This window comes from Dyadobacter flavalbus, from assembly GCF_006149045.1.
In the GTDB taxonomy this organism is placed as follows: Bacteria; Bacteroidota; Bacteroidia; order Cytophagales; family Spirosomataceae; genus Dyadobacter; species Dyadobacter flavalbus.
The window spans coordinates 173,014-230,684 of sequence record NZ_VBSN01000066.1 but is presented as its reverse complement, the minus strand read 5'-3'; the positions used below and the strand labels follow the sequence as shown (position 1 = coordinate 230,684).

At 45.4% G+C, this 57,671-nt stretch carries 37 protein-coding genes (2 of these 37 only partly in view); 14 read left to right on the top strand and 23 right to left on the bottom strand.

All coding sequences use genetic code 11. The features are described 5' to 3' along the window. Positions 1-658, top strand: partial view of an SDR family oxidoreductase gene (locus FEM33_RS21500; RefSeq protein WP_139014037.1) — the 3' portion only. The gene continues 131 nt to the left of window position 1, outside the view; only the last 658 of its 789 coding nucleotides appear in the window; its start codon lies beyond the left edge, outside the window; it ends in the stop codon at positions 656-658. A gap of 43 nt (positions 659-701) precedes the next feature. On the opposite strand, the gene FEM33_RS21495 is transcribed toward FEM33_RS21500, so the two are convergent. The 7 genes from FEM33_RS21495 to FEM33_RS21465 form a co-directional block, all read right to left on the bottom strand. Beyond that, positions 702-3,050, bottom strand: a complete 2,349-nt coding sequence (locus FEM33_RS21495) for a TonB-dependent receptor (RefSeq protein WP_161597205.1) — start codon at positions 3,048-3,050, stop codon at positions 702-704. A 41-nt stretch (positions 3,051-3,091) separates the two neighbouring features. Next, positions 3,092-4,144 (bottom strand): DUF4249 domain-containing protein, encoded by a 1,053-nt coding sequence (locus FEM33_RS21490; RefSeq protein ID WP_139014035.1) that lies wholly within the window; start codon positions 4,142-4,144, stop codon positions 3,092-3,094. Then, positions 4,141-5,412 carry a Kelch repeat-containing protein gene (locus FEM33_RS21485; RefSeq protein WP_139014034.1) on the bottom strand — a complete coding sequence of 424 codons (1,272 nt, stop codon included), beginning with the start codon at positions 5,410-5,412 and terminating at the stop codon, positions 4,141-4,143. Before FEM33_RS21485 ends, FEM33_RS21490 begins: the two co-directional genes overlap by 4 nt. A gap of 101 nt (positions 5,413-5,513) precedes the next feature. Further along, complete coding sequence (locus FEM33_RS21480; protein WP_139014033.1) at positions 5,514-8,867, bottom strand: VCBS repeat-containing protein; 3,354 nt, start codon at positions 8,865-8,867, stop codon at positions 5,514-5,516. 78 nt (positions 8,868-8,945) lie between these two features. Next, entirely contained in the window at positions 8,946-12,230 is a 3,285-nt protein-coding gene (locus FEM33_RS21475) for a VCBS repeat-containing protein (protein WP_229214347.1), read from the bottom strand. Between the two features lie 171 nt (positions 12,231-12,401). Next, positions 12,402-13,877: a RagB/SusD family nutrient uptake outer membrane protein gene (locus tag FEM33_RS21470; protein ID WP_139014031.1), complete on the bottom strand. Its 1,476-nt coding sequence runs from the start codon at positions 13,875-13,877 to the stop codon at positions 12,402-12,404. Between the two features lie 64 nt (positions 13,878-13,941). Beyond that, positions 13,942-17,025, bottom strand: coding sequence for a SusC/RagA family TonB-linked outer membrane protein (locus FEM33_RS21465; protein WP_139014030.1), 3,084 nt, complete (start codon positions 17,023-17,025; stop codon positions 13,942-13,944). Positions 17,026-17,442: 417 nt separating this feature from the next. On the opposite strand from FEM33_RS21465, the gene FEM33_RS21460 reads away from it, so the two are divergent. Continuing rightward, positions 17,443-20,418: an FAD-binding and (Fe-S)-binding domain-containing protein gene (locus tag FEM33_RS21460; RefSeq protein WP_139014110.1), complete on the top strand. Its 2,976-nt coding sequence runs from the start codon at positions 17,443-17,445 to the stop codon at positions 20,416-20,418. Positions 20,419-21,025: 607 nt separating this feature from the next. Here the strand turns inward: FEM33_RS21460 and FEM33_RS21455 are convergent. The 4 genes from FEM33_RS21455 to FEM33_RS21440 form a co-directional block, all read right to left on the bottom strand. Next, a complete protein-coding gene (locus FEM33_RS21455) occupies positions 21,026-22,948 on the bottom strand; it encodes an AAA domain-containing protein (protein ID WP_139014029.1) in 1,923 nt (640 codons plus the stop codon). 26 nt (positions 22,949-22,974) lie between these two features. Beyond that, entirely contained in the window at positions 22,975-24,204 is a 1,230-nt protein-coding gene (locus FEM33_RS21450) for a multidrug effflux MFS transporter (RefSeq protein ID WP_139014028.1), read from the bottom strand. 144 nt (positions 24,205-24,348) lie between these two features. Next, the gene (locus tag FEM33_RS21445; RefSeq protein ID WP_139014027.1) at positions 24,349-24,543 is read right to left on the bottom strand and encodes a hypothetical protein; all 195 of its coding nucleotides are present in this window, start codon (positions 24,541-24,543) and stop codon (positions 24,349-24,351) included. Between the two features lie 27 nt (positions 24,544-24,570). Next, positions 24,571-24,783 (bottom strand): hypothetical protein, encoded by a 213-nt coding sequence (locus FEM33_RS21440; protein WP_139014026.1) that lies wholly within the window; start codon positions 24,781-24,783, stop codon positions 24,571-24,573. Positions 24,784-25,163: 380 nt separating this feature from the next. Between FEM33_RS21440 and FEM33_RS21435 the strand changes: the two genes are divergently transcribed. The 6 genes from FEM33_RS21435 to FEM33_RS21410 all read left to right on the top strand — a co-directional run bounded on the left by FEM33_RS21435 (position 25,164) and on the right by FEM33_RS21410 (position 32,164). Then, positions 25,164-27,329 carry a TonB-dependent receptor gene (locus tag FEM33_RS21435; protein ID WP_139014025.1) on the top strand — a complete coding sequence of 722 codons (2,166 nt, stop codon included), beginning with the start codon at positions 25,164-25,166 and terminating at the stop codon, positions 27,327-27,329. A gap of 77 nt (positions 27,330-27,406) precedes the next feature. Next, positions 27,407-28,060, top strand: coding sequence for a BRO1 domain-containing protein (locus FEM33_RS21430; RefSeq protein WP_139014024.1), 654 nt, complete (start codon positions 27,407-27,409; stop codon positions 28,058-28,060). A gap of 43 nt (positions 28,061-28,103) precedes the next feature. Then, positions 28,104-29,231 carry a sensor histidine kinase gene (locus FEM33_RS21425; protein WP_229214346.1) on the top strand — a complete coding sequence of 376 codons (1,128 nt, stop codon included), beginning with the start codon at positions 28,104-28,106 and terminating at the stop codon, positions 29,229-29,231. A gap of 18 nt (positions 29,232-29,249) precedes the next feature. Further along, positions 29,250-30,002 carry a LytR/AlgR family response regulator transcription factor gene (locus FEM33_RS21420; RefSeq protein WP_139014023.1) on the top strand — a complete coding sequence of 251 codons (753 nt, stop codon included), beginning with the start codon at positions 29,250-29,252 and terminating at the stop codon, positions 30,000-30,002. A 137-nt stretch (positions 30,003-30,139) separates the two neighbouring features. Then, positions 30,140-30,913, top strand: a complete 774-nt coding sequence (ku, locus tag FEM33_RS21415; RefSeq protein ID WP_139014022.1) for a non-homologous end joining protein Ku — start codon at positions 30,140-30,142, stop codon at positions 30,911-30,913. Positions 30,914-30,997: 84 nt separating this feature from the next. After that, a complete protein-coding gene (locus FEM33_RS21410; protein ID WP_139014021.1) occupies positions 30,998-32,164 on the top strand; it encodes a glycoside hydrolase family 18 protein in 1,167 nt (388 codons plus the stop codon). Between the two features lie 242 nt (positions 32,165-32,406). Here FEM33_RS21410 and nfi read toward each other — a convergent pair whose 3' ends face one another. Continuing rightward, a complete protein-coding gene (gene nfi / locus FEM33_RS21405; RefSeq protein ID WP_229214345.1) occupies positions 32,407-33,096 on the bottom strand; it encodes a deoxyribonuclease V in 690 nt (229 codons plus the stop codon). A gap of 108 nt (positions 33,097-33,204) precedes the next feature. On the opposite strand from nfi, the gene FEM33_RS21400 reads away from it, so the two are divergent. Further along, the gene (locus tag FEM33_RS21400; RefSeq protein WP_139014019.1) at positions 33,205-33,711 is read left to right on the top strand and encodes a hypothetical protein; all 507 of its coding nucleotides are present in this window, start codon (positions 33,205-33,207) and stop codon (positions 33,709-33,711) included. 2 nt (positions 33,712-33,713) lie between these two features. On the opposite strand, the gene FEM33_RS21395 is transcribed toward FEM33_RS21400, so the two are convergent. Together FEM33_RS21395 and FEM33_RS21390 are read right to left on the bottom strand one after the other, a co-directional pair. Beyond that, on the bottom strand, positions 33,714-34,436 hold the full coding sequence (locus tag FEM33_RS21395; protein ID WP_139014018.1) for a LytR/AlgR family response regulator transcription factor: 723 nt from the start codon (positions 34,434-34,436) through the stop codon (positions 33,714-33,716). Then, positions 34,433-35,539, bottom strand: coding sequence for a sensor histidine kinase (locus FEM33_RS21390; RefSeq protein WP_161597204.1), 1,107 nt, complete (start codon positions 35,537-35,539; stop codon positions 34,433-34,435). The genes FEM33_RS21395 and FEM33_RS21390 overlap by 4 nt, the downstream gene beginning before the upstream one ends. 206 nt (positions 35,540-35,745) lie before the next feature. Between FEM33_RS21390 and FEM33_RS21385 the strand changes: the two genes are divergently transcribed. Beyond that, the gene (locus FEM33_RS21385; protein WP_139014016.1) at positions 35,746-37,983 is read left to right on the top strand and encodes a carbohydrate binding family 9 domain-containing protein; all 2,238 of its coding nucleotides are present in this window, start codon (positions 35,746-35,748) and stop codon (positions 37,981-37,983) included. Here the strand turns inward: FEM33_RS21385 and nhaA are convergent. After that, positions 37,967-39,166, bottom strand: a complete 1,200-nt coding sequence (gene nhaA / locus FEM33_RS21380) for a Na+/H+ antiporter NhaA (protein WP_139014015.1) — start codon at positions 39,164-39,166, stop codon at positions 37,967-37,969. The genes FEM33_RS21385 and nhaA overlap by 17 nt on opposite strands. 267 nt (positions 39,167-39,433) lie before the next feature. On the opposite strand from nhaA, the gene FEM33_RS21375 reads away from it, so the two are divergent. After that, positions 39,434-39,661, top strand: a complete 228-nt coding sequence (locus FEM33_RS21375; RefSeq protein WP_229214344.1) for a hypothetical protein — start codon at positions 39,434-39,436, stop codon at positions 39,659-39,661. A gap of 78 nt (positions 39,662-39,739) precedes the next feature. Here FEM33_RS21375 and FEM33_RS21370 read toward each other — a convergent pair whose 3' ends face one another. From FEM33_RS21370 to FEM33_RS21335, 8 genes are all read right to left on the bottom strand, one after another. Next, positions 39,740-41,035: a DUF5690 family protein gene (locus tag FEM33_RS21370; RefSeq protein ID WP_139014014.1), complete on the bottom strand. Its 1,296-nt coding sequence runs from the start codon at positions 41,033-41,035 to the stop codon at positions 39,740-39,742. 16 nt (positions 41,036-41,051) lie between these two features. Continuing rightward, a complete protein-coding gene (locus FEM33_RS21365; protein ID WP_139014013.1) occupies positions 41,052-42,410 on the bottom strand; it encodes an aspartate aminotransferase family protein in 1,359 nt (452 codons plus the stop codon). A gap of 64 nt (positions 42,411-42,474) precedes the next feature. Next, positions 42,475-44,139 (bottom strand): alkaline phosphatase family protein, encoded by a 1,665-nt coding sequence (locus tag FEM33_RS21360; RefSeq protein WP_139014012.1) that lies wholly within the window; start codon positions 44,137-44,139, stop codon positions 42,475-42,477. A gap of 13 nt (positions 44,140-44,152) precedes the next feature. Then, positions 44,153-45,697 carry a SusD/RagB family nutrient-binding outer membrane lipoprotein gene (locus FEM33_RS21355; protein WP_139014011.1) on the bottom strand — a complete coding sequence of 515 codons (1,545 nt, stop codon included), beginning with the start codon at positions 45,695-45,697 and terminating at the stop codon, positions 44,153-44,155. Positions 45,698-45,719: 22 nt separating this feature from the next. Next, on the bottom strand, positions 45,720-49,100 hold the full coding sequence (locus FEM33_RS21350) for a SusC/RagA family TonB-linked outer membrane protein (RefSeq protein WP_139014010.1): 3,381 nt from the start codon (positions 49,098-49,100) through the stop codon (positions 45,720-45,722). A 166-nt stretch (positions 49,101-49,266) separates the two neighbouring features. Next, on the bottom strand, positions 49,267-50,397 hold the full coding sequence (locus tag FEM33_RS21345; RefSeq protein WP_139014009.1) for a TIGR03364 family FAD-dependent oxidoreductase: 1,131 nt from the start codon (positions 50,395-50,397) through the stop codon (positions 49,267-49,269). Between the two features lie 19 nt (positions 50,398-50,416). Continuing rightward, the gene (locus FEM33_RS21340) at positions 50,417-51,127 is read right to left on the bottom strand and encodes an HAD-IA family hydrolase (protein ID WP_139014008.1); all 711 of its coding nucleotides are present in this window, start codon (positions 51,125-51,127) and stop codon (positions 50,417-50,419) included. Positions 51,128-51,418: 291 nt separating this feature from the next. After that, the gene (locus tag FEM33_RS21335; protein WP_139014007.1) at positions 51,419-51,997 is read right to left on the bottom strand and encodes a helix-turn-helix domain-containing protein; all 579 of its coding nucleotides are present in this window, start codon (positions 51,995-51,997) and stop codon (positions 51,419-51,421) included. 468 nt (positions 51,998-52,465) lie between these two features. On the opposite strand from FEM33_RS21335, the gene FEM33_RS21330 reads away from it, so the two are divergent. From FEM33_RS21330 to FEM33_RS21320, 3 genes are all read left to right on the top strand, one after another. Next, positions 52,466-53,026: an RNA polymerase sigma factor gene (locus FEM33_RS21330; RefSeq protein ID WP_139014006.1), complete on the top strand. Its 561-nt coding sequence runs from the start codon at positions 52,466-52,468 to the stop codon at positions 53,024-53,026. Between the two features lie 121 nt (positions 53,027-53,147). Then, positions 53,148-54,152: a FecR family protein gene (locus FEM33_RS21325; RefSeq protein ID WP_139014005.1), complete on the top strand. Its 1,005-nt coding sequence runs from the start codon at positions 53,148-53,150 to the stop codon at positions 54,150-54,152. A gap of 212 nt (positions 54,153-54,364) precedes the next feature. Continuing rightward, positions 54,365-57,671, top strand: the 5' portion of a protein-coding gene (locus FEM33_RS21320; protein ID WP_201747821.1) for a SusC/RagA family TonB-linked outer membrane protein. The gene runs 212 nt beyond the window's last position; only the first 3,307 of its 3,519 coding nucleotides appear in the window; it begins with the start codon at positions 54,365-54,367; its stop codon lies off the right edge, out of view.

Genomic DNA, 57,671 nt, shown 5'->3' with positions numbered 1-57,671 from the left:
GCGGGAAGCCGTAGAAACGCTGGATACATCGGCCGGCCAGCTGCACCGCTACGTAGTTGCCGATTTTTCCGATAATGAAAATGTAAAAGATGCCATTGAAAATTACCTCCGCCTTTGTCCGGAAGTTCACATCCTGATCAACAATACAGGCGGACCATCGGGCGGGCCTGTTATAGAAGCAGAAACTGACCAGTTTCTAAAAACCTTTCAGATGCACCTGATCAACAATCATTATTTGGTTCAGTCGGTGGTTCCGTTTATGAAAAAGGCAGGTTTCGGAAGAATAGTCAATATCATCAGCACTTCCGTTAAACAGCCGATTGTCGGCCTCGGGGTTTCCAATACGATCAGAGGAGCCGTTGCAAGCTGGTCAAAAACCTTGTCGCTGGAACTTGGGCAATTCGGGATTACTTCCAACAACGTTCTGCCCGGCTATACCGAAACAGCACGCCTGGACGCCGTTCTTGAAATGAGAAGCAAGGCACAAGGCAAATCCCGTGAAGCAATTGCTGCTGAAATGCAGGCATCCATTCCGATCCGCCGTTTCAGTGAAGCCAGAGAAGTCGCAGCAGCAGTTGCATTCCTCTGCAGTCCGGCGGCAGCAAGCATCAACGGAGTAAATCTGCCTGTGGACGGCGGAAAAACGGAGAGTATGTAAAATGCTCCGTGCTAACGAGTTTAAAGATCAGAATAATTATAGCTTAAAAGTAATGCTTCCAGCTAATGGATGGAATAAGCGTCCCAAATACGGAAAGCCGATAGCTGACAAGCCTTGAACCCGATTGACGGAAGTAAATGGAATAAGGGTTTTTCCTAGCGTATAAATTATAAATCGAAAACGACCATAAAGTATAACTCGGCTGATCCGTTTTAATCCGTGTGTCTTTGGTAAAAGAAACATCCATCCGATGATAATCCGGAACGCGGTCCAGGTTTCTGGATGAATAATCCTGTACTACAACGTCGTTCAGCCGGTAAGTACCATCCGGAAAGGTCAGTGGCCGGCCTGATGTATAAACAAAATTGGTACCGAACGTCCAGCCTTTTCTCCATTTCCATTGCGTGGAAATATTGATGTTATGCGGTCTGTCTACAGTAGCAGGAAACCAGTTTCCCCGATTGATCTGCTCCGTCGGATAAATGGAACTGACTTTTGCAAAAGTCCGGCTGTAAGTGTAAGCAATCAAACCCGATACAACTCCTTTGGTTTTCTGAATGCTGACTTCAACGCCGTAAGCTTTTCCTTTGGCAGGGAGCAGATCCGTTTCAAGTGCAGCATTAAGCAGTAGTGTTGCACCGTTTTTATATTCAACCAGATTGGCCAGATTTTTACGGTACACTTCTACAGAAGTTTCAAAAGTATTGTCCCCGAAGTTTTTAAAATAACCCGCAGCCCACTGTACAGAAGATTGTGGCGGCACAAATCCGTCGGCAAGTTTCCAGAAATCGACTGGTGAAATGGCAGTTGTATTGGAAATAAGATGCAGATACTGACGGGTTTTGGTATAGCTCATCTTGACAGAACTGGATTTCCCCGTATTGATCCTGACAGATAAACGAGGCTCAAATCCGCCAAAACCGGCAATTGTTTTTCCTTTGCCAAATACAAGTGTATCCAGAATGGACTCGGAACTGCGCGGAACGGCATGCTCGTACTGAAAAACGCTTCCCGCACCGACATTCGCAAAGTGTACATAGCGGATTCCTGCATTAACTGCCAGCCAGGCAAACGGATTCCATTCATCGGAAAGGTATAATGCCTGCTCCAGAGCCTGCTCATTTTCCAGATCAATGCGCGTGATGTTGGATTCTTTCACCGGGGCTACGTTGCCGGGAGAAAGACTGTAACGCGTTATACTGGCACCGGCTTCCATTTTATGGGCTGAAAGCGGCTGCCATAAAAACCGTATATGTCCGTCATACTGATTGATTCCTGAACTGAACTGATATTGGTTCGTCGGCGCAATCCCTTCCAGCATAAAAGTATATTTACTTAAATTGGCACCGACTTCCATAGACAATGCTTTGTTGATCTGTTTGTTCCAGTTAAATGTAGCAGCTGCCGATTTCCAGCCGTAAAGCGTATCTTCAGGAAATTTGAAATGGTCAAAACTGTAATAACCTGTAACGGACACAATGCTGGTTGCTGAAATTTCATAGGATAAACGTCCGTTCAGGTCAAAAAAGAAAGCCTTGTTCTTGTTGACAGGAGCAGGAAACCGTTTGATAAGAATATCGGGATAAGCAATTCTGCCGCCTGCGAGAAAGGTCAGCCGTCTGTTTCGGGTAAGCGGACCGTCAGCCATAACGCTTGCCGTCATCAGGCCGATTCCGGTTGTCAGATTAACCCGTTCCTTGCTTCCCGTACGCGTATTGATGGCCAGCAAAGAAGAAAGGCGTCCGCCGTATGATGCAGGAATGTCGCCTTTGAACAAAGTAACATCCCGGACGGCATCCACATTGACATTACTCAGAAAACCCAGCAAATGAGATGTGTTGAAAAGCGGCGCTCCATCCAGCAATACAAGGTTCTGATCCGTCCTGCCGCCGCGCACGTTGAAACCGGCCGTTCCCTCGCCTACCGTACTGACGCCCGGCTGTAAGGTAAGTGCTTTCAGAATGTCCACTTCTCCGAATACGACCGGAATATTTTTCAAATTTCTGATATCCAGCCGGGAAACGCTCATCTGGCTGGAACGAACGTTTTCATCCGGGGCTTTTTCTTTCACGATCAGTTCCTGTAATTGCCGGATTTCGGGAGCCAGTTTTATTTCCAGCTCTGAAAAAGTTTCTTTATAAGTTATGTTCCTTGCCTGACTGAAATAGCCGACTGATGAAAAATTCACAAGCTGTTCACCTGCTTTCAGCGATAATTCGAAATATCCGGTGCTGTCCGTTGTAACTGCCGTTTTGGATATGCGCGAAACGACGGATGCATTCGGCACGCCTTTTCCGGAAGAAGCATCACTTACCCTGCCTTTCAAAATCCAGTTTGCCTGTCCGAAACCTTTTTGAGGCAAATAAACAATCACTGCCGCAAGTAGCAGCATTTTAATTAATGAGCAGAAAAATGTGTTGCGCTGATTTTCCATCACCAGTTTGCCGGAGGCGTAAGCTGACCTTGACTGTATACCAACTGACAATTTCCGTCTTCAATAAAAACGTTGCTGTATTTGATGGCGATCCGCTGTGCATTCAGGGTATCCCCCGGAATAACCGTTCTTTTTATGCTGACGGCCGATGCGCCGAAATAGCCAAGCGCAAGTACGCTCGCATCGTCTTCACGGTGAACATTTCCTTCAATGGAAGCCGGCAAAGGATCGAATAACGATCCGTTTCTTTTACGCTGTTCCTCAAAGTTCAGCCAGAACTGATATGCCGACTTGGTAAGTGAATATTGCCTTACTTCAATGTAATGCCGGCCGGCGTAATAAATCGGAGATGACATAACGGGCCTGCGGCTGATGCTGCTGCCATTTACAAGCACATCGGAAAGTACATCGGAACGGGAGCTGTAAACCGGAACCCAGCACCAGTTGCAGCAACGGCCCATTCCGATCGGCTCGCCGGTGGAAAGCCTCGGCACATACCCGTATCCCGACCAGCGATAATAATTTCCCGTTGTTGAAGGATCTTTGGTATCCAGCAGAATTACATAATGGTCCGGTTCAAAAAATTCGTCGTTGGGCCGTTCCCGGAACTCAGCGTAAATACGGTCAATATCAGCAACCGGATTCAACATTTCCGGTTCAGAAACGTAAGTAACGCCGTTTTCAAGCTGAATTTTAAGCTGATAACTTTTACCCGGCTTGCCGGTAAAAGCCGTATCCCGCATCCAGTAATTGGCTGGCGTAAGCGGGTCCTGATCCAGAAAAACAGTGTTCCCGCCAACTTCGGTTATACTGACGAGTGCTCCGTTCACAGGGATTTCAGTTTGTCCGTAAATCAAGGAATTGTAAGCTCCCGTAAAAGTCAGCTTGATCGTATAAGGCGGTTTTTCGTTTGTAATAAGCCCTTCAACGACTAGCCGTGACTCCACCGATCTGGACGGAAGCTGAACTTCATCCACACATGCCGGCAGCCAGCAGGCCAGAAAAAGAAAAACAGAATATCTTTTGAAAGTTTGCAAAACGGTATATTTCATTGCGGATCGAATTCCCAAAAATCTGTACATCCAATTTGCTGTCTGGCAGCAGAACCCTCTATTTGCCGACTTTCATAACCCCATCCCAGATAAGCCTTGTTCTTATCCGAAAACGAGACCAGCAAACGGTTTCCCTGTCCCGGATATTCCGAATGATAGCTCCATGCATTTTTGGCCGGATCATATTGCCAGATATCCCTCAATCCGTTTCCGTGCGCATCAATTCCCAGTCCGAAATATCCTTTTCCTGCTGCCGAAAACGCTGTACCCAGTTCACGGGCAACGCCCGGAAAATCAGCCATTCTTGTCCACTTGTCCTGCTCCGGAGAATAGGCATAAAGATGAGGAGCTTTTCCTGCCGTCTGGTTAATGACATAGCCAGTTCCGTTTATTGTAACTGCGGCCAGCTTTCCGGTTTTTTCAGGAAGCGGCTGACATTCTTTCTGATCCCATTTTACATCCATGGAGCGCATTGCACCTGTAAAATCTTCTTTAAGCATGAATGCATGATCATAAGTCAGAAAAAACTTTACATCTCTGTCGATATCGGTATAAAGCGGAAAAACAACACCGGCATGCTCGCCGATGTAATAGTAATTGACTGTCCACCAAAAGTCGTTCAGATATGCTTTTTTACTTGGAAGCTTGTCATCATTTATAAAACCGAATCCCATGAAAATCAGCTCTCTTCCGCCAGCTTGCCCCAATGGAAAAGCAATGGCATTATGCCTCGGAACCGGCTTCTTGCTCTCTACACTCCTCCACATTCCATCGAACTTTAAAATATCCCATTTAACAGCATCCGCGTATCTGTAAACGGCCAGTTCTGAATTGTAAAGCGGAGAAAGCAGAGCGGCACCGGTAAAATCACCGTCGGCTATCGGGGCATGAGGCAGTTTTTTCCAGCTTCCGGTTAATTTAGCAGTAAAACCTCTGCGGATCGCAATATCTTTGCCTTGATCGTTCTTGTAGTTCAGCTGCAAAGTATATGTTTTCCCGCCCTGTAACTTACCGCTTGTATACATAGTCAGCTTGAAAACACTTACCACCTCGTTGCTGCCGGCCTGAATCGGAATTTCTGCACCTGAATCCGTCAGTAGCTTAAGTTCAAAGTTGTTATCGGCAACATTGGACGTTTTGACCGTAATCTCAGCAGTGCCGGCTGCATTCTGTTCAATGGAAACAATGGAAACAGGAACAATGATATCCTCGGTAATCCCGGTTGGCGGAAAAGTCTTTTTCTCACAGGAAAATAAAATGAAGAACATAGCCGCTGTAAATATACGGCAAAGGAAATATCCCGTCACTGTAAAGCCTGTTCTCATATGCGCCTGCTGATCTGTGAATTGCAGTATTGCACCCGCTACTTTTACTTCTCCCAGCGTAAAGGCTTCATGATGGTCAATGGCAGATTATTACGTGCTATCATCCACAAAGATTCATTGCCCGCCTGTATACGCTTGATATCCCTTATTTCACCTTCCAGTAAAAACCCGGTGTCCACCGGTGAAAGTGCTTCGAAATTTCCTTTTCCCTTGTTTAAAAGCACCAGCCCGAAACTGGAATCATAACGACCCTGATAAGTGCTTACGCCCTGATAATTCCCGCCGCCCAGCACATCCGGCCTGCCATCTCCGTCTATATCCGTAATGGTCATGGCAAACAGTTTGGAAGCCTGTGCTTCTGCCGGCAAGTCATGCATGACAAAACGCCCCTCTTTGTTTTCCAGATAAACGGAACCGAACTTTTCAACTTCCAGTAACCTGGAATCTTTTAACTCACCGGTTTCAAAAATATCATCAATTGTTTTTCCTGCAAAAGACTTGTAATCCGTAAATCTCTTGTTGATAATGGAAGGAATACGTTTTCCAAGTTCGTCCTTGAAAGCCACCGGATACCATTTTTCTTCAACGCTATAAGCCAGAACCTGTTCCAGTCCCTGATTATTATCAAAATCTTTGACCCACATTTTCAAATGGGTATCAGGCCTTTTTCTGAACTTGTTATTATTTCCCAGATTTCCCGCAATCAGATCGATATCGCCGTCCTGATCAAAATCAGCTGCTTTTATGCACTGCCAGAATCCCGCCGGAGCAGTAAAGTTGCCAGATTGATCACGGCTCAGTTTTCCTTTTTTGTTAAAGAAAACAGTAACCGGCATCCAGTCTCCGGCAACCACCAGATCGTTCTGCTTGTCGCCGTCAATATCTGCCCACAATGCATCCGTAACCATGCCAATATTCCGGAGCTGAGGCGCAAGCTCATTGGTTTTATCTGTAAAGTTCCCTTTGCCGTCATTGATCAGAATGTAAGAATTTGGAGCCATTCCGTATTGAAAACCAACGACCCGGCCTCCTACAAACAAGTCCAGATCGCCGTCCTTATCCAGATCAAATGGCCGTACACAGGATTTGTTATCAAACATCGGCGGCAGGGCATTGGCTTTTCTTTTGAAATTTCCCTTTCCGTCGTTCATATATAAACGGTCAAACTGCTGCGGCATTTTATCATAAAATTCATTTCCGCCGGTAACTACATAAAGATCCTGAAAACCGTCTTTATCGGCATCAAAGAACACGGCATCCACATCTTCATAAGTTGAATCGGTTCTGAAATCCGGTTGCAGGCTTCTCACGAATTTACCGGCCGGCGTCTGCAGGTACAATGCTCCGATCTGCCATTTGGCGCCGCCTACGTACATATCTTCCAACCCATCGCCGTTTACATCAGCCACGGCAACTTTCGGCCCTTCTGTGGAAACCAGAAACGGCATCAGGCTTTCTCTGTAGAAATCAAAGTACTGGTTTTCCTCATGCTTGTAAGGAATTTTGAATCGGTCCGTTACATCTTCAAACCGTTGCTGATCAGGTGTTTTTACAATCCGGATGTTTTTCTCTGCTGCGGAAGTTTTGTCGTATTTGATTTTAAGCAATTGTCCTGTTTTTACCTGCGTAAGCACCTGTTCATGCTGATCTGGCCAGACTACGATGAGGCTGTCAATGACTTTTTGCCCACCAACACCAAAATGCACAACCGGCTCGCTGGACGACTCAAATCCTCTTGTCATGGCTAATTGCTGCATCTGAAGCCCGCTTTTACTTTTAATAACCACTTTTGCCCCAATTGCAAAACGGTTGCCGGGATAATCTTCCAGCCTGACCCTCAGAAACCCAGAACCGGGCATTTGATTGGCATGATTCTGATAAAAAACAGAAGGCTCGTTCAGATTGTTGGTCACCAGATCCAGATCGCCGTCATTGTCAAAATCTGCATACGCTGCTCCGTTAGAGATATTTTTTGCTTCAAAACCCCATTCAAGCGATTTATTCTGAAAGTTGAGCTCCTTGGTTCCTTTAAACAAATAATTATGGACTTTTCCTTCCGGCATTAAGTCAAGTGCTTTTTTGTCCAGTTCCAGTGACGTTTCAGAGGCATACCTCAACGAATCGTCCGCAGCATATTTTGCATAATCAAGATTATTCGGGCGGTGCGCGATTCCGTTGCTTACAAACAAATCCTTTATTCCGTCATTGTCGTAATCTGCCAGCAACGGCGACCAGCTCCAGTCCGTTGCAGCCACGCCGGACATGGCAGCCACTTCCATGAATTTCTTTCCAGAAAGGTTGATCTGCAGACAGTTCCTGCTGAGCTGCGGCATATAACCGAATGAAAGTTTGTACAAATAAATATCGAGTGCATCCTCGCCTATGGATGACTTTTCCACGTATTCGTCTTCCGGGTACATATCCAGCGTCATTACATCCGGATAACCGTCGTTATTTACGTCCGCAATATCGTTTCCCATAGAGTACCGGCTTGTATAGCGGAACATTTCATCGCTTTTATTGGTAAAAGTTCCGTTGCCATTGTTGATGTAGCAATAATCATCTTCATGAAAATCGTTGGAAACATAAATGTCGTCCCAGCCGTCATTGTTCAGGTCGGCGATGCCAACACCCAGCCCATAACCCATGGCAGCGCCGTAAATTCCGGCTTCTGCGCTTACATCCTTAAATTTTACAGCTTTATCCGGACCTGCTTTCTGATCACTCATCTGACTTTCATACAGATAATCTCCGGCTTCGTTGTTGCGCAGATGACGGGTACTTACGCGATCATAACTGCGCGATGTATGCACCGCATGATTCAAGAGATAACAATCCATATCGCCGTCCCGGTCATAATCAAAAAACACTGCCTGCGTGGAAAAGCCTGTAAAATCAAGTCCGTAATCCGCTGCTTTTTCAGAAAATGTAAGATCGCCGTTATTGATATACAGTTCATTGGAGCCTTCCATTCCCCGGAAATTGCCTACGGCCGAAACATAAATATCCAGTAACCCGTCGCCATTGACATCGGCCATGGTAACGCCGGTCTGCCAGTCGGAAAAGCCTTCCACGCCTGCTTTTTCGGAAATATCTTCAAACCTGAAATTGCCTTTATTCAGATACAGCTTGTTTTTGCCCTGATTGGAAACGAAATAAACATCAGCCAGTCCGTCATTGTTGATATCGCCCGTCGCTACACCGCCGCCATTGTAAAAATAAAGGTAATCCATCAGGTTAACCTTTTCGTTGCCAACAACCTGATTTACAAATCCGACTCCGGTGCTCGCTGAATCCCTGACTTCAAACAATGGTTTTTCACTGCTTTTTTCCTTTGAACTGCATGCCTGAAAAATAAGCGCCGTGACAAGAATTACTGCCAGATTTATTTTCTTCATTTTTAATTTAATCCTGATTTTATCAAAGCGGATTTTCTTATAATCAGAAATCACCATTGATAAATAAACACCCAAATATTACTTTTTAATAACCGGTCTGAATACCTGAACCTTGCTGTTGTTCTTGCCAAGAATCAACTGGCCCTGTCTAAGCTGCCGCATATTCCGGACCTGATCTTCCGCCCAGAAACCGGTTTCGGATGGAAGCAAAGCTTCAAAACTGCCTTTATTGTTACGTAAAATCAGACCTTTAGACGCATCGTACCTTCCGATTTCCGGCAACACATCATAATAATTTCCTGCTACGATCAGATCCATATTTCCGTCCTGATCATAATCTGAAGGAATGATGCTGTAAATAGGTGACAACTGCGCCTGTACCGGCAATGGAATCATTGTAAATGCCGTTCCCTTTGATTCATTTCTCAATATAACCGATTCCGAAGTATAGACTTCCTTTTTCACTGCACTTGCCAGATCTTCCTTACTGATTACGTCCTCTACAGTTTTACCCGCATACTGCTCGTATTTAACGAATTTCTTTTTAAGCGACGGCATTGCACGCAACAAATCCGGCTTCATAACCATCGGATAAGAAACGCCGGTTTCATCCGGACAGGTTATAATCTGCTTAGTGATGCCGTTGTTATCAAAATCTTTCACATACATGTCGACCGGTTTTTGCTGCGTTGCTTTCAGCCGTGTATTCGTTCCCAGATTTCCTGCAATGATGTCCTGATCGCCGTCATTATCCATGTCCGCAACTGCCAGGGTATTCCACCAGCCGTTGGTTTTGACGGCTTCGCCTTTTACATTCTTCACATTTTCAGTGGACTGCAGTTCCAGTTTGTTTCTGTTATTTTTAAAAATCATCACCGGCATCCAGTCACCCGCAACAATCAGTTCAGGATAAGTGTCTCCGTTCAAATCGGCCCATACTGCATCTGTAACCATTCCCAAACTGCCGATTTCCGGAATGTATCGTTTTGTATAATTCTTGAAATTACCGGTACCGTCATTGGTAAGCAGATAACTTGGCGGATCAATTCCGTACTGACCGGATTTCAATCTTGACCCGATAAAAACATCCGTGTCACCATCTTTGTCAAAATCACTCACAGCAACGCAGGAGGCGTTTATATTTAAACCCGGAAGCCCGCTGCTCTTACTGAAATTACCTTTTCCGTCATTCAGATAAAGTTGCGGCAACAAAGCATTGTCGTTATCCTTGAACTCATTACTTCCGGACACAACGATCAAATCCTGGTCACCGTCATTGTCTGCATCAAAAAATGTAGCGTCAATTGCTTCTGTCTCGAGTTCTTTGGCAAAAACTTCGGGCGTTTTTTCAGCAAAGTTTCCGTCCTTTTTCTGAATGAACAACTTACCGCTCTGGCCCGATGCTCCTCCCGTAAATACGTCATCCAGCTGATCGCCGTTTACATCTCCGACTGCAATGGCCGGACCAAGTCTGGAATACATTTGCTTGATGAGTGGATTCTGATTGTAGTCTACATAATCCAGTTCCTTGTGTGTAAAATCAATTCCACTTTCCGTTGCTTCGGCAAACTTGCCTTTACCTTTATCACTTTCAGGTTTCCATGGAACGGAGGCATTTTTCTGATCCAGAACATACGTCGAGTCCGCAGCCGGCTTTTTAATGACCTGTTGCTTATCGTTTGGCCACAGCACTGTAACCGAATCAATTTCCGGATTGGTGCCCAAGCCAAAAACAAGCCGCAGGTCAACAGATGACTCAAATCCCCGGTTTGGCATTTGCTGAAGCATTTGCGTCCTTTTCTGCTGATGCACGTATATTTTGGTACCGATTGCGTCTTTGTTATTTTGTTCGCCGTTTAATCTGAACTTGATATAGTGAAAGTCCTTGCGCTCATCGGATTTGTTTTTATAAACAAAAAGCGGGTTGTTTACATTATTGACAACAAGATCCAGATCACCGTCATTGTCAAGATCGCCGTAAGCCGCCCCGTTTGAAAATGAAGGCTTGTTCAAACCCCATTCTGTTGCCTGGTTGACAAAAGACAAATCACCTTTATTTTTAAAAGCATAGTTGGAAAGCGGCTCGGAAGGCATTTTGTCAAGAAACATTTTATAATCAAACTGCCTTGTACGGCTGACTTCCGCAATATTCGAAGGGTCCGCAAGGAATGCGACAAAATCCTGATTCGTAAGATCTTTGTAGATTCCATTGGCAACAAAAATGTCTTTTTCACCGTCCGAATCCATGTCAAAGATGAGAGCGCCCCAGCTCCAGTCCGTTGCATGTGTCCCGCTGAAACGTGCGATTTCGCTAAACCAGGTTTTACCGTCCGGCGCACCCGATTGATTCAACTGCAGCGTATTCTGCATGTATTGATAATGAAAATCTCTGGATACTTTCAAGGCCAGCAAGTCATACCCTTCGTAAGTGGATGTGAGTTTTAACCTCCGGTCAAAAGCCGGAAGCATATCTGTAACATAAATATCCAGTTTCCCGTCGTTGTTGATGTCCGCAATATCCGCACCCATGGAAGACAAGCTCGTATGCTGCATGGCCGATTGAATAGACTCCTTGAAAGTACCGTCATGATTGTTGATATACAAGTAATCATGTTCGTAGAAATCATTGGAAATATAAAGATCCAGCCAGTTGTCATTATTGACATCACCGATTGTAATTCCAAGCCCGAATCCGATCAGACTTCCGTAAATTCCGGCTTGTTCGCTGATGTCTGTAAACTTTGAACCATCATTCCTGAATAATTTATGCCCGCCTTCCTTATCCCGCTGATTACGGATATTTGCATACGCAAGGCGGCCGACAGGCGTGAAACTGTTGTTAAGCAAAAACATGTCCAGATCTCCGTCCCGGTCAAAATCAAAGAAAGCGGCATGTGTGGAAAATCCATGATCGTCAAGGCCGTACTCTTTTGCTTTTTCAACAAAAGTCCCGTTGCCTTTATTGATAAACAGTTCATTACTGCGTTCTTCTGAACGGCCTGCATTGCAAACGTACAAATCCAGAAATCCGTCTCCGTTTACGTCGGCAAACGTTGCACCCGTACTCCACGATTTGGTTCCGGCCACGCCGGCTTTATCTGTAATATCTTCAAAGCGGAAATTGCCCTTATTCAAAAACAGCTTGTTGGAGCCCTGATTGGCAATCAGATAAATATCCGGAAGGTTATCATTATTAACATCTCCGATTGCTACGCCGCCGCCATTATAAAAATTTCTGTAATTGAAGATATTGAATTCTTCACTGTTTGTAATTGTATTTTCAAAGCTTATTCCTGTTTCGGAGGAAGACATTTCTTCAAACAAACGATCCTTTTCATTGTCTTTTGAACAGGACAGAAACATGAAAATACCAAGCCCACAAACCAACAATATATTACTGCAACGAATCATTAATCAATTTCTTTACTGGTAAAATGCAGATCTGGCACAAATGTAAAATAAAACAGGAGCAAGCCATGAAGGAGGCTGCCCCTGTTCGGAATAAACTGGAATTACATGATTTTTATCAGTGCATCAGTAACCTGGGTTTTGCTTCAGGTTCGGATTCAGAGAAAGCTGCGTAGCCGGAATCGGGAAAATATTTCTGAATGCAGGTGATGCATCCTTGAACTGCCAGGGCTTGTTGAATTGGCCGAAACGGATAAGGTCCTGACGTCTTGTATATTCCCAGGCCATTTCCCAGCCTCTTTCTGCAAGCATGCCGTCCAATGTAAGCGTTGTAACCGGAGTTGCTCCTGCACGATCACGAATGATGTTAACATCCTTGATGGCATCAGCAACTTTTCCCAGACGAAGGTTTGCTTCTGCTCTCATCAGATATGTATCGCCCAAGCGGAAAAGAACAAAGTCGTTATCCTGGTCATTGCTGGCTCCGTTTCGCTGAATTTCATACTTCTGGCTTCTTGCACCGGCCAACCTTGCAACCGGGCCTGCAGGCATTTCAAATGCAGGGATTTCCGGCGTGAAGATAAACGGTTTACCGTCATCAGTAAGCGGCTTGCCATCAGAGGAATACTGTTGTCCAACGATCCACATATTCTTTCTGTTATCACCTTCTTTGAAAGAATTATAAAATTCAGTGGCCGTACAGTATCCGTTCCATGGTGCCTGAGGCGTATTGTAAGTAAGCTGGCTCAAATAATGCAGCGTACGCATGTTCATGTTAAAGCCGCCTCTTTTGGAAGCATCAAACGGAATGGCAAGAATATTTTCTTTGGATGCCTGATTCTGCGTAGAGAAGTTACTGAAGAAATCGGCTGTCAGCGTATACTTGCCGGATGCAATAACCACATCGCATTCAGCTTTTGCTTCTGCCCATTTCGGTGTTCCGGTGTAAACTTCGGCGTTAAGGTAAAGCTTGGCCAGGATCATGTTTGCAACATACTTGTTGAAACGTCCGTAATAAGCCCCACCCGTGGTTTCGCTGAGATTTGGATAGACTTCTTTAAGTTCTTTTTCAATCCACGCAAAAACCTCGGGTCCCGTTTTCTGAACCGGTCCTTCTCCGCCCAGCTTTTCGGCAATGATCACATTTCTGAACTGATCCAGCAGCAGATAATGATAGAATGCCCGGAGTGCACGCAATTCTGCAAGGGTTCCTGCATCCGTAATTTCCGGATTGCTCAGCTGCTGGTTAATGGAAGTAATGCTGTTATAGCACCACGTCCACATACCGTTAAATTTATCGTCATCTCCGGTTGGAGTCCAGGTATGCTGTTTTAAGCGCTTCCATGCATCACCGTCTTTCCAGTCACCCCCGCGAGTAGGTATCACCTGCTCGTCCGTAACGGTATTTAACTCCGCAAATCTTCCGAAATAATCACCCAATGAGCTGTACAAAGGACCAAGCAAAGCCGCTTGCTGCGCAGGAGTCGAGCCAAACTGGTCGGTTGGAATAACGTCATAAGGCGTTTCTGTCAGATCAGTACAAGCCTGACCGGTCAGCAATAAAGCGGAACCTAATAATATATGTTTTACTTTTATTTTCATTGTATTATTTAATTTAAGGTATTGGATCAGCCTGAAACCCTAGGCTGCAATGCTTAACTTTTTCTTAGAATGTCAGATTAACTCCTAACTGGAATGTACGGGTTTTCGGGTAAATACCGGTAGCATCCAGACCAAGGCTGTTTGGTGCAGAGTTGTCATTGTTGAAATCTCCTTTAACTTCAAGCTCAGGGTCTACACCACGGTACTTTGTAATAATAAACAGGTTGTTTCCGCCCAGATAAATCCTTGCATTGGTAAGGTATTTGCTTTCAAGCGAAACATTGTATCCGATCTGCCAGTTGTCAAGACGAATATAGGTTCCTTTTTCAAGCCAGTAATCAGACAATGCATTGGTACTGAAATTGGCAGGGACTTCTTTCACGCTTTCCAGCATATTTGTTTCCAGAATAGATCCCGGAATGGAAAGGTTGGAGCGAAGGTTGTTCAGGATGCTGTTTCCAAATACACCTCTCAACTGGAAGCTCAGATCAAATTTCCTGTAAGTGAAGCTGTTCACCCATGCGCCTGTCATATAAGGCTGTGGATTGTCTTTGAAATTCAGCTGTGCATCTGCCGGGTTTGTAACCGGAGCTGCGCCGTCTTTGCCTTGCAGCAACATTTGGCCTTTGTCATCAAACCCTACGAAGTGACCTACGTTGTTGAAACTTCCCAAAGGCAGCCCCGGCGTCAGGATTGAGGCATAAACGTTTGATAAACCTCTTCCACCGAATGCATTGAAGCGGATAATTCCGGAATCGAAATCATCACTTTTCAAATTAAGAATGGAGTTCTTGATATAAGATCCAACCAAACGGCTTGTCCATGTAAAATTATCTTTTTCAATAACTGCTCCACCAAAGGAAACCTCAATTCCCTTATTGCTCATGGAACCTACGTTAGCCCAGATAAAGTTTGTAAAATATTTCACACCGTCAGCAGGTACAGAATATTTGTAAAGCATGTCGTTTGTCTTCTTGTTGAAGAAATCAAGCGATCCTGAGAAACGTCCGTTTACAAACTGGAAATCAAGACCAAGGTTCGTCTGCGTAACAACTTCCCATTTCAGGTTAGGATTGGTATTCTGGGTAATTGCGTATCCCGGAAGGAAGTTATTGATACTGCCGTCATAGTAAGAAGTCGTTGGGCCGTAAAGCTGAAGCGACTGATAAGGAACCAGACCTTCCGAGTTTCCTGTACGTCCCCAGCTTGCACGCAGTTTCAGATAATTGAATGCGTTTGACTTCGGAAAGAACGATTCGTCAGAAAGTGTCCATCCACCGGCTACAGACGGGAAAAGGCCCCATTTGTTGTTTGCACCGAATTTGGAACTTCCGTCATACCTTAAAGTGGCAGTAAGGTTATACTTTTCGTTGAAGTTTAATGTACCTCTACCAAAGAATGAAGCAAGGCTTGTCTGATTTCTATATGAACTTGTATAAGATGTTTTTGGTAGAATCAGCGATCCAGATCCAAGACCCAGATTGTTATACCCAAGACCTGTTGCAACAAACTGCGTGTTGTTGGCTCCGAATCCGTCATTTACGATATCCTGATAAGAATAACCGCCGAGCAACGAGAAATTACTTCCTTTTTCACCAAAGCCTCTTACGTAAGTCGCTGTAAGTTCAAGCAGTTTGTCATTAATCTGGCCAAGGTTTCTTGAGGCTTCTCCGTTTGTGATCTGGAAAGCTTTTACAGACCTGTCACGTGCACGGCTTGTTACTTCCTGATCATTTTTGATTGCTCCGTTCACACCAAGGGTAAATCCGCTGAACAATTCATACTTTAGGTTTACACCTCCAACCAGCGTGTTTTTCTGACGCTGAAAAACTTCATTTTCCAGCATGGCAACCGGGTTGTTCAGGTCAAAAGCACCAGGAATTTCATAATTGGAACCGTTTGCATTTTTTACCGGCAAGGTTGGAAGGAACAAAGTCGCATTTGCAAGAATACCGCCGTCTGTAAGATCGGAATTGGTATTGGTATAGGAAAGGCTGTACTGAATGTTCAAACGGTTATCCAGCGCTTTCTGATCCAGGTTGATCCTTCCGGTCAAACGGTCAAATCCTGTATTTTTGATGATACCATTACGTTTTGTATAGTTTACAGATCCGCGGTAAGAAAAAGTCGGAGATCCGCCGGCTACTGCAAGGTCGTGGCTGTTTGTAACGCCTTTTCTGGAAATTTCATCCCACCAGTCTGTGTTATAAAAGTTTCCGTTTGCATCTTTCGGGAAACGCTGTGAATCCGAAAGAGAAGATTCACCTTTAATGCGCTGTACTTCGGCGATATAGCCCGGACCATCCAGAAGTTTCAGGTTATTTGAAATAACATCAACACCTACGTAATTGTTGAATGATACCGATGCACGCCCTGACTTTCCGCGCTTTGTGGTAATGATGATTACACCGTTTGCAGCGCGGGAACCATAAATTGCAGATGCCGATGCATCTTTCAGAACATCCATTGTTTCGATGTCCGTCGGAGAAATTGTACTGATCGGAACACCGATGATTCCATCAACAACATATAATGGATCGCTGCCGCCTGCCAGTGAGGTATAACCGCGAAGCCTTACAGTAGGGCTTGTATTCGGATCACCGTTAGGCTGTGTGATCGTCAAACCTGCCACTCTTCCCTGAATAGCCTGAAGCGGGTTCGGGTTTACACCGGCGTTGAAGTCTTTGGAAGTTACAGACTGAACAGATCCGGTTACGTCCTTTCTTTTGGCCGTTCCGTATCCCACTACTACTACTTCTTCCAGTGCTTTTACGTCATCACTCAGCGTAATGTCAATTTTGGATTGATTTCCAACTGCAATTTCCTGGGTTGCAAATCCGATGAAGCTGAAAACAAGCGTTGAATTGGCAGGAGCTTCAATGGTGTAATTGCCATCCATATCCGAATTTGCACCTCTTGTCGTTCCTTTAACAGTAATGGATACGCCCGGAAGGCCAGAACCTTTTGCATCCGAAACTTTGCCGGATACGTTTACATCTTGTGCATACACGCCGCCTGCAAGCGTCATCAAGGCAACCAACAAGGCACAGAAACTTACTGAAATTCTGCTGCGGCTTGTTTTAGCATTTGAATCAGAGGCATAACGGGCACTTCGATCATTGAATAAATGAAAGGATAAATTCATCATAGGTTATATAATTAATTAGGTCTGAATGCATCGCTGTTGTATCATTTCAACATTCCGCCTTTTTCATTTTAAAAAATACATCTGTATTAAACAAACACAGCTTTTTAGTGAATTAAAGGGCGAAAAAGTAGAAGTTTTACACTAGCGATCGTACAAAATAATATAAATGGCTTGAATAATACAATACGATTACCCCAAATTTGTTCACTTTAATCGCAATATTTTACAACCATTCAGTATATCTGATTATAGCACAAAAGTGCTATTTGAAAAATACAAAACAAACCCGTTCGGTTACATAATCAAACCTCTGTGCAACCCGATTGACGGTGAATCATATCCTATGAAAATATTTGCTGGAAAACCATCTTGCTTGTGCGTAACTTTGCAGCCATTATTTTCCAGTATAATACTTTTATGACATTGCCGTCTGTAACCCATTCTGATTTAAGCTTACTTGCGAGACAACTTGAAGGTGATCTGTATTTCGACAATACCATGCGGACCCTTTACGCTACCGATGCTTCTGCCTATCGCGAAATGCCGCTGGCGGTAGCAATGCCCAAAAGCATAAAAGACATCAAGACGCTGATTTCCTACGCAACGGCAAACAGCATTTCGCTGATTCCGCGTACAGCCGGAACTTCACTTGCTGGTCAGGTTGTTGGTAGCGGTATTGTTGTGGATGTTTCCAGAACTTTTACCAAAATACTGGAAATCAATGCAGAGGAAAAATGGGTACGTGTGCAGCCCGGCGTTGTGCGTGATGAACTGAACATGGCCCTCAAACCTTACGGCCTGTATTTCGGCCCGGAAACTTCAACGGCCAACCGCGCCATGATCGGCGGAATGGTCGGCAATAATTCCTGCGGCTCCAATTCGATTGTTTACGGAAGCGCCCGGGAACATACGCTGGAAGTAAAAGCAGTTCTGGCCGACGGTTCGGAAGCGGAGTTTAAAAGTATCAAAGGAAAGGACTTTCAAAATCTGATAAGCCATGCGCAGCAGAAAAACGGCAGCGCCACGCTTCTTGACAAAATATACCTGAAAACAAACGAGATTCTGAACTCGCCTGAAAACCAGGCCGAAATCAGGAAAAATTTTCCGAAGCCAAGTATTGAAAGGAGAAATACCGGTTATGCACTGGATATGCTGCTCAATACGGAACCGTATCTGGCCGAAAAGGAATCTGTAAAGCCCTTCAACATGTGCAGCCTGATTGCCGGTTCAGAAGGAACACTTTGTTTTTTAACAGAAATAAAATTAAACCTTGTTCCGCTTCCGCCCAAGACGCCGGGACTTGTTTGCATCCATTGCGATACAATAGACGAAGCACTGAGGGCAACAATCCTGACACTGAAATATCAGCCGCACGCAGTGGAACTGATCGACGATTACGTGCTGGAATGTGCTACAACCAATGCGGAACAGAAGAAGAACGCCTTTTTTGTCAAGAACAAGCCGGACGGGAAATTTCCTGCCATTCTGGTTGTTGACCTTTCGCGTGAAACAAAGGACGAAGTGGAATCGCTTGCTGCAGAAATGACAAAAGAACTGCAGGAAGCAGGAATCGGTTTTCATTATCCGCTGCTCTTTGGTGAAGACACCAAGAAAATCTGGTCGCTGCGCAAAGCCGGTCTTGGCTTGCTGGCCAACATTCCGGGCGATGATAAAGCAGTAGCTGTAATTGAAGATACTGCTGTGGACGTATACGATCAGCCTGACTACATCCGTGATTTCAATGTGATCCTGAAAAAACATGGCATGTCGGCCGTTCATTATGCGCATGCCGGAACGGGTGAAATCCATTTGCGCCCGATTATAAATTTGAAGACCAGCGAAGGTCACCGCCAGTTCCGGATGATTGCAGAGGAAATTGCTGATCTGGTTAAAAAATATGACGGTTCATTGTCCGGCGAACACGGCGACGGACGGTTGCGCGGAGAATTTATTCCGAAAATGGTTGGTGAACATAATTACGGGCTGTTCAAGGAAATCAAGAAAGCGTGGGACCCGAATAATATTTTCAATCCCGGCAAAATTGTGGATACTGCTCCGATGGATACTTTCCTGCGGTACGAAGCAGATCAGAAAACGCCTGAGTTCAAAACGTATTTCCGTTTTCATGATCAGGATGTTCTTCAGCATGCCGAGCAGTGCAACGGTTCGGGCGACTGTCGCAAGACGCAGATGAGCGGCGGAACCATGTGCCCGAGCTTTATGGCCACGCGGAATGAAAAAGACACAACCCGCGGACGCGCCAATATCCTCCGCGAAATGCTGACGCGTTCTCCGAAAGAAAACCGTTTTGACCATGAGGAAATCAAGGAAGTTTACGATTTGTGCCTTGCCTGCAAAGGCTGCAAAGGAGAATGTCCTTCCAATGTAGACGTTGCCAAGCTGAAAATGGAATTTCTGCAGCAGTATCATGATGTTCACGGTGTTCCGATGCGATCATGGCTGGTCGGTAATTTCTCAAAAATGACCGGCATTGCCAGTTATGTTCCGTGGGCATATAATATGGTGTTCAAAAATGCGCCGCTGCGAAAAATGGCAAACCGCATGGTTGGTTTTCACCCGGAACGCACGATGCCGTTGCTGCATAGTACAACGTTGAAAAAGTGGTATGAACAGAGAAAAAACAACAGCGTAAAGTCAGGCTCCCGCCTTGTCTATCTGTTCTGTGATGAATTTACCAATTATAATGATGTTGAAATAGGGAAAAAATCCATTCTTGCGCTGGAAAAACTGGGCTATGAAGTGATTATTCCAGATCACGGCCCATCCGGACGGCCACAGCTTTCCAAAGGGCTGTTAAAAGATGCCAAAAAGATTGCGGAGGAAAATATCCGTTTGTTAAAAGACATCATCTCCTACGATACACCGTTAGTGGGCATCGAGCCGTCTGCTATCCTGACATTTCGCGATGAATATCCCGATCTTGTCAGCGACGAACTGGTGGAAGAAGCCAAGAAACTGGCACAGAATGCACTTCAGTTTGATGAGTTCATTGCAAGGGAAATTGAACTGAAACATATTTCAAAAGACCGGTTTACCAAGGAAAAACGTCTTATCAAACTGCATGGACATTGTCAGCAAAAAGCCATTTCAAGTATGGTTCCGACAAAGAAAATGCTTTCACTTCCGGAAAATTATACGGTTCAGCTGATTCCTTCGGGATGCTGCGGAATGGCGGGATCTTTCGGGTACGAAAAAGAGCATTATGATATTTCCATGCAAATTGGGGAACTGGTACTTTTCCCGGCCGTTCGCCAGCAGCCTGAAGAAGTGATTATTGCCGCGCCCGGAACAAGCTGCCGCCATCAGATTCATGACGGAACTGGAAGAAAAGCCATGCACCCGGCAGAAATTTTGTGGGAAGCAATGATTTAGTTTGTTGACATTATATTACATTGTTTGATATAGATTCCGCCACGGAGTGGCATCCAGTTTATAGAAAGATACAAATTGGCATCGCGAAAGGCTCCGGCGGAGCCCTCTGTTTGTAGAAAATACGCATATCAAATAATCAGGCGGCTCCGCAGGAGCCTCCTTGCATGATGAATTTCCCAAAACAACACATGGCTATAAACAGGGTGCCGCGCTGCGGCAAGTTTCAATTTGCTACGGAGCAGCACCCGGATTGCAGAAAGATACAAATTGGCATCGCGAAAGGCTCCGGCGGAGCCCGCTGCTTGTAGAAAATGTGCTTCTCAAATAATCAGGCGGCTCCGCAGGAGCCTCCTTGCATGATGAATTTCCCAAAACAACACATGGCTATAAACGGGATGCCGCTCCGCGGCAAAATTCAACTTGCTACGGAGTAGCATCCTGTTTGCAGAAAGGTATAAATTGGCATCACGCAAGGCTCCGGCGGAGCCTTCTGTTTGTAGAAAATACGCATCTCACATAATCAGGCGGCTCCGCAGGAGCCTCCTTGCATGATGAATTTTTCAAAACAACCCATTGCTATAAACAGGGTGCCGCGCTGCGGCAAAAACTAATCTGCAAATTCCCAGGCACTCTGGTATGCATTGAAACGTTCGGCATATTCGATAAAGTCCCGGTAAAATACCGATTGCGAAAGCGTGGCGCTGTCACCAATCACAACAAGCTTTTTTCTTGCACGCGTCATGGCTACATTCATTCGGCGGACATCTGCTAAAAACCCGATCTCGCCTTCCGGATTACTCCTCGTCATGCTGATATAAACGATATCACGTTCCTGGCCCTGAAAACTGTCGATGGTATTTACTGAAATGCTGGACAAATAAGGTTGCAAAGTATCCGCATGCAGCAACTGCTCTTTAAGAATATTAATCTGTTCCTTGTATGGAGAAATTACTGCCACAGTCGGGAAACTTTTTAAATTATCCTGATTCAAAACCGTCTGGGTCTGAACAAATTCAGAAACAAGCTGTGAAAGGTGTTTAAACAGAAATGCTGCTTCCTCAGGATTTGTCGTACTTGTTCCTTCCTTTTTTTCATCAAATCCACAACCTGCGGTATCAATAAATGCCAATGGCGAATCTTCCGGAAAAAGTAGCCTGCGTGCGACTGAAGCATGCGCCACAAGCCTGTTTTCATAAAACACTTTGGAAGAAAAATCCATAATAATCTCGTTCATACGGTATTGTTCTTCCAGCAACACAACGGATTCAGGATGTGCCGCGACATTTTTTTCCAGTAAAGTTGTACTCAGACCGTTTCTGGCAGCTTCGGCAGATTTGATCGTTGGCGGCAATTGCAAATGATCACCGGCCATGATTACTTTTTCAGCTTTTAAAACAGGTATCCAGCAGGCAGGCTCAATAGCTTGTCCGGCTTCATCGATTACTACGGTTCCGAATTTCAGATTTCTGACTGTATAATGGTTGGACCCGACCAGCGTTGCGGTAATTACCTGCGCTTTGGAAATAAGGTCATCAATTACATATTGTTCAATAGTACCGACTTCCTTCATGATTTTATGCGCTTCATCAAAAAGTGCTTTTCGCTGTTCACGCTCGGCCTTGCCAAAATTCCGTTTGTATTTGTGCGCCATATTCTTGAATTCGTTAGCCTGCTTTTTAAGTGCTTTAACGTCCTTCATACGGCTATGCGCATTCATTTTACTGTCCAGCGTCAGAGACATCAATCGTTCTGAAACCCGAACCGGATTTCCAACCCGAAGTACGTTAAGCCCCTCGTCACTAAGCTTTTCGCTCAACAGATCCACTGCTGTATTACTAGGCGCTACAACCAGAATCTGCTTGTGCTCATGGCTGATCAATGCCTTTATGGCCTGCACCAATGTTGTCGTTTTTCCGGTTCCGGGCGGGCCGTGGACAATGGCCAGTTCGTTGGCTGATACAATTTTCTTAACTGCTTCCAGTTGCGACGGATTCAGTTGCGGAATGCGGATTTCAGGAATTTTGGACTGAAATGCAGGCGATTTCTCACCGGTCAGTATTTGCACAAGGCGTCCTTCTTTATCGTTTTCTGCAAGAATGCCGGCAGCTTTAAGCGCATTCTGCATTTCATCATAGCTGTTGTCATCAAAAAGGACGTCGATCCCGAGCTTTCCGTCACGCGACCATTCCGGAAGTTCGTCGGTACGCAAGGTAATTTTCAGCCGGTTACCGCTTTGATGTGAAACAATTCCTTCCAGCCTGTCCTTTTTGGCATCGTGATTGGAAAAAAGCACAGCCGGCATTCCAAAACGAAGCTGATGCGAAATGTCCTGATGCGTTGTACGCTCCACTTCCACCGTCAGATAATCGCCTCGGCTCATTTCCGATCCTCTGATCGCGATCGGGTACCATGCGAGTCCGTTGGCGCGCCTTTCGGAAACAGAAGTCGTTTCAGTAAGTCTGAGGTAAGATTGCCGGTCTTCTTCCCTTTCTGTTTTCAACAGATCGGAAAGCTTTTTAAAATAATCCATGTACAAAGAAAATCAACAAAAGTACATTAATGCATCATGCCTGCGTCTGCACCTTGCTGGACTTCCACTTTCCGGGTAATAAAACGTCTTCCGAACAGCAGCACCACAAGCGCCAGAAACGCGGAACCAGCCATGGCCGAAACCATAGGAACAATGGAAGGCTCTTCAAAAAGACTGATCAGGACCGAGATAAGTGTTCCCATTCCCATCTGGAAAGCGCCCATCAAGGCGGAAGCGCTGCCGGCATTTTTGGTAAAAGGAGCCAGAGAAAGTGCGGCGGCATTCGGGTAAGTATAGCCAATGCAGCAAAGAAATAAAAACAGGAACACAAGCGTCATTTTCAGATCAAGCAAGCCGTTCAGCGCAGCGGCCAGAAAAGTAAAACCGATTATTACCTGACAAATCAATGCAATATTAACAATCTGTTCACTGCTGTATTTACGTAAAAACAGGGTATTCAACTGACTGGAACCAATAAATCCGATAGACAGAAATGCGAAAATCCAGCCGTAAACTTTTTCATCCGTGTGAAAAACTTCCATAAATACGAGCGGAGAACCTGAAACGTACGCGAACAATCCTGCAAATGCAATGGCACCCGTAAGTGAATAAGTGTAAAACTGCGGCTCGCGGATCACATTGAAAAAATTCATCAGGATCGGCCTGGGTTTCAGCGAAAGCGATGTGTCCGGTTTGTAGCTGTCGGGAAGCCAGAGCACCGTTGCGGCCAGGATCGCCACGCCCATTACCGTAAGGATCATAAATACTGCATGCCAGCCGAATGCAGCCGTTACATAGCCGCCTACCGTCGGTGCAATCATCGGTGAAACGCCCACAACGAGTAAAAGCAATGAAAAAACCTTTGCATTGTCACTGACCGGAAACAGATCGCGGACCATGGCTACGGACGCAACCGTAGCCGCACAGCTTCCGATCGCCTGAATAATCCGGAGTAAAATCAGCTGGTCAATGCTGGTTGCAACGGCACAGCCGGCAGATGCAAGGATGTAAATACAAAGACCAATGAAAAGTGGTTTTTTCCTTCCGAACCGGTCCAGCAACGGACCGTAAAGCAGCTGGCCCAGGGAAATACCGATGAAAAACCCGGACAGGGAAAGGGAAACTTTGGCAGCTGTGGTATGAAGATCTTTTGCAATCGCAGGAAAACCGGGCAGGTACATGTCAATTGAAAAAGGCCCGAGTGCAGTTAAACTTCCTAAAATGAGGATGAGAAAAAAGTACGTTCTGTTAGACATCTGAATATTGTGGCGTAGTCTGTATGTTAAGTGCTGATAACAGGGATATTTATTGTCCGGTTCGGTAAAGCAGCATAATAAAATAAAAAAGGAGACCCCATGTCTATGGAATCTCCGGTATATCGTAATGTAAAAGAAAACTATCTAAGCGGCAACCCAATCCAGTTTTTTATAAACCTCCCGTTCGCTCTCGCTCACTGCATAGGGAACCTTGTTTTTAAGGTAAATAACACATCCGCGTCCTTTTTTGATCGGTGCTATTTTAACTACGTCTTCTTTGTGAATAATGATGTTGATGAGTTTCTGTCCCAGCAACTGAAATGTACCTGATTGTACCATGCTAATATAATGTGAAATGTGAATGCCTTATGCAATTCCACCAGCCAGACTTCCTGGTTTTAGATACAACAAGAAATAGTTTTTCGAAATATGAAAATAACCTAGATCAGTTCTGTTGCTTGATTGCAGAAAATCCGCCACTTCTCTCTGAGCATCTGTTTCGTTGTCTGCTCCTGTAACGGAAAGAACTGCGCCAGGCTTTAATGTACTTATTGCATTGTTTTCAAGTGTCGCTATCATGTTATACTAAATTAAGAGTTAGTCTTACAGTGTAATTGTTCTGAATCTGTTTTATAAATAAATATGCCAGCTGGCATAAACTCCGGAAACACAAAGGTCATTTTACAGCTTCATGAAGGAAGAATATACTGAATTTATCAAATTAAATATCTGATAGCAAGGAATTTGAAAATATTTACAAAAATTTGAAAAAACGCAGAAAAATATTCCTGATCCCCCTGAAAAAGTGTTGATTTGTTCCGGGAAACCTTTCCGGTTACTGCTGAAAATGCACTTTGGTCAGCATCCTGTGAACTTCATCCGCCCCATTCTGCACTTCGGCCGGTTTCAGTTTTTCCCGTTTTTCATTCTGCTCAATTTTGGATCAAACAAAGAGCAAAATGAAACTGTATTTTACAATCCTGATCTTTTTCACCGCGTTTGCCGCCAGCGCCGGTACAAAAATCTCGGGCATCGTGACAAATCAGAAAGGCGAGGCTGTTCCCGGCTCCAATGTGTATATCAAAGGAAGTTACGACGGCACATCCTCGGACGTGAACGGGAATTTTTCATTTGAAACAGATTCTTCAGGAAAACAGATTCTGATGGTGCAGGCGCTGGGTTTCAAGCCGCAGGAAACCGTTATTGAATGTGCCGGACAAATTATTGAACTTGAAATAAAGCTTTCTGAAAGCATCAACCTGCTTACCGCCGTTACGGTTACAGCCGGGGCAATGGAAGCCGGAGACGAAAAAAAGTCAGTCGTGCTGAAACCGCTGGACATTGTCACAACTTCCGGCGCGATGGGCGATATCACCGGTGCGCTGCTTACATTGCCGGGAACTTCCACAGTCGGAAATGACGGCAGGCTGTTTGTTCGCGGCGGCGATGCTTCCGAAACTTCCATTTTTATTGACGGACTGCAGGTTGGCAATGCATACGGCAGCACAGCTTCCAACGTTCCCACGCGGAACCGGTTCAGTGCCAATCTTTTCAAAGGTTCGTTTTTCAGTACCGGCGGTTATTCTGCGGAATACGGCCAAGCGCTTTCCTCCGCACTGGCGCTCAACACGCTTGACCTTCCGCTGAGAAGTCAGGGCGATGTCAGCATCATGTCGGTTGGCGGCGGCTATACCCAAACGCTGACCGGGAAACAAAATGCATTAACGGCTTCAGCTAACTATTATAACCTTGCACCGTATCAGTCACTTGTAAAACAGGATTTCGACTGGGAAAAAAGTCCTGAAAGCTGGGATTCGGAAATCTCGTTGCGTCACAAGTGGGGAAATGCCTCAAATGGTAAAGCAGGTTTCATCAAAGCCTATTTCCACACAGAAGGAAACCGGATGACGATCTGGCAAAAAATTCCGGGCGGTAATAGCCGCGGCGACCGTGTTCAGCTCCGTAACCGTTACAGTTATTCCAACATTTCTTTTCGTCATTCGGGTAAAAAAGACTGGTTTTTCTACGGCGGAGTTGCTTTTTCGCACAACAGCGATGCATTGAAACTGAATGCCGACCCGCTTTGCCGGATTAATCAGCTTGCACATGCCAAACTGGTTGCGGTAAAAGATTTTTCACCTCGGTTCTCATTCAAAAACGGGCTGGAATGGTTTGTAAAAGCTTATTCGGAAGCTCTGACGGATGTCAATCTGAAAAGAAGTTATACCGATCATCAGCCTAATCATTTTGCAGAAGCCACTTATTATTTCAGTAACCGCCTGATTATGGTTGCCGGCGTCAGAAGCGGGCACAGTTCGCTGGCAAAACAGTTCTGGATGACGCCGAGATTTTCCGTTGCCTGGAAACTGGATAATCAGGGACAATTTTCCTTTGCAGCCGGAAAGTTCAAACAACTTCCGGAAGAGAAAATCAGGGTATTGCAAAACAATCTGCAGAATACCGCCGCAACGCATTATATCCTTAACTATTTCTTTGCAAGCAACAACCGCACATTCCGCGCGGAATCATTTTACAAGATTTACGATCATCTTGTCACGTATGACGACGCTGCTGGAAATTACAGTAACTTCTCTCAAAACGGCTCAGGCTATGCAAGAGGCGTGGATTTCTTTTACCGCGACCGGAAAAGTATCAAAGAAACCGATTTCTGGATTACTTACAGTTTTGTAGACAGCAGGCGAAAATATGCCGCATACGAAACCCGCGTACAGCCTTCATTTGCTCCGAAACACAACGGCTCTATCGTAGTAAAGCATTTTGCATCCGCACTGAAATCGCAGCTCGGAACTTCATGGTCGTGGAACAGCGGCTACCCTTTCAGCAACCCGAACAGAACGGACGATATGCAGCAAAAAACAAAAATGTACAGCGACCTGAGCATCAGCTGGAGTTATTTGCCACGACCCCATATCATTTTACATGTGGCCTGTTCCAATGTGCTGGGCAGAAACAATGTCTTTGGATACCGCTACGCTTCACAGCCGGACGAAAGCGGCACTTATGCCGGCCTGCCGGTCGGACAAGGTGCGAAAAGATTTGCTTTTGCAGCTTTGTTCATTACCATTTCAAGAGATAAAAATGCCAATCAGCTCAATAATCTCTGAATCACAGTCTGAAATGTTCCAATTACATGCAGGCTTTAAACTCTCTGTCTTTTTTAACCATCCAATCAAATTCACAAATGAAAAAGCTGACTTTCATCATCACCGTTCTACTGCTTTCTGTTCTGTCCGTTAAAGCACAGGATTCTCCTTTTCAGAAAATCATGAAAAAGGAAATCGAGAAAATAAACAAGGCGGATTCTCTTGCGCAGTTTCAGCAATCGGCCAATGCCTTTTCACGCATTGCCGAACTCAATCCGACCGAATGGCAGCCGTTGTATTATCATGCACTGGCCTGTACTTTTCAGGGTTTGAGCAACAAACTGACGCTGGATCAAAAAGACGAAGCATTGGCCAAAGCAGAAGATCTTGCAAAAAAGGCTGAAGGGATATCCGCAGACAATTCTGAAATCATCGCCTTAAAAGGCTTTATTACAATGGCAAAAGTAAGTGCCGATCCTGCCGGCAGAGGACAAAGCTTGTCGGGGCAGGCGCTTGCGGAATTCGGCAGATCACTGGCCATAGACAGCAAAAACCCGCGGGCATTGATATTAATGGCGCAAATGGAAGCCGGTATAGCCCGGTTTTTCGGATCGGGAATGGAAAAAGCATGTAGTCTGGCAAAGCAAAGTATGGCTATATTTGCCGCTCAGGACGAAGAAGTTTTAAAAGCAGCAATGAAGCCGACATGGGGAAGAAGAATAGCAGAGAGTATGTCGAAAAGTTGCGAATAATTCAGGAATGTTCCGGAGCAAAACGACAAACGGACCCCGCATCATGACCTTTAACATTTCCATCAAAGGCACCAGAAAGTTCTGGAACTTTTCTCCCGGTTTCATTGGAATCAATTTGGTGATTGCGCTGGCCATAACATTGCTTTCCGACCCGTCCTGCATGGCCGACCTTAACCGCATGCGGGGCGCGGCGGATGACTTGTTACTTGCCTTCCTGCTTTCAACCACGCTGAGTTACGGCGGATTTCTGATTGAAAGTTACTACGACGATAAACTGTCATGGATTCAGTATCCGCTCAAAAGGCTTGTTCTGGAATCTGCGAGTTATTTCATCTATGTTTTCTGCGCAAGTCTGGCTTTGATATTTCTTTTTACATGGCTGGTCACAAAAAGTTTCACACTGAACAATATTCCGTGGAAGCAGCTCGTACTCTGGACCAAATTTCCCATGCAGATTGCATTCTTCATTTCATTTGTATTCATCAGCAGGTCTTTTCTGATGGAATGGCGGAAAGCGGCCATTGAAGCGGAACAGCTGAAAACGGAAAGGTTTGCGCGTCAGTACCAATCGTTGAAAGATCAGTTGAATCCGCATTTCCTGTTCAATTCGCTGAATGTGCTGAGCAATCTGGTTTATGAAAACCCGGATACGGCTGCCAAGTTCGTGCACAGGTTATCCCGCATTTACCGCTATGTGCTGGACGTGCAGCATGAAGAACTCGTTTCACTGGAAAAGGAACTTGACTTTGCCGCAGATTATCTGTCTTTGCAGAAAATCCGGTTTGAAGACAGCCTTCAGTATGAAATCCGCATAGATCAAAACACGTCCGGAAATCTGCCGCCGCTTTCCCTTCAGTTGCTGCTGGAAAATGCGATCAAGCACAATATTGCTTCCACTGAAAATCCGTTGCGGATCGGGATTTTTATGGAAAATCAGGAATTAGTTGTAAAAAACAATCTTCAGCTGAAAAGCAGTATGCCTGAAAACTCGGCCGGGATCGGGCTGATGAATATTGTTAAAAGGTATGAACTGCTCAGCAATCAAACGATTTCCATTCAGGATACCGGCGGGAGCTTTGTTGTAAAACTTCCCTTGCTCGAAATTCCCGAACAGCAAAAGCAACTCTTTCCCGAACCCCGACAAACTGCAAAACCTGATTTCCGGCTCTAAAAGCTTTCCAGAATTACAATGAGAATCCTGATTATCGAAGATGAAAAACCCGCAGCCAGAAGGCTCGCTCAGCTGATTACCGAAAAATTGCCGGAAGCAGAAATATACGGCAACATCGATACGGTTACTTCCGCTGTGGAATGGCTGAACAAAAATCCGCATCCCGACCTTGTTTTTCTGGACATACAGCTGGCAGACGGCATCAGTTTTGAAATATTTGAAAAGGTGAAAGTAACGGCTCCGATCATTTTCTGCACGGCATATGACCAGTATGCAATCAAAGCGTTCAAACTCAACAGCATCGACTACCTTTTGAAACCTGTTGATCCGGATGAGCTGGCGCAGGCATTGAACAAGTTCCAGTCTGGCCGGAAAGCCCCTGCCGTTTCGCTGGACGAAATCCGGAATCTGATTCACAATACGCAGAAAACGTTTAAAAACAGATTTCTCGTAAAAACCGGCGAACGCATACAAACTGTTGATGTGCAGGAAATTGCCTTTTTCTTCAGTGAAGACAAGGCAACGCTCCTTCAAACCCGGCAAGGCAAAAAATTCATCATTGATTACACGCTGGACGAGTTGGAAAATATGGTTTCACCGGACAGTTTTTTCAGGCTGAACAGAAAATACATCAGTTCCGTAGCCGCTATCAAAGACGTTTTCACTTACTCCGGCAGCCGCCTGAAAATACATCTTGAAAACTGCACGGACAACGACATTCTGATCAGCCGGGAAAAAATGGGCCCCTTCAAAAGCTGGCTCGGACAATAAATACTTTGGAAATACAGGTGCAAAAACCTTTCAGATTATGTCTGCAGTTGCGACGGCGGGCGTGAAATTCAACAAAGGCACGGATTTTTAAAGCAATATTTTTCTGTAATTATCTGGTCATTTTTTTTAAGAAAAATATGAGAGCAATATGGTCCGGGGCTATCGGATTTGGCCTTGTTAATATTCCCGTCAAACTTTTCAGCGCAGTTCAGGCAAGCGAACTGGACCTTGATATGCTGGACAAAAAAGATCACGCCAATATTAAATTCCAACGCATCAATGCCAATACGGGCAAAGAAGTGGAATGGGAAAATATTGTGAGGGGCTTTAAAGTCGATGACACTTATATTGTGCTGGACGAAAGTGATTTTGAAAAAGCAAGTCCTGAAAAAACAAAGACGATCGAAATTGCCGAATTCGTTGATGAAAAGGATATTGACAGTATTTACTACGAAACGCCGTATTATCTTCAGCCCGACAAAGCAGGTGCAAAACCTTATGCATTGCTCCGTGAAGCACTTAAGAAAACCGGGAAAGCCGGACTTGGAACGTATGTGCTGCGGAACAGGGAAAGTCTGGTGCTGATCAAAGCGGCCGGCGATTTACTTGTTCTTAACAAAATCCGGTTTCAGCAGGAAATACGCAATCCAGAAGATCTTGAAGTGCCGGAAGTTGATTTAAAGCCTGCAGAAATGGAAATGGCCGTTCAGTTGATTGATCAGCTGAGCACCGATTTTGACATTTCCAGATATGAAGATACGTATAATGACAAGCTTATGAAACTGATCATGGCGAAGGCAAAAGGCCAGAAAACAACTGCTCCGCGCATGAAAGTAGTACATTCGAAAAGCCAGGATTTGCTTGCGCAGCTCAAAGAGAGCCTCAACGCACCAAAGCGGAAAGCATCCTGACGCAATTTTGTCGTTTTGGGTAAATCCATTAGGAGTTGTTTGGAAGTAATGTTTATTTTTAGCTTCCTTCTAAACCACTCTTATATGTACCTTTTTAAAAATATTAAAACATTCCTGTCTTCCTCCGCACTTTTATCCGTTGCTTTTTCATCTTTCCTTTTAACGTCGTGCGGTTCCAATGAGAAAACCGAACAGCAGTCTGAAACAAAATCCCGGCCTGTTGTAATCGGTTATGTCGGCGGGTTCAAAGGTCTGATCAATACGGACGACATCAAAGCGGAAAAACTGACACATATCAATTATGCGTTTGTGGACGTAAAAGGCGGCAAGGCTTTTCTGACCAACGAAAAAACGGATTCTACGAATTTCCGGAAACTTAAACTACTGAAAGATAAAAACCCGGAGCTTAAAATCCTGATTTCCATTGGCGGCTGGGCATGGAGCGAGAACTTTTCCGACGCAGTTCTAACGGATTCTTCCAGGAAAGTGTTTGCCGCAAGTTCTGTTGACATTATTAAAAAATACGATCTGGACGGCGTTGACATTGACTGGGAATATCCCGGAATGCCCGGCGAAGAAGGAAACGTTTTCCGCCCGGAAGACAAGCAGAATTTTACACGGATGTTTCAGGAAATCCGCAGCGAACTTGACAAGCTGGAAAAAGAAACAAATGAAAAAAAGCTGCTGACTACCGCCGTCGCCGGCTTTGCCAGCTTCCTGAATGTGACCGAAATGGGCAAAGCCCAGGAATATCTGGATTACGTTAATCTAATGACTTACGACCTTTTTCAGGGTGATACCGTCGTGCATCACGCAAGCTTGTATCCAAGCAAAATATATAAATCGGAAAGATCGGCCGACAATGCTTTCAAGGCGTTTACGGCTGCCGGTGTTCCTGCCGGAAAGCTCGTAATGGGACTTCCGTTCTATGGCCGCATGTTCAAGGTAAGCAAGCTGGAAAAAGGTTTGGGACAAAAGCAGATTTCGCAGGAGTATATTGACGGTTATACTTACATCAAAGACAGTCTGGTTAATAAAAAAGGATTCAAGGAATACCGCGATACCGTTGCAAAAGCGCCTTACTTAATGAATGCAGCGACCGGCGCCATACTCAGCTACGACGATGAGGAATCGGTACGGGAAAAATGCAAGTATGTTTTAGATCATAAAATGGCCGGCGTTATGTTCTGGGAATCCACTTCGGACCCGAAAAATTATCTGCTGGATGAAATTGACAAATCTTTAAAGTAAGCAGCTTTACAAAGGTTTATTAAAATTTTATTTCAACAAAAAAGTCACATTGAGCAAAACATCCGGTCACAAGTCACCAATAAAAACCATAAATGACATTTAAAACAACAAATGACAATAAATGACAACAAATGACAATGAATGTCTTTTGAAACAATAAATGACAATCCATGACATTCCGGTACAAAAAGTGACCTTCCATGCTCAATGTGACAACAAATAACTTTGCTTCAATCTTATATTCAGAACAGCTGCAATGAACCGATTTCATGATACCCTTCTTTCAGCTCGCCCGTCCTGAAAAGATTTACAAATTCATGTGCTTTACGTGTTGGCTCCGGAAGCCGGTATTTGTTAATGCATTTCATGGCAATGTTCAGGCTGTCGTCAAGGCTCATATTGTGTCCCGGCGAAATAAAAACCGGCTTTACATTATTCTTGCTTCGCAGCACGTACCCGATCGTTTCGCCTTTGTCAGTAAGCAGTGAATATTCTCCCCTGTTCTCGCCCGGATCTTCATATTGGCCCGTCAGTTTTTTCTTGGCGCAGCCCATTGTAACCGAGTCCGTCAGTACACCGAAATGAGAAGCAATACCCATTCTTCTTGTGTGTATAATGCCGTTTCCGTCAAACATAATCACATCCGGCTTTACCGGAATCTGTTCATAAACTTTCAGCAACGACGGTATTTCACGAAAAGCCAGAAAGCCGGGCACATACGGAAATGTGGTGCTGCTTTTCACAAGTGAATACGCAACAGGCTGCAGATCAGGAAAGCTGAGGATGACCATTCCTGCATAAACGGTTTCACTGTAAAGCGATAAAGATATATCTGCTCCGGCAATGGTGCGGATCGGTGACTGAAGCGGCTTCAGATTCAGCTGTTCTCTCAGGTTTTTCTGAATAAGTGTTGCTTCAGTAATGGTAAGCATATCATAATTTGATTCCGGAGTGTCAGTAATTGAATTCATAGGCAGCTGGCATGATATTTCGTGTTTACACTATTTATTGTTCTGTTTATATCAAAAACCAAGCCATTCATGAATAACGTTACACTGAAACGCAAGTGGGCAAACTGGAAGTTTATTGCATTTATCCTGATTTTGATTGCCGTTTTTATCAAGTTCTTTGTCATGGGCGACGGGGATGAAAATGCGCCTGTAACCGTGGAAATGGATTTGCCGAGAATTGCGCTGCGTAGTGAAAAAGAAGTGGAAGCCGTTCTGGGGCCGGGAAAACTGGACAGCTATTACAAGGATGAAAAAGCCGGCTGCGACAAATGTCCCAAGATGATTTATAAAGAGGGAAAAGTCGAAATCATATTTATCAATGACATTGCGGACAGAATTACCCTGAATAATCTTTCAGACTTTGATTTTGAAAACCGCGTCATTCTGGGATTGCTTAATCTGAAAGACAGCATCAAACCAAAAATCGATGATGACGAATTGAAGCAGTGGGACAATTATGAAAAATACACGCAAATCTCAGCCTTCGCCAACGGCAACGATATAGATTACATCCTGATCAAGAGCAAGACGGAGTAGTTTCACAGATTGATATGACTGAAAAGTTCCTGCCGGTACTGACGGCCGATGGGAATTGTTCTGTCCTTTATGATAACAATATTTCCTTCAATCAGATCAATCTTGTGAAGTGCTACAATGAATGACTTGTGAATCCGTACAAATTTATCAGCGGAAAGTCTTTCAAGAATCCCGTTTAAAGACTGATGCGTTACCAGATTATTTTTCCCGGCGCATATACGTATATAATCCTTTAAACTTTCTATGTAAACAATATCTTCAACGGATATTCTTACAATCTTTTTATCTACTTTAATCCAGATGTTGTTGTCAGCAACTGGATTTTCAATTTTCAGCGGCATGGATATCAGCTCAGGCTGTTGAAAAAATCCTTCTGACATAGAATGGGCTTTATTTACAGCTTTGATAAACCGCGGGAAGGACACAGGCTTTACAAGATAATCGATCACTTCAAGTTCAAAGCTTTCTGCCGCATAATCCCGGTAAGCAGTAACAATGACTACTTTGGGTTTAAGTTTCAATGTTTTAAGAAGATCCAGCCCGCTTAATAAGGGCATTTCAATGTCAGTAAAAATCAGATCAACGGCTTCATTTTCAATGTATGACAAAGCGTCAATTGCATTCGAGAATGTCTTCATCAAGTGCAGTTGCCTGATTTGCGAAATATAATATTCAAGTATTTCGATTGCGTAGGGCTCGTCTTCAATAATGATACAGCGAATCATGAAACCGGAATTTTTAAATAAACCTTAAATATCTGATTGCTCTTGCTGATGCTCAGCGTGTAATTTTTGCTGAAAAGAATCTGAAGTCGCCGTTCTACATTTGCAATGCCGATCCCGACATTGTTCCGCATGGTAGAGCTGCCGGAATATTCCTGATACGGGTTTTCCGTAAAAAGTTCAAGATAATTGTCTTCAATCCGGATCAGGATTTTAATCACAATCAAACCCAGTGATGATTTTCCGCCGTATTTGAAACTGTTTTCAATAAAAGGAAGCAGCAACAATGGAAATATTCTTTTGTTTGTATCTCCCTGAACCTGAAAATCAATGATCAGTTCTTTTCCGAATCGGAGACTTTCCAGATCAATGTAGCTTTGTATATGACCGGTTTCCTTTGCAACCGGAGTTGATTCTTCATCCGATTCATAAAGGATATAGCTCATCAGTCCTGAAAGTTTAAGGATAATTTCCGGCGCCAGATGCGACTTTTTAATGCTCAATGCATAAAGGTTATTCAGGGTGTTAAAGAAAAAATGCGGCTGAATCTGCGATTTCAGCAACTGCAGTTCGGTTGTCAGTCTTGCCTTTTCTGCATGGGCAATCTGCATTTTCTGTTCGGCATATTGTTTCGAAAGTTTGATGCCGCTTGTCAGCCCCGTTATGGTGGACAGAAAAAAGAGTTTGTATGAATAATTGGTAAACGTAAACCTGGAATAGGTTTCATAACTCTTCGGACACAGTTCGGCATCAATCAGAGCATCCAGTAACCATAAATTGACCGCATTAACGATGAGGATCAGCATGATAAGCAAACCAAGATACCGGACGTACCTGTTTGCATGAAAATATTCAGGAATCAGATAATAAAGATTCAGATAGCAGATGCCAAGGATAAAAGGAAACCGGATTGAAAAGCCGTAAGCCGTTTTTCCAATATCTTCTTCTATATAACCCAGATAAAAGGCATTGAATACAAAAACACATGCCCAGAAAATCCCGTGATATGCAATTCTTCTGGAGAAGATCCTGCCTACCATTTCAAAAGACGGCTTGACAACGTCCAACGAGGAAGATAGCAATATGTCTCTGGCGTGTCCAATCATGGTTCTGCAAATTAAAATACAAGCATTGCCGAACTCATTATTTATTCGCCAAACGGCTGGCATCGCTTAACCAACGGCACTTGTCTTTCGCTGAAATGCATATCAGGTTCTTTTGCTGCTTGTCTGCACTTGCTTTCCATTCAGCGATATTTTTTTTCTGCTGATTCCGGCATGCCTACTTTTGCCGTCCACACTTATACACATTTATGAAAAAATATCTCCTGTTGCTGCTGGCGTCTTTCCATGCGCTTACATCCATTTCACAAAATGAGAAACCCTTGCATGCAGCTTTTACCAGTGACAGAATTGCAGTGGACGGCAATAGCAATGAACCGGTTTGGCAGCAAGCAGATTCAGTAAGCACATTTTACAAGATCTACAATGCAGATAATACGCCTGCGGAATCACGAACGGTTGTCAGAATACTTCATAATGATGATTTTATTTACGTAAGCGCCACCATGTATGCAAAGCCCGGCGCTCCTTTCAAGTACACGGTATCATCTTTAAAAAGGGATTTTCCTGATTTCGAAAATGATTTGTTCGGCTTCATTGTCAATCCAAGCGCAGACAAACTGAATGGATACTCGTTTTACCTGAATCCGTACGGAGTACAGAATGAATCCCAGATTTCAAACGGTGATAATTTTGATATCACATGGGACCAGAAATGGTATTCCGCCACCGTTCGCCATGCCGATTACTGGACTGCAGAAATGGCTATTCCGTTTTCCAGTATACGCTTTCCCGTTTCTGCTGCTCCATGGCTGATCAATTTTATACGGATTGACAACAACATCAACGAATATGCATCATGGACACCAACCCCGAGAAGCAGGTATGTCGGCGATGCTGCATTTACACAGCCATTTTACATCGAAAAATATCCTTCCGGATCAAAAAGAAGAATAAACCTGATACCCAGCCTGACAACCAATTATGTAAGACAATACACAAACGATGCAAAAAAAACACTGAAAGTAGTTCCATCACTGGATGCCAAGATAAGACTCAGCTCTTCCATGGTTGCAGACCTTACATTAAACCCCGATTTTTCACAGGCCGAAGTGGATATCGAACAGGCCAACATCACGCGGTTTGAACTCGTTTATCCGGAAAAGCGGCAGTTCTTTGTAGAGAACAGCGAATTGTTTGCAGGCTTTGGGTATTCAGGAATGGGCGGTTCACCGGTGCTGCCTTTCTATTCCAGAAGAATCGGAATTGAGTATAATGCCGCAAAAGACCGCTATGAACAGCAGCCGGTTTTGGGAGGATTGAGGATTTACGGCAAGATCAATCCCAAACTGCAGATCGGGCTGATGTCTGTTCAGACCAAAAAGATAAAAATCAACACTGCAGATCCGGCCCAGTCCTCTATTTCGGGCAGGAATTTTACCACACTTGCATTTCAGCAGAATGTTTTCAAACGTTCCAGCATCGGTGCCATTTTTGTCAACAATCAGTCATTTGACGAAAAGGCTAATCGGAAAAATGCATTCAACAGGGCTTACAGCATCGATTTCAATCTGGGTTCCACCAATGGCAACTGGAACGGAAAGCTTTTTCATTCAGGAACCCTGACCGGAGCAAACAATAAATCTCTGGAGTACAATCTGACGCATATGTCGCATGGAGGAAATTTGTCTTACAACAACCGGCGATTTCTGCTTGCTTTCGGAACGGTTTATACCGGCGAACATTACAACAGCGAAGCAGGATTTACGCCGCGAACAGGTTATATCAGTAACTTCTTATCCTTTAACAATTACTTTTATCCAAAAAATACAAGCGGACGCCTCAATCGGTATACCGCAGACTTGTACTATGAACGCTTCAATACGGTAAAATGGAGCATGACGGACGATTTCCTGAATTTTTCAAGCGACATTTCTTTCAGGAATACTTCCGAGCTGAGCGTTTATTTTAACAAGTACTTTACAAAACTTTCTTTTGACTTTGATCCGGGTCTGTCCGGAGGAAAACAGCTGGCCTCCGGCAGTGAGCATGTTTATTACAACAGCCGTATTACTTATCAGTCCGATCGCAGAAAGACTTTTTTCATGAGGGTTTCTTCGGTTGGCGGCCAGTATTATAATGGTCACCGCTACGGGCTTTCGGGTGATGTCAATTACAAAATGCAGCCTTATGGCATTATGTCGGTTCTTTACAATTACAATATCATAAAGCTTCCTTCTCCTTACAGCAGCAATCATGTCTGGACTCTTACAGCAAGAAATGACATTTCCTTCAACCGGTATTTATTTTTGGCTACTTCCGTTCAGTATAACTCAATCTCCAGAAATCTGGGTGTATACGGAAAGCTGCAATGGAGATTTCTTCCGCTTTCCGATTTGTTTTTTGTTTATCAGGACAATTATTTATCTGAAAACGGCATGCATATTCAGGATAAAGGAATCACAGTTAAGGCTAATTATTACTTCTGATCCTGTTTTCCGAATTTCTTTTACTAATCATGGTAAGCGTAATATAACCCAGCAAGCCGGATAAGATGGAGCCGGTCAGGATGGAAAATTTGGCTTCCGACAATATGAGGTGTTTGCCGGAAAAAGAAAGCAAGGCGATGAAAACGGACATCGTGAAGCCAATTCCGCCCAGCATACCGACGCCGATTATATGCGCCCATTCCGCTCCTTTTGGTCTTGTGCTGATGCCCGTTTTGACGGAAATCCAGGAAAGTAAAGCAATTCCCAAAGGCTTGCCTACAACAAGGCCAAGGATGATTCCAAGTCCGAGCGTGTTTGTAAGTCCGGCTAGCATTTCCTGTTCAAACCGGATGTTTGTATTAACCAGCGCGAACAACGGCATAATGAAAAAATTCACCGGATTAACGAGCATATGTTCCAGTTTTTCCAGCGGTGATTCTTCTGAAACCGGGTTGGTCGGAATGGCAAAAGCGGTGAGGACACCGGCAATGGTGGCATGCACGCCCGAATGATGAATAAAATACCATATAAAAATACCCGGAACAAGATACGCTGCCAGACTTTTGACACCCAGTTTGTTAATAACCAGCAGTACGGCAAAAATCCCCGCCGCATACAGCAGAAAAGTATAATGCAGATCGGATGAATAGAAAACGGCAATCACCAGAATAGCCATGAGATCGTCTACAATGGCGAGCGCGGCCAGAAATATTTTGAGAGAAGGCGGCACTTTATTACCAAGCATGGTGATGACGGCAATCGCAAATGCAATATCCGTTGCCATCGGAATTCCCCAGCCCGCAGCCGTTTCCGTATTTTTATTCAGCAGAAAATAAATGGTTGCAGGCGCAATGACACCGCCGAGTGCCGCAAAAACCGGCAAGGCCGCCATTTTCAGTGAAGAAAGTTCTCCTTCGATCAGTTCTCTTTTAATTTCCAGCCCGACCATCAGAAAAAAAATGGCCATCAGTCCGTCATTGATCCAGAGCAGAATGGAATATTTCAGATGAATCCGGGCTGTTTCAAAACCAAGTTCGGTCGTCAGCAACTGTTCAAAACCGGGCCCTGTTGCTGAATTGGCAATGATCAGCGAAACGATCACACAAACGATAAGGATTACGCCTCCGAACGAACCTGATTTTACAAATTCTTTAAACGGCTTGAGATTGATAAATTGTTCCATGCAGGCAATTTAAGGAAAAAATATTAACAGCATTTGCCTGGCAATTTGCATTATTTCCGTAAATATCCGTAAGGAATCAAAGATGCCGAAACTGAAAAAATGAGGTAAAACCAAGACAACACCTTCCCATTAAATAACTCATCATCAGTTCAAACCATTTATCTGGAATATGGATCGCTTGTTCAACACTTGAATTGCCGGTACTTTACGGCTTTCTAGATTTGCATTGTCAAATAAGACAAAGACAAGAATTTAAAAATTTTAGCTATGAAAAATATAATAACAACGTTCGTTTGCGCCATGGCGCTGAGCACTTCTTTCGCATTTGCGGGCCATATCGAAGAAAAAAGCAAGTATGCAGGGAAAAACCTGCTGCCGTCAGCCGGACCTGCTCTGGAAACACCGGCACCGCAGCGTACCAAAACCAGCATTGATTACGGGAAATATACGCCCACACAAAAAGCATCTATTGTAGCACTTAAAGTAGCAAAATAGTGAAGTAAACAAGTTATTAAGGTGAATTGAGATTTAAAAAGGGAGAACGGCTTGTTCTCTCTTTTTTTGTTGAAAGGTTTATACTGCCGTCAACGGCCCGCTTTCCGGCTCTTTTTGCTGCCTGTAACGTTCAAAGAAAATGTTGCTCGCCAGAAGCAGCAGGAACCCGGTACAAAACTGAACGTATGTAAACTGCATCAGAACTGCAGACCAGCTCATTTTCTTCATAAAAAATTCTTTGTACAGCAGCAATCCGGCACTGCCCATGTAACCGATACTTTCGCAGATATAAATAAAGAAACCGGCATTGGCCTTGATCCTGAACAGTGCGATCATGCGATCAAAAATAACAGTCTGAAGAACGGTGTAAGCCAGAAATGTTCCCAAACCTACAAGCAGCATCCATAAAAAACCGCTGACGAGCGCCTTCTGAAACAGCAAAGTGCCCGCGCCGATCAGACAGATTGAAAGGAAGAGAATAAAATTCGTTAACCTGAAACCTTTTACATTGTCCCGGACAAAGGCCAGACTGCCGATGATGACGAGCACGATGATGCCGCTGATCATTTCGGTTGTGGTCAAAACACTGCTCGCCCAGTGCATGTCGATTTCGTTCCAGATCTCGATGGTGAAGTTGTCCCTGAAATCGCGCAGTACGACCATGGAAGCGTAGAAAATAACCAGACAAACGATCGGAAATCCGAATTGCCGCATGACGGCGCGCTTGTCTTCCTGCGTCATGGGCAGCCTTTCCGTCCTTAAACGGATATCTTCCGCATTCGGCTCCGGAATCACCGAAAGCATCCATACAAAGATCAGAAACAGCGGTAAAAACAGCAATCCGATAAAAAAAGGCATACTGAATTCCGAAATAACCGGAAACAATCCATGCAGTTCTATGTAAATGGTTTTCAGGATTCCCGACGCAACCACCACGCTGATATTAAGCCCGAGTGCCAGCATTTCCGTAAACCGCCTTCCTTCCAGAAAACTGAACACAATGCCGTAAACAATGCCCAGCGGCAAACCGTTGATAAAAAGAAAAATGAAATTGTACGGAAACGGCACCAGCCCGAACAGCAGCAGCGCAGCTTCCGCAATAAGGATCAGTAAAATAATAAGCCGGATTCTGGAATGGTGCCTGAGCTCGGAAATGACCTTGATACCGGCAAATTTGGACAGCGTATAACCGGCAACCTGAGAAATAATCAGTATGGCCTTGTAACCGATATTTCCTATTTCCAGACCCTCGTAAAGCCCCGCGCTGAACGGCTTCCGGAATGCATACATGCAGAAATAGGTACCAAACGAAGCAATAACAGCCCACGAAATAAAAAGCGCGTTGGAACGCAACAGCATTTCTTTCAGACGCATAGTCCGGAATTTAGGTTTAAACAATACCCGAAGCAGTACTGATGGCATTTTCAAGAATCCGCAATGCTTCTTTCAGCTCAATCCTGTTAATAATCAGCGGAGGCGACAATTGCAGCACATTTCCTTGTGAAACTTTAAAGCTCAGTCCGTTTTTCAGACATTCATACATCACGGTTTCTGCTGCTTCAACGGCTTTTTCCCTGGTTTGCCTGTTTTTCACAAGTTCTACGCCCCAAAGCAATCCGATCCCCCGCACATCCCCGATCAGCGGGAATTTATCCATCAGTTTTTCCATTTCGGATGCCATGAACCTTTCGTCCTGCTGCACTTTTTCCAGAATATGATTCTGTTCCATAAACTCGAACATGGCCAGCGCCGCTACGCTTCCGAGCGGGCTTTTTTCATGCGTGAAATGACCGAGCGAAATGCTTTGGGCAATGTTGTATTTATTTCTTGCCACAATGGCCGCCATCGGCATCACGCCTCCGCCCAGCCCTTTTCCCAGACAAATAATATCGGGTTCAATGCCATAATGCTCAAATGCAAACATTTTCCCGGTGCGCCCGAAAGCAATCGGAATTTCATCCAGAATCAGTAAAACCTTGTGCTTTGTACATATTTCCCGGACTTTGCTCCAGTAAGCCTGCGAAGGAATCTGCACATCCGTATTCCGGATCGTTTCAATGATGAATGCGCCGATGTCGCCTTCTTTCTCAATAACGTACTCAAGATAATCCGCATACGGAAGATCGCCGCTGCCCGCCGCCAGAAACGGCCCGCGGTACGTCATGGGCGGCGGAATGCGTTCTACGCCGGGCATCAGCGGACCCATATCTTTGCGAAAATCCAGCTCGCCGCCTGCGGAAATGGCATCCAGCGACGCACCATGAAAAGAATCCCAGAGCGAAATAACTTTATGCTTTCCGGTTACAATGCGCGCCAGTTTAAGCGCCATACTGATGGAAGAAGTGCCGCCGGGCGCAAAAAGCACGCGGTTCAGATCAGCGGGTAAAAGACTGCCCAGTTTTTTTGCAAGTTCAATAGCCGGCACGTTTGTAAACCGTCTCGGCGAAAAAGGCAGCACATCGAGCTGCTGCTTCAACTTATCAATAATATAAGGATTGCGGTAGCCAAGCTGATGCACGTTGTTCCCGTGAAAATCCATATAGCGTTTTCCCTGAATGTCGGTCAGATAAATGCCTTCGCATGAAGCGAGCACATCCAGGCAAGGCGTTGACAAGGCCTGATGTAAAAAATACTCCGCGTCCTCCTGAAGGTAATGCTGCGTATCCGGGTCATTCATGACGGAATACCAGTTTCGCCTTGCGTCAGAAAGGTTGATATCGCCTTCAGTTCTGTTATGGGTTTGTGTCATTTTTAAAAATGCCCCGGACTTTCATCCGGGGACTTGATGGATCAAAAGGTTTAGGAATAGTGGGTTATTTCACAAAAAGCTTGTCGGCAGGAATCAGTTGTTTGGGCAATCCGGGGCCTTTGTAAAAGGCATCCAGCCAGAATCCGCCGCCATTGTTGTAATATTCAACTTTGATCGGATGTTTTCCGGCAGTCAGTTCAATGCTTCCGGTTGCTTCCGTAACGCCGTGATTTCCGTCGTTATCCACAACTTCCTTGCCGTAAATATACAATTTACTGCCATCGTCCGACTGTGTTGCAAAAAGGTATTTTCCGGGCTTGTCGATCCGAATAAAACCTTCAAACTGCAATGCAAAGCTGGCATTGTCTTTTTCCAGAATGGCATTAAGCTGATCCCGGCTGATATGGAACTCGGCACTCGTCCAGGACTTTCCTTTTTTCAATGTAGCAAATTCAGGCAACTTTTCCAGATTTTTTCCCTGATAAAAAGAAGTGTTCAGCCCGTTGCCGGAGCCCGATTTCACCATTCTGAAATAGGCCGTTTCCAATAAGCTTTCCCGGCCTTCTCTATCAAATGATTTTGCTTTTACAACCGTTGTTTTATCTACATTAAAAGGATTTTTATAAACCGCCGATGTGCTGTCCGGCTCACTTCCGTCCGTTGTGTATCTTGTCACGCTGTTTTCCGCTTTGGTTTCAATTTTAACCGTTGCCGTTTGATCCACATACAATCCGCCGGCCTGTTCATATAGTTTCCGTTCGGGATAAATGACGGGCGAAGCAATCCTTTTTTCACCCAGCCAAAGGTTTTCCGGCTCTAAAAAACCTTCAAAAACCGGCTTTACCGGACGTCCGATACATGCGTAAGGCTGCTGAATGCCCAGCGCAAAGGCGATTGTTGCGGCCAGGTCGTACGTATAAACCTGCTGCTCTATTTTATACCCTTTCTTAATGTCTTTTCCGTAAAAAATTCCGGCAATTTCGGCTTCCTGCGGCGTTGCGCCTCCGTGTCCGTAACCGATCCCGCCGTGATCCGCCCAAACAATCACCAGGGTTTTATCTTCCATTCCCGCTGCTTTGATCCCGTCCAGAATTTTTCCGATCAGCGAATCCGCTTTGGTAACGGCTTCGTAATATTCCGGCGACCCATGCCCGCCGTGATGCCCGGCATGATCTACGTGATCAAAATGGACGAAGCCGAGAACGGGCTTTTTTGCCTTTATATAGTTTATAAAATCGGCAGCAGTGGAATCTTCGGTTGAAAAACGCTTGTCATAATTGACGGCATTTTTTTGAAACAGCCGGCCAAATCCATCCCAGTGATAAACGACTCCGATTTCTGCTTCGGGTTTGTTCTTATGCAGAATACTGAAAATGGTCGGAAAACGTCCGTCTGCTTCCTCCACAATCGGGGGCATCGTATGATCGTCCATTTCCCAGTCATTGTTGATGATGCCGTGCTGCTCCGGACCGGCGCCCATGATCATGGAAGCCCAGTTCTGGCTGCTGCTGGAAGTAAGTACGGAACGCACATTCCATTTGACACTTCCGTTGGCGATCATACTGTCGAGATTTGGCGTTTCGGCCTTTTGAATTCCGTCCGGGCTCAGCCCGTCCACGCCGATGACAATGACATGCTCAATGCCGGAAGGCTTTTCTTCGGAACTTTTAGTACATGCCGTCATCAGCAAAGTTACCGATGACAGCACGCACAATACTTTTGATAACATAAATATTGGTTTTTTACTGTTTATCCCACCATACATGCGTTTTCAGATCGTCCGCGCCCAGCCAGCTTACGGCTTCATTGTAATGCGCCTGATTAATCCTGATTTCATCCGCCGGATATAAAATTCTTCTGGGCACATAACCGGGACCAATCGGGCCGACGGGAATATTGGGAAATCCGGTCCGCCGCCATTCCGACCATGCTTCGTAACCGACCATATACAGTGAAATCCATTTCTGCAAGGCGATTTTCTCCAGTTTCTGCGCCTGCGTCCCGGCATATGCAACGGCGGGTTGTGCAAAATAGCTGTCGCTCACCGAAATGCTTGCGGGCGTCAGTTTCAGGTAAGAAGTGGCAAAGTTGGACGGAATGCGGCTGCTGTAATATTTGAACTGGTCTTTGATGCCGTTTTTGTAATAAGTTTCCGCTGCTGCCGCTCCGCCTGCAATAAACCCTTTTTCCGCTGCTTCCGCCAGAATGAACTGCACTTCGGAATAACCGATGATGATTCCCTGTCCGGCCGTAGGTGAAGCCAAATCCGGCGCATATTGAATGGACATCCACAACATGCCGGTCGGCGAAGTAAGGTTGTTGTCCGGAAAATTGCCGATTCCGTTCAGGTCGCCGGCATACTGGAAATTCTTCGGATCGGGACGGTTGCCGTTTGCATCCACGGCGCTGCTGGCAGGCGTAGGCAATGCATAAACGTACAAACGCGTGTCGTTCAAAGCTTTCAGATAATCAACCAATTGCTTTGTAACCTTGGTATTCGTGCCGCCGTTGCCGGAACGGTAAAACGGAGATTCATTCGACGGACGGTCCACCAGATATTGCAGCGCAGCCTGATCTTCATAGGAAGTGAACAGCGGATATCTGGCCTGATTTTCAACGATTGCCTTCATCGCCGCACTTGGGTCCACTCTTTCGGACTGGCGCAGCAGCAAACGCAAGCGAAGGCCGTTTGCAAATTTTTTCCAGTTTGCCATATTGCCGTTGTACAGAATATCCCCGGTTACAGGCTCGTTCGTACTTCCTAATAAATTATTGGCTTCTTCCAGATCGGCCAGCAAGCCGGCATAAACGGCTTCCTGCTGCTCAAACTTCGGCGCACTGATACCTGTAAGTTTTGCATTGGCCGCTTCCCGGAAAGGAATCGGGCCGTAAAGATCCGTCAGGCACTGAAACATCCAGGAACGCAGCACAAGCGCAATGCCTTTATAATTTCGCTGATCCTGCGTTTCGGCAATGCTGATGACTTCGTTCAGATCGCGGATGTAATCGTAGAAATTCCAGAAGAAATAACTGCTTGCATCCGAACGCGCCCAGTTGCTGAAATTACTCGCATAATCGGAAGCCAGCATATTGGCGGCCACGCTTCCGCGGTTGTAGGAATTGTCATAATGGCTGTTTACGGCGCCGCGGATTACATTGGGCAAAAGCAGACCGACATTGGTCACTTTGTCCGGCGAATTGGGATTGGTATTGATTTCTTCAAAATCCTTTGTACAGCTTATTCCCGTAAGCAGGACAAAAAAGAGTATATAACAAGACTTTTTCATGATCACAAGGTTTTAATGCTGTTCAGAAATTCAGATTGATACTCACACCCATTTCTCTTGTTGAAGGCGTACTCATATTCTCAAAGCCCGGAATCAGACCGCCGCCCGAAGTTGCCGTGGCCACTTCCGGATCAAAATGTTTGTTGCTTTTCGGTGTGAACAGCAGCAGGTTTCTTCCGGTTACCGAAATCCTTGCATTTTTAATATACTTGCCTGAAATCCATTTGGAAGGAAGGCTGTATCCAAGCGACAATTCTCTCAGCTTGAAATACGTGGAACTGAAAATCTGTGCTTCTGAAATATGGTCCAGCGGTTTTTTGATAAAATTACGGGCATTGGTTCCGTAAACACCCGCGCTGTACGTTCCGTCCGTGCTGGTATTATTTGGCTTGTAGCTTCCGTCTTCCATTTGCGCGGCGCCCGGAATGTAATACGGCGCATCATATTCTGTCCCGGCAGGGCGTGCAGAACGTCCCAGCGCACTTTCTTCCAGTTGTCCGGCACCCGCTGCTTTGTTGAAAAAACGGGAAACAAACTCGCCGCCAAACTGACCGCCAAAAGCGAAGTTCAGACTGATGTTTTTATAAGTAAGCTGGTTATAAATCCCTGCAATCCAGTCCGGGTTGTAATTCCCCAGATGAATATCTTCGGTAGTGGGTCTTGGAAATGCATCGTTGAAAATAATGACCTCGCCTTTCATCGGGCCGTCCGCAACGCGCTGATAGCCCGGCCCCCAGATTGCACCCATTTTCTCGCCTACCCTTGCCTGAATGGAAGCATCTTCGCCCGGCGCAGCCTGCACGATCTTGTCCACCTCGCTTGTCAGTGAAACGATTTTACCCGTATTATGCGACCAGTTGATGTTGAAGTTCCATTTGAAATTGGCCGTACTTACCGGCGTTGCATTGATCATGATTTCAACACCGGTGTTCCTGATCTGTCCGGCATTGATCTGCTTGGAAGTCGCACCCGAACTCTGCACAAGCGGCAGGCTGATGATCTGGTTTTTGGAACGGATATCGTAATAAGTCACGTCCAGCCCCAAACGGTTATTGAAAAAGCCGACCGCCGCACCAAACTCGTACGTAGAGGTAATTTCAGGTTTCAGATTCGGGTTCAGCAGCGATCCCGGCCCGACCAGTGCATAATTGTTTGCCCACGGACTTGCATTGCCGTACGTATTGTAAATGGAATAAGGTCCCGTATCATTTCCGACCTGCGCCCAGCTTCCACGCAACTGCGCCTGACTGATTCCTTTCGGCAGATTCAGAATGCTTTTAAGATTGGTATTCAAACCTACAGACGGGTAAAAGTAGGAATTGTTGTTTCTCGGAAGCGTGCTCGACCAGTCGTTCCGCGCGTTGATATCCAGGTAAACAAGATCTTTATAATTAAAATTAGCCACACCATAAATGCTGTTGATCCGCTTTTTATAGCTGCTCGAATAACCGGTCAGCGGGCTTGCCGCATTCTGGATCGTGTAAATGCCCGGAATAAGCAGTTGCGGCGCAGTCGTGCTTTCGCTATGGCCGGAATTGTCAAATCGGTTTCCGCCTGCCGACAACGTGTAACCGATATTGCCGTTTGCAAATGCATTGGTATAAGTCAGAAGAAAATCCGTGTTCCGTTCTTCATTTTTGATTTCGGTAAAAGAATAACTTCCGCTTTCCACATCTACGGTGCTCACAGCCCATTGCATCGGACGGAAATCATTGTAAAGGTCTGCTGCGGAACGCAGTTTCAGTTTCAGGTGATCGGTAAAGGCATATTCCAGCGCTATGTTTCCATAAATGCGGTCCTTGTTCTGGCCTTTGGTATTTTCGTATTGCAGGAAAAAAGGATTGTTGTGGTTTTCACCATAATTGTACTGAAACTGCCTTACGCCTTCCAGCCCCGGCTGCCAGTAATTTCGCAGACTGTTGATATTGACATTCCGGCCCATCCATGTAAAAAAGTACATGAACGTATTGCGGCCATAGCCATTGTCCGGACGGTTGGTACTGTTCTGTTTTACATAATTGATATTGATGGAAGAAGTCAGTTTTTTGGTAAGATGATAACTGCTGTTCAGATTGACCTGATAGCGGTTCAGATTGTTGTTTGGAATGACGCCTTTTTCATTTAAGGAAGTCAGTGAAAGCCGGTAATTGCCGTTTTCATTGCCGCCCGAAAATGCGAGGTTATTATAGTATTTTGATCCTGTTTTAAAAAAGTCTTTGATATTGTCCGGTTGTGAAACCCACGGCGTTCTGATAATGTCGCCCCGGTTGCTGATGGCAACGTCTCCGCCGCGAAAGCCGTTTGTCGTCGGCGAGTCAAACTGCGCTTCGGTAGTTCCGATGTTCATCCGCGGGCCCCAGCTTTCATCGTAATCGTCGTTGTCGCCGCCCGGGTAAGCAGACCAGCTTGCACCGAAGTTGGAACCTTCATACTTTCCGTTATTTCCCTGCCCGAAGTCGTTCTGGAATTTCGGAAGCCTTCCGACACTTTCACCGAAAAAATAAGAATTGAAGCTCACGCCCAGCCCTTTGCGATTGCTGCCTTTTTTGGTCGTAATGACAATGGCACCCCGCGCGGCCCGCGAACCGTACAAGGCAGCAGCCGCCGGGCCTTTCAGAACGTTGATGGATTCGATGTCGGCAGGATTGATTTCCGAAGAACTGTTTCCGTAATCCGCACTTCCGGTATTGCTCGTTCCGTCGTTACCGATAGGCACGCCGTCAATGACAAAAAGCGGCTGATTGCTCATAATGGACAAGGAAGATTCGCCGCGGATCGTGATCCTCGAAGAAGAACCCACGCCGCCCGCGCTGCTGATGTTCACGCCGGCCACTTTTCCCGAAAGGTTGTTTACAAAGTTCGTCGCAGGCGATTCGTTCAGTATTTCTCCCGTCACCTGCTGCGTAGCATAACCCAATGACTTTTTCTCTCTGGTGATACCCAAAGCCGTAACTACGACTTCATCGAGTACATTCGTATCTTCCTGTAAAGTAATGGCCAGTTCTTTCTGGTTTCCGACGACAAACTGCTGCGTTTTATAACCGATAAAGGAAAAAACCAGCACATCATTTTCCGAATCGACGGATATGGAAAACGCACCGTCTGCATTCGTTGAAGTGCCTTTCTGGGAATTTTTTACAATGATGTTTACACCGGGAAGCGGCTGTCCGTTCTTGTCTCTGACAACGCCGTTCACGTCCATGGCGGCAAAGGCTTTTTTTCCTAACGTTATACCGACATACGCAGCACGTGAACTTCCTGAATTTCCTGCTATTTTGTTTTCTGAGGCAAGCCGGTTTGTCGAACCTCCGGCCAGTAGCGCTGCATGTGTCGTGACGAGCATGCCCAAGGCAAGCCATCCGTACCGCACCAGAGGAATGGATTCCGTAAATGTAGCTTTCATAAATATGATTGGTTTATTGTGTTCAGCTGAAACCGCAAGTCTGTTGAAAAACTCCGGCTGTTAAATCAAAACAAAATCCGCTGGCTTCCGACCTTATAAGCCCGTCCTGCATTCCTGATCCATATTTTTATGCTTTCAGCACCGTGCTACATCTGACTTCCCCCTTCTATAAAGCCCGGTAAGTACCCCCGATTACTTCATCGCACAAGCCAAATGATAAGGTCATCCCATTGCCGCCCAATCCGTTGATAATTGTCACTCCGCTCTCCGGCTTCATCACGATTTCCGACTGGCCGTTGGTCATTTTCGGGTATATGCCGTGCCAGGTCTGGAAAACCTTCGGCGATCTGAACTGCGCAAACGTTCCGAGATAATCCAGAATCATGGTATTGATAAATTCTCTGTCAAACGGCTCGAACGTAAGTGCATATTCGTGCGAATCGCCGACTGTGATTTCGCCCAGCCCGTTTTGTGAAGCCATGACGTGAATGCCCCATTTCAGGTATTCGCTGTATTCTCTTTCGTATCGTTCTTTCAGTCCGGACAGAGACGGAGCCGCCCTGAACCCGTGATAATGGATCAGTGAAAGCCCGCCGCACAATGCGGGGCCTATTTTCCAGTCATCCGGCTGTGCTTCAAGCCTGAGCATCTGAAGTTTGCATTTGGTAAGCGGTGCTTCGGAGAACTTTTCAGGATAAAGCGTTTCAAAATCCTGTCCGCTGCATACGAATAGTTCATCCGCCGACCAGCTTTTTTTACCGGAATAAACATTCGGATAATCTATTTCCGAAATGGCCGTATCCCAGATAAAATCTACGTTCAGAGCCGAATGCAGGAATCCTGGGATCCCGGCAATCGCTTCCCGCGGATCAACGATCATTTCATCCGCTGAAAACAGGGAACCAAGCAAATCTTTGCCGTTAACTGCCGGTGATTTGGCCAAAGTTTCCTCCGCAGTCAGCACACTGACCGGCCTGTACTGGCTTACTGCTGCAAATTGCTCCAGTACTTCCATTTCATCCTGCCGGTAAGCCATATGCAGGCTGCCGCCTTCATACGACCAGCAACCGGCTCCTGCCAGCATTTCTTTCCAGATGCTTTTGGCATGCAAAGCCCTTTCGTACAGCTTTCCTTCCGGCTGACCGATGGGCCATATCATTCCGAAATTGCGGATGGAAGCGCCGATGGCTTTGGACGACCTTTCTATGACGGTAACTTTATAATTCCTGACAGCCAGCGCCCTTGCGGTTGCCAGTCCGACAATTCCTGCTCCGATGACAATAGCAGTTTTACTCATTCTGATTTAAATTAAATGCCTACACACTTTTCTGAGCCGCATACGCATTGCTCTCTGAAATAATCCCGACTACATCCGCAATATTATCGATGATATGCGTCGGGTTGTAAGGCAGCAGCGCTTCACGGGTAAAAGCACCTGTCGTAATCCCGATCACGTATTTACAGCCGGCGTTGATCCCTTCATTGACATCCACTTCGGTATCGCCTACTTTCGCCACTTTTTCGGGAGAATCAATATGCAGCGCATGCATGATTTTCCTGATCATATCCGGATAAGGCCGGCCGTTCTGCACTTCGTCACTGGCAACCAGCATATCTATTTTATCCTTCCAGCCAAGCCGATCAATAATTACATCCGCAATATCCCGGGAAAAACCGGTGTTCAGCGCGATTTTAATGCCTTTTTTCCGCAATGCACCGAAAGTTTCCTCCACATCCGGAAGCGGCGCAATGTCCTGCGTCGTACTGTAAAACTGAATCATGCGCTGTACAAATTCCGAGTGGATTTCCGATACAAGCGCATCCGTAATCTTGCTTTCGTCTTCTTCCCGCATCCCGAGCATCATTTTTATCGCCAGCGGCTTCTGATAACCCATTAGAGGATTTACATCTTCCGGCGTAATAGCATAGCCGTGCGATTTCAAAGCTTGCTGAAACGCGATTCCCACATAATTTTTGTCCCTGACAGTGGTTCCCGCCATATCAAAAACAACAAGTTCTGTAAACATCTTACCTGAATATTAGTGAACTGATTTAAACTTATAGTATACCTGGCCTGAAAACTGATGAATCCCGAATATTGTAAAGTAATATTAAACGATATCAAAAGAAGGCAAACAGCTAAATGAAGCTTAAAAATATAGGTTTATTATTCAGAATGCAAATGAAATGGAATCAAATGTTAAGTAAACCTTTGATTACAATGTTTGATACACAAAGATGCAGTACAAAAACCAAAATCAGATTAAGGGAATGTTAATTAATATTTAACTTTTGGAAGAATTTGAAACCAGGTACGTCTACTGCGCCTCATTGAAGAAATAGATAACCAGCAGCAAAACCTCATCGCAATCGATGCACCTTGGATTGTGCAGCTCGTTGGCATCAAAAAACATGGAATCACCCTGATTAAGCACGTACTTGTTCTTCCCGACCGTATATTCCACCGAACCCTGCAGAACATATTTGAACTCGTACGCATTGGTCCGGACCATGGGCCGGCGCGCATCCTTTTCCAGCCGCAGCAGCACTACGTCGATATGATTGTCCTTGAATTGCTTGCTGAAAATGCGCTGGTAAAAAAAACCCTTGGCATTTTCCTTTGTAAAAGGCTGATATTCCTCTTTTCTGCGGATGAGCACATTGTCGCCGGGCGCAGTAGAAATGATGTCCTTGAAAAAAACATTCAGGTCAATGTCAAGCGCCTTGATCAGTCCGAGCATAACGGGCAGTGACGGAATAGTCCGGCTGTTTTCGATCTGCGAAACAAGGCTTTTGGTCACACCGGCTTCATCCGCAATTTCCTGAAGCGTCACGCCTTTATTTTTTCTTACTTCTTTTAATTTGTTACTGATCTGGAAAAGTATGTCTTCCTGCATATTCCTGTTTTAAAGTGATGTTTTGCCTGTCGTTCATTTTCGCACAAGATAATTATTTCCTTAATTTATAAAATCTTCAATGCTGACAAACAAGCTTTTAAGTAAATTCAGAGGGCTTTTTTCCGCTTTGGCAAACTTTGAAAAAAACAGGCTCTCATTCCATAATTCCGGCAATGTTACAAAATGCCCGCAAATGATCAGCAATCCTTTGGAAACACGATTACGGATTGCAAATTACCGCTAATCCAGCGCGCACAATGCCGGAAGCGAATGTAAGTACCAAACAGACAAACCCGACTACCACAAAATAAAATATTGATATTTTTATTATTAATAGAAAATTATCTTACATATAACATCATTCGCCATCTTTAATATTGTAATTATATCATATTCCCGTTTGCCATCAGTTAATTTATTTTATATTTGGTAAACATTAAGCGTGCTCCTAAACGACCTGATCATAAAATGAATGATTTCCGAAACTTCTCCGATGAAGAGCTCGCCGCTTTGATGAAGGACGGAGAAGAAGGTGCTTTTGATGAAATCTATAACCGTTACTGGGACAAGCTTTTTTATGCAGCGCACCGGCTGGTAAAGTCGGCAGAAATTGCCGAGGAAATTACGCAGGATACTTTTATGCTGTTCTGGATCAAGCGGCAGACACTGGAAATCCATTCCCTGAAGCCGTATCTGGCGGCTATGCTCCGCTACGAGGTTTACCGTTATCTTGCCAAATCCAGGCAGGCGATGGAACTTGAACTATCCATGAAAGAGCAGGCCGTCTTTTCCGTTTCCATGGATCAGGAAATTGAAAACAGGCTTCTGCTGGAAATCATCCGGAACCTGACCAACAAGCTGCCCGAAAAATGCCGCCTTGTGTTTCAGTATAACAAGTTGCAGGACCGGTCACTGTCCGACATTTGCGAAGAACTCAACATATCGCATAAAACCGCCGAAGCGCATTTGACCAAAGCACTGAAAATCGTCCGGGAAAACCTCAGCAGCGTCGCTCATTTTCTTTTGTAAAAACACTTCCAGACAGAATATAAAACGGGCCGGAATTAATTTCGCAATTTTTCCATTTCAGACTAAGGGGTTTTACAGAAATTCATACTCTAAGAAATGCAAAGGGTAAATCCGCTTTGCAATGACACAGGAGTACATCAGACAGCTTGCCAGAAAATTCATCAGCGGAACAGCCTCCGAGGAAGAAAAGAGAATATTGCACGATTGGTATGACCGCAGGGCTTTGGACGAACAGCCATCCGAAACGGTTTTTACCCGGAATCCCGAAACTGCTGATGAAATAAAAAACCGCATGCTTGCCAACCTGAAAGCCATGCAGCAGCCGGAGGCCCGGACGCCGGAGGCCCGGACGCCGGAAGCCCGGACCTTTGACTTTTCAGGATTGAAAAGGCTTGTCACCTGGACTACGGCGGCAGCGGCATTGATCATCGCAGGATTTTTGTTCTGGACAAACAGCCACAAACCGGCCGCTTCCGAAATGCATCTGGTGCAGGCGCCTTTGGGTAAAACACTGAAAGTACGCTTGCCGGACGGATCGTCTGTTTGGCTGAATGCCGGTTCCAGCATGCGTTATCCGGATCATTTTGCAGGAAAAACCAGAGAAGTTGTATTGAAGGAAGGACAGGCATTTTTTGATATTGTGCATTTGCCCGGAAAGCCGTTTGTAGTGCATGCCAAGACACTGGATATTACCGTACTCGGGACTTCCTTTGATGTAAAAGCCTATAAAAATGACCGCCATATCAAAGTCTCCGTCAAGACCGGGAAAGTCGGCGTAACGCTTCGTGACAAACCGGAATCGCCGGCATTGATGCTGCTGCCGGCCGAGCAGGCGGTACTTCCGGAAAAAACTGCAAAAATCCAGGTAGCCGAAATCAGCAAGCCGGCCATTGCATCGTGGAAAGACAACCGGCTGGTTTTTGAGGACGAGCTGTTATCCGAGGTTTTTCACGTGCTCGAAAGAAAATACAGAAAGCACATCATCATAGAAAAAGAAGATCTTACGGCGGAGAAAATTTCATTTACACTGGACAACCAGCCGATAACGGACGTACTGAAAGTCATGAGCTTTTCAAAGAAATTCAATTACTCACAATTAAACGACAGCACCATAGTAATCAGATAAGAGCGCGCAAAAAGACGGATTGTTTTCAAGGAAGGCAAGTCCGGAAATACCGGAGACACGGCAAATGTCCCCGGCAATGATCATCCCAACCGCTATGCAATGCTTGGAACCATGAGTAGCGGAAAAGGAAAGAGTTTAACAGTTTACACCTTAAACATCAGACAAATATGGTGAATTATTACCATAAGGGAATCCCCTTATTCAAAAAATGTATGCGCATTTCTACGCTTATTCTGGGCATAAACATGCTGAGTACGGCCTTGCTGATGGCCGGCACCACAGAGGCTCAGCGGGTCAACATGGATGTAAAGCAGACGAAGGTCAAAGCGGTATTCAGACAGATTGAACAGCAGACCGGCGTTACGTTTGCTTTTGACGAAAAACTGCTGCGAAATGCACCGCAGGTGACGCTTTATGCGATGGGGTTGCCTGTTCCGGCTATTCTGAAACTCATTGAAAAACAAACATCACTGGAATTCAGCCAGGTCGGCAACATGATCGGGGTTACGGAAAAAACGGCAGCAGAGAAAGTGCAGGAATCCGCAGCAGAAACAGTACACGCAGCATTGCGGCCCGTAAAAGGCAAGGTTACCGATGACAAAGGCGAATCTTTGCCGTCCGTTGCAATCCGGGTAAAAGGAACCAATGACGGAACCATGACAGACCTGGAAGGCAATTACAGCATTGACGTTGCCGGTGATGAGTCCATCCTTATTTTCAGCTTTATCGGCTTCACGGCGCAGGAAGTAATGGTTGGCACACGGACTTCGCTGGATGTGAAGCTGCTGCCCGATGTTTCCACACTTTCAGAACTGGTTGTAACCGGTTACGGCGCACAGCGTAAAAAGGACCTGATCGGTGCTGTTTCCGTTGTGGACGTGGAACAGCTGAAACAAACGCCGGACGCTCAAGTTGCCAATCAGTTGCAGGGACGCGCATCCGGCGTTACAATCATTGGTTCCGGACAGCCGGGCGAAACGCCGCAGGTTCGTATCCGCGGTCTGAACACATTCGGAAACAACTCGCCGCTTTATGTGATCGACGGCGTTCCGACGACTTCCATTGCCGACCTGAACTCCAATGACATTGCAAGCATGCAGGTTCTGAAAGACGCCGGCTCCGCTTCGATCTACGGTTCGCGTGCAGCCAACGGTGTGATTATCATTACAACCAAAAAAGGCAAAGACAAGGTAAAAGTCAATTACAGCGCATGGTATGGCGTACAAACGCCGCCGAAAGGGAATGTCTGGAACACACTGAATCCAATGGAACAGGCGCAGCTGAAATTTCAGGTTCAGAAAAATTCCGGCCTGCCGGTTGGCGACGATCAGTACGGACACGGCGCAACGCCGGTACTTCCGGATTACATATTGCCGACAGGAGCCAAGGAAGGCGACCCGGCCACCAACCCGGACTTGTATTACGTCAATCCGAACTACACTTCTGTGGACGATTTCAACACGTTCAACCAGATTGTAAAGGCAAACAAAGCAGGTACCGACTGGTTTCATGAAATATTCAAGCCGGCACCTTCCACAAGCCACAACATTTCGCTGAGCGGCGGAAACGATCAGGGCAACTATCTGTTTTCTTTGAATTATTTCAATCAGGAAGGCGCACTGAAAAATACTTACCTGAAACGATATACCATTCGCTCCAACAGCCAGTACAACATCGGCAAGCACATCCGGATTGGTGAAAACCTTGCGTATTCCATAACGGACAACCCCCGGACCGCCCTTTCGGACGGCGGCTCTGCCATTGCATTTTCTTTCAGGATGCAGCCGATCATTCCGGTTTACGACATAATGGGCAATTATGCAGGCAGCCGCGCTTCCGGAATGGGCGATGCTTTTAACCCGGTGGCGATGCGCGACCGCACCCGTTACAACAAAGGACTTGACAACCGCCTTTTCGGGAATGTATTTGCTGAAGTGGATCTGTTCAAAAACTTTACGCTGAGAACCAGTCTGGGCGGAGAGAATTACTCGGGCAGATCAAGTTCTTTCGCTTTCCCGACTTACGAAAACAAGGAAAACAGCAATACGAATACCTATTCTGAATACTCGAATTCCGGTTTCAACTGGACATGGACAAACCTTGTTACATTTCATAAAACCATGCAGAAGCATGACCTTACCGTCATTGCCGGAACAGAAGCGTATAGTGGCAAGAGTTACGAACTCGGCGGCGATACACAAGGCTATTTTTCTTTTGATCCGAACTACATGAATCTTGGAACCGGCTCGGGGACAAGAAGCAATTACAGCAGCCGCAATGCCGATGCGCTTTTTTCCCTGATCGGAAGACTGGATTACATTTACAATGACAAATACCTGTTCGGCGCGGTTTTAAGAAGAGACGGTTCTTCCAAATTCATCAATGAAAGGTACGGTTTGTTCCCGGCTGTGAGTGCCGGATGGAGAATTTCACAGGAAAACTTCATGAAAGGTATCAGCTGGCTCGACGATCTGAAACTGCGTGCAAACTATGGCGTGATGGGAAATCAGATCAACGTAAACACAGGAAATGCATTCACGACTTACAGCTCCAACCGCCGCAGCTCTTATTATGACCTTGGCGGAACGAGCGGCAACGGCGCATTGGAAGGGTTTGAAAAAAGCCAGATCGGAAATCCGGATGCAGTCTGGGAAAAAAACATCAGTACGAACATCGGTATTGATGCCACTTTCTTCAAAGGCAGGCTGGACCTGATTGCGGATTATTACGTTAAGGAAATCAAGGACCTTCTTTTTAACCCGTCCCTGATCGGCACGGCCGGCGGCGGAACGGTTCCTTTCGTGAATATCGGTCAAATGAAAAACAAAGGGATTGATTTGCAGCTTAACTCGCGCTTTGATCTTGGACAAGACCTTAAAATGAACGCAACGCTTACTTTTACGACCTACAACAACAAGATCCTGAAAGTAACGAACAGCAGCAATTATTTTGACCTGGAAGCCCGCGGTTTCAACGGCTCTTCCATCGTCCGGAATCAGGTCGGAAACTCCATCGGTCAGTTTTTTGGCTATAAAGTAATCGGGTTCTGGAACTCGGATGAAGAAGTAGCGGCTGCCAACGCGCAGGCCGTTCAGCAGACCGGCAATGCAAATGCCGTGTATCAGGACGGCGCTGCGCCGGGACGTTTCCGTTATGAAAATAGCAATGGCGACGGCCAGATCACCTCTGCCGACCGTACGATGCTCGGCAATCCAAATCCGGATTTCAGCTACGGACTGAACCTTGGCTTTAATTACAAACAATTTGACTTCAATATGTTCCTGTACGGCGTTCAGGGAAATGAGATCTGGAACCAGACGCTCTGGTGGAGCGATTTCAACTCGTCCCGTTCCGGAGCCAAAAGCAAAACTGCACTTTACGATTCCTGGACACCCGAAAACCACAATGCCAAAGCGCCGATTCAAGAAAATTCAAGCTCTTTCAGCACGATCAATGTTCCCAACTCCTATTTTATAGAAGACGGATCTTATCTGCGGGCAAGGAACATTCAGCTTGGCT

What these genes read in the sequence shown, in the direction of transcription:
- FEM33_RS21495 (WP_161597205.1), bottom strand. Translation starts at nt 3,050, where the DNA reads ATGCTGCTACTTGCGGCAGTGATTGTTTATTTGCCTCAAAAAGGTTTC.
- FEM33_RS21490 (WP_139014035.1), bottom strand. Translation starts at nt 4,144, where the DNA reads ATGAAATATACCGTTTTGCAAACTTTCAAAAGATATTCTGTTTTTCTT.
- FEM33_RS21485 (WP_139014034.1), bottom strand. Translation starts at nt 5,412, where the DNA reads ATGTTCTTCATTTTATTTTCCTGTGAGAAAAAGACTTTTCCGCCAACC.
- FEM33_RS21480 (WP_139014033.1), bottom strand. Translation starts at nt 8,867, where the DNA reads ATGAAGAAAATAAATCTGGCAGTAATTCTTGTCACGGCGCTTATTTTT.
- FEM33_RS21475 (WP_229214347.1), bottom strand. Translation starts at nt 12,230, where the DNA reads ATGTTTCTGTCCTGTTCAAAAGACAATGAAAAGGATCGTTTGTTTGAA.
- FEM33_RS21470 (WP_139014031.1), bottom strand. Translation starts at nt 13,877, where the DNA reads ATGAAAATAAAAGTAAAACATATATTATTAGGTTCCGCTTTATTGCTG.
- FEM33_RS21465 (WP_139014030.1), bottom strand. Translation starts at nt 17,025, where the DNA reads ATGATGAATTTATCCTTTCATTTATTCAATGATCGAAGTGCCCGTTAT.
- FEM33_RS21460 (WP_139014110.1), top strand. Translation starts at nt 17,443, where the DNA reads ATGACATTGCCGTCTGTAACCCATTCTGATTTAAGCTTACTTGCGAGA.
- FEM33_RS21455 (WP_139014029.1), bottom strand. Translation starts at nt 22,948, where the DNA reads ATGGATTATTTTAAAAAGCTTTCCGATCTGTTGAAAACAGAAAGGGAA.
- FEM33_RS21450 (WP_139014028.1), bottom strand. Translation starts at nt 24,204, where the DNA reads ATGTCTAACAGAACGTACTTTTTTCTCATCCTCATTTTAGGAAGTTTA.
- FEM33_RS21445 (WP_139014027.1), bottom strand. Translation starts at nt 24,543, where the DNA reads ATGGTACAATCAGGTACATTTCAGTTGCTGGGACAGAAACTCATCAAC.
- FEM33_RS21440 (WP_139014026.1), bottom strand. Translation starts at nt 24,783, where the DNA reads ATGATAGCGACACTTGAAAACAATGCAATAAGTACATTAAAGCCTGGC.
- FEM33_RS21435 (WP_139014025.1), top strand. Translation starts at nt 25,164, where the DNA reads ATGAAACTGTATTTTACAATCCTGATCTTTTTCACCGCGTTTGCCGCC.
- FEM33_RS21430 (WP_139014024.1), top strand. Translation starts at nt 27,407, where the DNA reads ATGAAAAAGCTGACTTTCATCATCACCGTTCTACTGCTTTCTGTTCTG.
- FEM33_RS21425 (WP_229214346.1), top strand. Translation starts at nt 28,104, where the DNA reads ATGACCTTTAACATTTCCATCAAAGGCACCAGAAAGTTCTGGAACTTT.
- FEM33_RS21420 (WP_139014023.1), top strand. Translation starts at nt 29,250, where the DNA reads ATGAGAATCCTGATTATCGAAGATGAAAAACCCGCAGCCAGAAGGCTC.
- ku (WP_139014022.1), top strand. Translation starts at nt 30,140, where the DNA reads ATGAGAGCAATATGGTCCGGGGCTATCGGATTTGGCCTTGTTAATATT.
- FEM33_RS21410 (WP_139014021.1), top strand. Translation starts at nt 30,998, where the DNA reads ATGTACCTTTTTAAAAATATTAAAACATTCCTGTCTTCCTCCGCACTT.
- nfi (WP_229214345.1), bottom strand. Translation starts at nt 33,096, where the DNA reads ATGCTTACCATTACTGAAGCAACACTTATTCAGAAAAACCTGAGAGAA.
- FEM33_RS21400 (WP_139014019.1), top strand. Translation starts at nt 33,205, where the DNA reads ATGAATAACGTTACACTGAAACGCAAGTGGGCAAACTGGAAGTTTATT.
- FEM33_RS21395 (WP_139014018.1), bottom strand. Translation starts at nt 34,436, where the DNA reads ATGATTCGCTGTATCATTATTGAAGACGAGCCCTACGCAATCGAAATA.
- FEM33_RS21390 (WP_161597204.1), bottom strand. Translation starts at nt 35,539, where the DNA reads ATGATTGGACACGCCAGAGACATATTGCTATCTTCCTCGTTGGACGTT.
- FEM33_RS21385 (WP_139014016.1), top strand. Translation starts at nt 35,746, where the DNA reads ATGAAAAAATATCTCCTGTTGCTGCTGGCGTCTTTCCATGCGCTTACA.
- nhaA (WP_139014015.1), bottom strand. Translation starts at nt 39,166, where the DNA reads ATGGAACAATTTATCAATCTCAAGCCGTTTAAAGAATTTGTAAAATCA.
- FEM33_RS21375 (WP_229214344.1), top strand. Translation starts at nt 39,434, where the DNA reads ATGAAAAATATAATAACAACGTTCGTTTGCGCCATGGCGCTGAGCACT.
- FEM33_RS21370 (WP_139014014.1), bottom strand. Translation starts at nt 41,035, where the DNA reads ATGCGTCTGAAAGAAATGCTGTTGCGTTCCAACGCGCTTTTTATTTCG.
- FEM33_RS21365 (WP_139014013.1), bottom strand. Translation starts at nt 42,410, where the DNA reads ATGACACAAACCCATAACAGAACTGAAGGCGATATCAACCTTTCTGAC.
- FEM33_RS21360 (WP_139014012.1), bottom strand. Translation starts at nt 44,139, where the DNA reads ATGTTATCAAAAGTATTGTGCGTGCTGTCATCGGTAACTTTGCTGATG.
- FEM33_RS21355 (WP_139014011.1), bottom strand. Translation starts at nt 45,697, where the DNA reads ATGAAAAAGTCTTGTTATATACTCTTTTTTGTCCTGCTTACGGGAATA.
- FEM33_RS21350 (WP_139014010.1), bottom strand. Translation starts at nt 49,100, where the DNA reads ATGAAAGCTACATTTACGGAATCCATTCCTCTGGTGCGGTACGGATGG.
- FEM33_RS21345 (WP_139014009.1), bottom strand. Translation starts at nt 50,397, where the DNA reads ATGAGTAAAACTGCTATTGTCATCGGAGCAGGAATTGTCGGACTGGCA.
- FEM33_RS21340 (WP_139014008.1), bottom strand. Translation starts at nt 51,127, where the DNA reads ATGTTTACAGAACTTGTTGTTTTTGATATGGCGGGAACCACTGTCAGG.
- FEM33_RS21335 (WP_139014007.1), bottom strand. Translation starts at nt 51,997, where the DNA reads ATGCAGGAAGACATACTTTTCCAGATCAGTAACAAATTAAAAGAAGTA.
- FEM33_RS21330 (WP_139014006.1), top strand. Translation starts at nt 52,466, where the DNA reads ATGAATGATTTCCGAAACTTCTCCGATGAAGAGCTCGCCGCTTTGATG.
- FEM33_RS21325 (WP_139014005.1), top strand. Translation starts at nt 53,148, where the DNA reads ATGACACAGGAGTACATCAGACAGCTTGCCAGAAAATTCATCAGCGGA.